This is a genomic window from Culturomica massiliensis, assembly GCF_900091655.1.
GTDB lineage: Bacteria > Bacteroidota > Bacteroidia > Bacteroidales > Marinifilaceae > Culturomica > Culturomica massiliensis.
In genome coordinates this window covers 2,558,203-2,615,873 of the sequence record NZ_LT594621.1, presented here as the reverse complement: position 1 = coordinate 2,615,873, position 57,671 = coordinate 2,558,203, and the positions used below count along the sequence as shown (strand labels likewise).

Sequence of the window (57,671 nt, the reverse complement as noted above, 5' to 3'; positions counted from 1 at the left end):
GAGAACGGCAAATTGGTCACCCGGGAGAAACGTTACAATTCGGATATTTTGTCCTGGCATACGGAAGCAAATCTTTACACGCTATTGAGAGATAGCAGCCAGTTGACGGCTAAGGCTTACTATTTTCAGTCGGAACGGGGACTGCCGGGAGGTGTGATTTATTATAATCCCTATAATAAGGAACGGTTGTGGGATCAGAATTTCTTTGCCCAGGCCGGGTATGAGAAACGTTTTAACCGGGCATGGACATTGAAAGCGGCATTGAAATACAATTATTCCTGGAATAAATACAAGGACGTCAACGTAAAATATGAGAACGGGGAACAGATCGACCGGAATCGCCAGCATGAATATTACGGGACGGTTACCGCTTTATATCAGCCCCGGAAAAATTTATCCGTTTCATGGGCTACCGATTTGTCTGTAAACAAATTGTGGAATAATCTTCCGGAATGTCCTTTCCCGACACGTTATACTTTACTGTCAGCATTGGCCGTCAAATATCAGTATCGTTTTATGTCATTGACGGCTAATTTGCTGAATACGTATACGATAGATGACGTGAAAAGCGGGAAACGACCTAAAAACCGGGAAAAACTGACTCCAGCGGTAAGTTTGTCACTACGACCTTGGGAGAGAGAGAATTTGTATTTCCGTTTTTTGTATAAGAGTACGTTCCGGGTACCTACGTTTAATGATTTGTATTACCTGCGTATGGGAAATACCGGGTTGAAACCGGAATTGGCAAAAGAGTTCAATGCCGGAATAACCTGGAACGGGAGTTTGACGGAAGTTGTTCCTTATGTATCACTGACTGTCGACGGGTATTACAACCGGGTAGAGGATAAAATTGTCGCCCGGCCGACGACCTATGTATGGAAGATGATGAATCTGGGAGAAGTGGATATTACCGGTGTGGATGTCGCTTTAGCCGTAACGTTGGCTTTCAGGGAGGATATCCGGTTGCGTATATCGGGCGGTTATACCTATCAGAAAGCGATCGACGTTACCAATTCGAAAGACAAAAATTATAAGGACCAGATACCTTATACACCGAAGCATTCCGGAAACGGAGCTCTGAATCTGGAGATGCCTTGGGCGAATGTGGCTTATACCGTTATGGGAGCCGGAGAACGCTACAGTTTGCCTCAAAATATCCGGGCCAATCGTATCGATGGGTATGCGGAGCATTCGGCTTCGGTATCCCGGGAGTTTGTGTTGAAGAGTTGCCGGTTGCGCATCCAGGCTGAGTTAATCAATTTTACGGATAAGCAATACGATGTGATTCAGTTTTACCCCATGCCGGGACGATCCTATCGTTTGGGTATGACCTGGGTGTTTTAATTTTAGATTGATGATTTTAGATTTTAGATTGATGATTTTAGATTATACCTATAATCCTCTCCTGCAAAAAGGAGGAATCGTGAATCAAAATCGAGGTAGGTATGGATTTTAAATTGTTTGACAAACTGATTCGTTATCCGATTTGTTTAATCGTCAATCTAAGATTTTAAAGGTATGGTTTGGTTTTAATAGTATGGTTTAATTTAAATAGAAAAAAATGAAATTCAGAAGTTTATTTTTGAGTGCTTTATGCCTTTTATCCGTCAGTTGTTTTATATCCTGCAGCGATGATGACGACGATGACGATGATATTACGTCAGGAATATTGATTCTTAACGAAGGAAGTTATCAGGGAAATAATGCCAGTATTACGGCCTATAATCCGAAGACGGGAGGAATAACTGCCGATTTGTATTATGCGCTGAACGATAAAAAATTGGGGGATGCCGGTCAGGACATGATTACCTATGGAAATCGGGTGTATATAACAGTGTACGGTTCGAGTCGTTTGGTGAAATTGGATAGCCTGGGCAGAGAATTGAAAGCGATTACGTTCTCTCCGGCTGATGGTCAGCCCCGGTATATGGCGGCAGAAGACGGAAAATTATACGTTACGCTTTGGAGCGGCCAGGTGGCCCGCATAGATACGACTGATCTGACGATTGAGAAGTATGTTACTGTCGGTGCTAATCCGGAACAGATTGTAGAAGAAAATGATAAATTGTATGTGGCCAATTCCGGTTATGGAGCCGGTACGACGGTTTCTGTCATCAATTTAGGTATTTTTACGGTTGAAAAGATAATCACGGTTGTACAGAATCCGAATCTTATCGTCGAGGCTGCCGGTGATATTTATGTACTTTCTTATGGGAATTACGGAGATATCCCTTATGCGTTGCAGCGTCTGAACGTTGCAAACGGCACCTGTGATAATATTGCTGTTGCCACAAAAATGACAGCGCATGGCGATATAATATATTTGGTAAACTCCGTTACCGACTGGTCTGTTAAGCCTTATGTGACGACGAATAACTTTTTCACTTACAATGCGAAGACAAGGAAATTGAACGAAAACTCTTTCCTGACCCTGACCGGAGATGCTGAGTCTTTGAAAACCGAAAGTATTATGATGATGGAAATAGATCCGTATACCGGAGATATTTACATCGGTACTTCCGATTATACCAATACCGGTGATGTTTATCGTTTTTCCAGGAATGGAAAGTTGATTAAAAAATTCGGTAGTGGTGGTATTTCACCTAATAATGCCGTATTTTTCGAATGAGACGATCCGCATTTTGTCTGATATCGGTTTTTATCTTTCTGCTTGTATCTTGCGGGCAGAAAGGTAAAACACAACAGGAAGGTAAAGAAAATTGCCGGGTAGAATACGCTACGGGGTATACGGTACGTCGTGGTGCTGATTATACGGAGGTGAGCATTCGTGATCCCTGGGATACGACCAAATTATTGGCACATTATGTTCTTGTAGCCCGGGATCGTGAATTGCCGGCGGATTTACCGCCGGGGATTGTAGTACGGGTGCCTTTGGAAAGAGTCGTTGCAGCGACATCGGTACATTGCGGTTGGTTGGAAATGTTGGGTGTACGCGATGAATTAATCGGGGTTTGTGAATCGCGTTATATCGATTTGGATTTTGTGTGCCGGGGATTGGCGGAGGGTAAAATTACGGATATCGGTGAAGCTTCCGCCCCCGATGTGGAAAAATTGATTGAATTGGAGCCGGATGCTATGATTACTTCTCCTTTAAGCAATGCCCCTTATGGACGGGTGGAGAAAACCGGAATTCCACAGATCAAATGCGTGGATTATATGGAGTCGACTCCCTTGGGACGGGCGGAATGGATTCGTTTCCAGGCTTTGTTTTTTGGAAAAGAGGCTTTAGCCGATTCGCTTTTTAAAGAAATTGTTGAGTCATATAATGCCGTAAAAGCTTTAGTAGATAGCGTTGAGGAGCGTCCTTCTGTGGTGACGGAAATGAAATACGGCTCTATGTGGTATATTTCCGGAGGCCGCAGTTATATGGGCCGTTTCCTTCAGGATGCCGGAGCCGGTTATTGCTGGAAAGACGATGAGCATGCCGGTTCATTTCCCTTGTCTTTTGAAAGTGTTTTTGAACAGGGTGGTGAGGCTGACTTTTGGTTGATTAAGTACAACCGGGCACAGGAAATGAGTTACGAAGATTTGAAACGGGAATATACTCCCTATGCTAATTTTGCAGCCTGGAAAAAACACAATATCTTTACCTGTAATACGGGAGTTGTTCCCTATTATGAAGAGGTTCCGATTCGTCCGGATTATCTGTTGAAGGATTTGGTAAAGATTTTTCATCCCGAACTTTTGCCTGATTATCAATTGAGGTATTACAGCAAGATGAAAGAGTGAGGGAGGGGGATTTTAAATTTTAAATTTTAAATTTTAGATTTTAGATTGTAGATCGGGATATAAGGTTGAAAAGAGTTTTGGGTTTACGATTTACGGTTTTGATTGAGATACGAATCGGAACTGTAGTTTCGTTAATCTGAAATTAAAAACTGGATAAATGAAGTATCGTATCGTCTGGTGTATATTATTACTTTTGGGTATTTTATTCGCTGCCAATCTGTTCCTGGGATCGGCGAAGATTCCTTTTCGTTCGGTCTTGTCCATATTGATGGGTGAAGGGACGGAAAAGGATACCTGGATGTATATTATTTTGCAAACCCGTTTGCCGCAGGCTGTAACGGCCATGTTTGCCGGAGCTGCCTTGGCTGTAGCCGGTTTGATGTTACAGACGGTTTTTGCCAATCCGTTGGCCGGGCCTTCTATCCTGGGTATTGATTCGGGGGCGAGTCTGGGAGTGGCTTTGGTGATGCTGCTGTATGGAGGTACAGTCGGAGGTGTGGTTGTCGGGCTTTCTTTTTCAGGTTATATGGCGGTTATATTCGGTGCATTTACCGGAGCCATTACGATATTGGGTATCATTATCTTTTTTTCGACTTTGATTCGGAGTAATGTGATGCTTCTGATCATCGGAATCATGATCGGCTATATCACTTCTTCGGCAATCTCTTTACTGAACTTTTTTTCTACGGCCGAAGGGGTATTTTCGTATACCATGTGGGGTATGGGCGATTTTTCGGGTGTATCGGCCGAACAATTGCCTTATTTTTGCGGTATACTGGCCTTGGGATTGCTATTGGCTTTGGTGTTGATCAAGCCTTTGAACGCTTTGTTGCTGGGAGAGCGGTATGCGGAGAATCTGGGGGTTAACGTAAAGCGGGTACGTATATTGTTATTGATCAGTACGGGAATATTGACGGCTGTCACGACGGCATTCTGCGGTCCGGTTGCTTTTATCGGTTTGGCTGTGCCCCATATTGCCCGGTTGATGCTGGGTACCTCAAATCACAAATTATTGATGCCGGTGACCTTGTTATGCGGTTCTTTCATAGCTTTGTTGTGTAACTTATTGAGTGTGTTGCCGGGAAGTGCCGGAGTGATTCCTTTGAATGCCATTACACCGGTATTAGGAGCTCCGGTTATTATTTATGTGATTGTCAATCAGAAAAAGATACAATATTTCAATTGAGTTAAATCAACGGTTAGAGGCTTGTAAGCCTTCGGTTAAATATATGCAGCGAGATTCAATGATAGAAGCCAGGAATTTATCCATCGGTTACCGCTTGGGAAGACGAGGGAGAAAAGTATTATATACGGAGCTTTCTTTCGGACTTCGTCGTGGAGAATTGACCTGTTTATTGGGGCCTAACGGAGCCGGGAAATCTACATTGCTGCGGACTATCAGTGGATCGCAGCGTCCGTTGGGGGGAAGTATACTGTTGGAAGGAAGGGAATTGTCTGTCTGTACCGAACAGGAAATTTCCCGGAAAATAGGCCTTGTATTGACAGATAAGACGATGACCGGCGGCTTGACGGTATTCGATCTGGTGTCTTTGGGACGTCATCCGCATACCGGTTTTTTCGGACGTTTGAAAGAAAAAGATTACACAATTATCCGGGATTCTTTAGATGCAGTGGGAATCGGTGCGAAAGCGGATCATTATGTGGCGGAACTGTCTGATGGGGAACGTCAAAAGGTTATGATTGCAAGAGCATTGGCACAAGAATGTCCCGTACTTTTGTTGGATGAACCGACGGCTTTTCTGGATGTTGTCAGCCGGATCGAAATTATGAGTTTGTTACATAAATTGGCGGCAGAGCAGGGGAAGACGATTCTGCTTTCGACGCATGATCTGGAGCAGGCGCTGTTACTGAGTGACCGCCTGTGGCTGCTTTCCCGGACAGAAGGACTCCAATGCGGCATTACGGAAGAGTTGGTATTTCGGGGAACGATGGATCATTTTTTTGCCCGCAATGAGATTGTCTTTGACAAAACGAGCGGTAGCTTCCGGCCTTTGCCATCGCAAGGAATACAAGTGCAGGTGGAGGCATCCGGCGAATTGTTGTTCTGGGTGAATAATATTTTGATGCGTAACGGATTTTGTTGTGCAACGGAAGGGAAAGATGTAGCCTTTCTGCTACAAGCTGCTGCTCCGGATGATTTTATCCTCCGTTTCCCGGATGGAAGAATAGATAAGTTCACTTCTTTTGCTGAATTGGATACTTACCTGAAAAATGTGTATAAATTGTAGATTTTAGATTTACGATTTTAGATTGTGCCCCCATTTCTTCCCTGTAAGAAAACTGGGAACTTTGAAGTTTTAGCGATATATCGGGTCTATACTAAAAGCGTTTTTGTGAATTTTAGATTAAAAAGTCTGATACCGAATCCGGTTTCCGGGCAATTTAAAATTTACAATTATATGAACGAATGGATAGCGGGAGACATTAGTTTTTGGGACTTGTATTCGGTTTTAATATTCTTTTATGGGAAAACAGATAAGTTCTGATCTGTGTTTTATGAAAAATTGAATTTTGATATTCTTTTATTCTAAACAGTTTTTTTAACGTGATAATAAATAAAAATGACGGCTTAAAAAGGCATTTTCAAGTTTTAAGAAGTTGAAAAATGAAATGAATGTTTATATTTGTTATCAAAACTGTTTAAAATCGAATATGTTCCGGATTATTTTTCTGTTGTATATTGTTACAATATGGGGGTGCGGTAATGATCGTTCGGCTCTGGAAAAGAGACGGATAGACTTAGGTGTGCTGAACCGGGTAGAGGGAATGGCTGCTGAACATCCTGACAGTGCTTTGATGTTGTTGCATACTGTCGACGAGTCGAGTCTGATGAAACGGCAGGAACGGGCACGTTATTCTTTATTATTTTCTGAATTGTTGGATAAGAATTATATCGATTTGGAAACCGATTCTGTGATTCGTCCGGCAGTGGAATATTTTTCGCAAAACGGTAAGTATGAAGATCGGGCAAAAATGTATTATTATCTGGGAAGAATTCATGAAAATGCCGGTCGTACAGAAGAAGCCGTGGCTGCTTTTGTGTCAGCGGAAAAATATGTCGGAAAAGAGCAGTATAATTTGCAGGGGTTGATATATAGCCGTATGGGGTATCTATACGATACTCAGGCAAATGCAGAAGCGACTGTAAGAATGTTTGCTAAAGCCAGTGATGCTTTTCGAAAAGGCGGTAAGTTAAGAAATTTGAGTTATACATTGAGAGAGGAAGGTAGTGCTCTTATTCTTCTGGAAAATAAAGAAGCAGCAAACCGGCTGTTTTATGAGGCTTTAGATATTGCCTGCCAGTTGAAAGATACGCTGAATGTATTATCACTTGTTCAACAAATAGGTACTAATTTCGTTTTTTATTATAAAGATATAAAGAAAGCCAAGGACTTGTTGAGTGATATATATAATAGATATTGTGGCGGAGAGATTCCTGAAGGTCATTTTGCTTTGTGGGGGTATATTTGTTTACAGGAAAAAGATTTGCAGAAAGCAGAATATTATCTTATGCATGACACAGGACCGGATTCCAGTCCTTACGCAACGATTGGCACGTATGAGATGTGGAGTATGTTATATGAACAAAAGAAAGAGTATCAGAAAGCATTAGATTATGTCAAGCGGGCAGGGGAGTTGAGGGATAGTATTTATGTTGTAGAAAAAGATAAGTTGGTACAAAATCTGGAACGGCAATACCGGACTGAATTGCTTCGGGCAGAAAATGAAGAGTTGCATACGATAAATGTGTATTTGTTTATTATTTTTCTTTTGATCTTTTTCTTTTTTGTTTGTGTATTGACTCTGTTTGTTTATAGGGCCAAGCGGAAAGAACGGGAAAAAGAGGAGAAAATCAACTCTTTGAAGTGTGTATTGGATGACTGGATCAATTTTCTGAAAACATTGGCCGATATGGCGATTAAGATGAAAAAAAAACCAGAACAATTTTTGGAAACATTTAAAGAAAATCTCAACCTTAAGACCGGTAAGGAACGTTTTTTCTCAAATCTGCATGCATGGGTCAATCAGTCGCACAATGGTATTGTGGATTACCTGAAGCGAGAGTATCCCCATTTAACCGATGAAGATTTGGATTTTTGCTGTCTGCTTTATTTGAAAATGCCGGTTGACGTTATGTTGCAGATGTATGATCTTACCAATAAAAATTCCCTTTACAATAAACGTTCGGATCTCAGAAGAAAGATGGGGCTTTCTCCAGAAATTAATCTGGAACAATATCTGGATGGATTGTTAGTAAATCTGGCCCGTTGATTTTCTGACGTTAAATTTCAATTTTATATTTTGAAGGTATGCGTTCTGAAAATAGCTTTTTTTAGATCGTAATGATATTGATTGTCATTCTGTTAGTAATATATTTCTTTTTGATCAAAGTGTAATATGTTGATTTTCATATGTTTGTGTGGTGTGTTTTATATGGATGAGATCAGGATGATATACTTTTTTTAGTAACGATTTCATTGTCAGTTATTTCACGTTTGTTCTGATGAGATCGAAAGGGATGTATTTTTTTGTTTTTTAGGGGATAAGTGTGTTAGATTTGTAATAAACAGATTAAAAATAATTTTGAAATGTGTTCAACGTGAATAAAATCTTCAGACGGTTTTAACCCTTTAAAAACGAATATTATGAAAAGGTTTGTTGTTGTTTTATTTTTTATAATGCCTTTCAGTCTGGTAACTCAGGCACAAGAGTGTAATTTTACCGGTGGAGTGAGGACCGATATGTCTTTCAGTAGTTCAAGGTTTAAACCTTTTGAAGTAGGTATCGATTTGGGTTATTATGTCGTTCATAATTTATTTGTATCGACACATATTGAAAGTTCTGTCGGGCTTTTTAAGATCGATGGTTTAAAAACTTATTATATGAACGAAACGCTGGGAGTCGGTCTTGGATATAATGTTTTATCTTTTGATAACGGTGTCTTGGATGCTAGGGGGAAATTCGGGACAACTCTCGAAAATAAAGACTGGAAATATACGTATTATGATGCCGGTGTTTTTTATAATTTGGGCAAACAAAAGGTAAAGCCGACATTCGGTATAGGAGTCAGGTATTACGATTCGAGTAATGATCATGTGGATAATTATTTGAGATTGTATGTCTCTTTGGGATTTAAGTTTAATTGATTCTTTAAAGGAGTATCTTTTATCCGGTATTGAAATAAAAGTGCTCCTTTTGTATTTTAAAAATGTTGTTTCCCACCTTGCAATTTATTTTTATGGACTAAAACAGATCTGTAAAATTGAAGTGATAGAGTTTGTCATTATCGGATTGCTTGTCGATTCATTTTGGATTATAGGAAGTAAATCCTTGCGCGAATAATATAAAACGTTTATTTTAGAAAAAAATGCCGATTTTTCAACATATTGTTATTTTAATATGAGTGAAGAAATTGAATCAATTGTAATATCGTTTATTCTCGGCTCTATAGGGGGGGGATCGCGGCAGAATGTCTCGGTTATTATTTAAAAAAACGGAAGGAAAAGAAGGATAAATCTTCTGTCGATAAAGGGAATGGCAAAAAGGATGGGGGATAATCGTACCGGGGAATGTCTTTTCTTTGGTATAATCGACGGTATTGAAACGATAATGTTAATAGAACTAATTTTACGACTTTAGATTAAAAAATCTGATACCGAATCCGGTTTCCGGGCAATTTAAAATTTACAATTATATGAACAATATTTCTCGTTTTTCATAAGGAGTTTCTTTTTTCTTAAAGGTAAAAAAGCTGCCGTTTTCGGCAGCTTTTTTAGGGTCTTCATTTTTATTGTGCTTTTTTCTTAAAGATATCGAAGTTGACACCTATGGAAAATTGCAGGCTGTTTTTTATCGGATTGTTGTCAGAGATTCCGGCAACATAGGAGAAGTCGGCCAACAGGTTGTAGTAGCGTAATCCGACACCGGTGCTGAACCAGGTCGGGTGGCCGTTATTATTGTTCCCGTGGTGGTATCCGGCTCTGAGGGCTACTGTCTTGGCATACCAATATTCGGCTGCCAGGGCCCACATGATATTGTCGGACTGGATATCGCCGAAAGAGGAAAAATATCCCCCTACTCCGGATTTATCCGGTTTTTCATTGTCCTTATACCGGGGTGTCATCAGGGCATCGGCTTCGAGGGCAACCATCAGTGAATGTTGGTTGTTGAAATTGAGTTCGTAAGATGTACCTAACCGAAGATCTCCCGGCAGATAGGATTCGTTGTCTCCTCCGTATTTCAGTTTCGAGCCGATATTTGCCAGTGTCAGGCCGGCCCGCCATACGGCATTTTCTGTCAGGAAATTGACATTTTTATTGAAAAACAATGAGATGTCTGCAGCTACAGCATTCGCCGGATCTGCCTTGACGTTTCCGACCATCTGCCCCATTCCGAGTTCTGAACGGATGTATTTTAAAGTAACGCCGGCAGACAGGTATTGGCCCAATTTGCGGGCATAGGCAATATCGATACTCATTTCGTAAGGGTTTTGTTCCCCCATATTCAGACCGTCTTCGCCGATAAACATGACATCTCCGAAGGAGAAATATCTGAATCCGGCAGAAATGGTTTGCATATCGTCGAGTTTATAAGAAAAACCGATACTTGACAAGTTGATGTCTTTGACCAGGTCCCGCATCCAGGGGCTGTAGGTGTATGACAACTCGGCTTTGGTTTCTGTAAAGGCTGATTTTGCAGCATTCCAGAAAATAGAATAGGGATCGGCTGAAGTTGAAGCTCCGATTGAACCCAAAGCTCCGGCACGAGCGTCAGGAGCGATGGATAGGAAATAGGCCCCGCTATACAAAGAGGATATTTGGGATTCCTGGGCTCTGGCTCCGAGTGTTGAGAGAGCCGTGAGAGCTATAATGGATATTTTTCTGATCATATTACCAATTTAATAGAGGGGAGAGAGGTCGTCTCTCCCCGGATAAAACTTATTGTTTAACTACTTTTGAGGTGATTTTAGCCCCTTTATGTTCTACTTCCAAAACATACATACCAGCAGGTAACGCATTGATATCTATCGCTTTAATAGAACCGGCAGTCATCGCTGTTTTTTCGGTATATACCATGTTACCGCCCATATCGTAAAGCCGTATGATTACTTCTCCTTCCACATCATCGGAACATTGTACGTTCAGGATGTTGCTGGTCGGGTTCGGATAGGCTTTTACCTGGGCTTCGAAGATTCCGCTTCCGTTGCTTCCGCCTTCTACAGTCACTTTAAAAGTGGTTGTCGCCTGCAATAGAGCAGGATCTTGTGCTGTCAATGTAATGATTGCTTCTCCTTCAGCTTTGATTACGAATTCAATGGCATCTCCGTCGGCAACAAGAGCTTTTACGGCGTCAGGATTGGAAGAATGAGCCGTGTAACTCAATTCGTCACCGTCCGGATCAGAAAATACCGATGATAGTATCAGACTCTCAATGATATCACCTACTTTTTGAGTTTTGTCTGTCGGTTGCAGAATAACGATTGGTGCACGGTTCACTTTTTCAACGTAATAGTCAACGGTTAATGTACTTGCATTGTCGAATACATCTTTTGCTTTTAGAGTGAATGTGTGATTTCCGTTGTCCCCGTATTTCGGAGCCAGGGTCACGCTAACATTACCATTGTCTTCATTTAAAGTTGCTATTCCGGACTCGTCTTCTACGGTAACTTCGAAATTATCGTTTTCATTATCTACGACAGTAAATCTGGCGGTGGTTTCCTGTTCTTCTTTAACACTGATCTGTTTATCGATTCGGGTGATTACCGGTGCAGTGTTTTTATTCAAAGTTACAGGAATACTTACTTCCGGATTTTCCGGGTCGTTGCTTGCAATTTTGATAATGGCTTTGTTGTTGTTTTCATTTCTGGCTTTGCTGGCGTCAACGTGGAAGTTGACAGCTTCGGTTTCGTGAGCGGCAACTGTTCCTGTTTCCGTATTCAGTGTTATCCAGGAGGAACCGGCTTCTTGCTGATACAATAAAGTCAGGAATCCCAAAGAGCCGTATTGCTCTGATAATTCGGTTACATCAGCCCATTCTCCTTTGAGTTTTAGCATATAACGCAGGGGAGTAGCTACATCTTTGGTCGGAACAAAAGCAATAAATGCTTTCTCGGGTATATAGATGTAAACCCAGAATTTTTCATTCGGGTAGATGTATACCGGATTTTCAAATTCGATCTCTTTGGCCGATACACTGATTCTGTCGCCTTCTGCTTCAGGTCCTCCTGTGATCACTTTGCTGGCGCGTCCGGCAACGGTATTATTATTGAAAGAACTACCTGTTCTGACTTCGATGATAAATTCTGCATTTTCCTGTTCTCCCAATGAAGCCATAAATTTGATTTTGGACATGTTAAATCCTCCTTCAGGAGCTGTAAATTCGGTACATGCAATATAAGGATCTTCGCCTGTAGCCGTGCCGATGACAATCATTTGTCCCTGGAGATTGAAGTCATAGCCCAGGCTGTCCGTATACTCTCCTGTTGCCCTGGTAACAGGTAGCGACTGGAAACTTGCATTTTTAACTTTTGTATCCAGGCCAAGAGCCGTCAGGGAGATGTCGTTAGCGGCCTGAATCGCAGTAAGTGCATTTACTTCATCATTATAAGAGATACTGACTTTGTAATCCAGTTTATAGTTTCCGTTATTTATAATCCGGATATTTGTATCAGTACTAAAGTGTTTGTCGGGAGCATACAAATCCATTTTTTCCGGATTTACTTCAATGACAGGAGCTTCGACGATATTATACTTTAACGGAATTTTTATCGTTTCGTATCCAGGTAGATCGGTTGTAAATACCAATGTGTCGGTAACTTCCATTAAATCCATGGTATTCAGGAATGAAACGGCGAATTTTTGAGCTTCCTTGCCGACTTCCAGGGGATTGAATTCGTTTATAGGTACGTACAGTCCGCTGGCCCAGTCGCCTTGATTTCTGGGTTGTACATTCAATGGACCGACACCACCTCCGGCTTGGGTACTCCAGTAAAGGACGTCGAATGTCGGAAAGAATGGGGTTTGCCAGTCATTGGGATCATACTGGGACTGTTCATTCCAGGTTAAGCCGGTAATGTGATATGCGGCGGTACCGACATTGCGGAATGTAAAGACATAATTATTGGGGTAGGATTCGATAAAGATATCCGGTAATGCCAGTTCTTCCGGCCATTCTCCGGAAGGTGTTCCGGTTACCGTCAGGTTCAGGGGAACGGTAATTTCCGGTTTTGTCGGAACATTGGTCTTTACAAGGTTTGTAGTCTGATAGGTACCGGCCAACAGACCGTTTGCCGAAGCTTCCATTTTCAGGTTGGCCGTTTCATTCGGTTGTAATTCGGATGTTTTTACCGGATAGAATTCGATAGCACTGCTCATATTCAGGTATCGGCTTCTTAAAGTAAGTCTTTGGGATTCTTCGGCACCTTCATAAGCCAAACCGTTGATTCCGTATGCACTCCATTGAATACCGCCTTCAAGTAATTTGTATTGGAATTTAATATTACCGTTTTTATAAAGAATGGCCTGGAAACACAATCCCAAACTCATTTGGTTTGAGAAATCGATAAAGGATACGATCACCCGGTCGTCTTCAGCTTTATAGTAAATACCGACGGGTTGAGTCGGATCTAATGCATATTCAGCAGGAGACGGGGTGTGGTGTCCCCAATACGGTGCTATATACGGCGTGAAGTCGGCGGAAAAATCTTCCGGCCATGAATCTACTGCCGGGAATTTCTTAAATGTAATGAAGCCCGGACCGTAAACATATATTTTGTTATAGGTCTTTCCATAGAATGTGAATTCAAACGGTAATTCCTGTTCGAAACTGACATGGGTATAGAAATACTCTTCTTTGTAATGAATCGGAGAATCTGTAATGTCCTCCCATTGATACAGGATATTGTCGTCGTCGATGGAAGAACTGTAGATGTAATCCAGCGATTCATTTGCTTTTAACGTATCATTAACCGGATATAAAATCGTAGTCGGAGTGATCGAATACTTTAATATACTTTCTCCGGTATTTTTTATGCTCATATCCAGTTGTTTGGCTTTACCGCTTTCGAGGGTTTCCGCGTATTGTGCCGGAGTAATTTCGATGTCGGGAGCATCAATAATTGTCGAAAATAACCGGGTTGTCAGTATTTGGCTTCCGGCTGTCGTAACGGACATAACGGATTCATAAGAACCTTTTGTCGTAGATACGGCTGTAATATAAATGTCTTCAGACGTACCGGCTTCCAGCGTGAAAGGTAGTGGTTTGCCTACCGTGTAAGTAAAAGTCGGATCTGCGATTTCAAGCCGGGTGATTTCGATGGGGGCATTTCCTTTATTCAGGAGGCTGATTGTCGATACGGCCCGGCCTGTTTGGAAAACTTCACCGAATAAAAGCGTATCCCGATCGAGTTCTACCACGGGTTGATAATAGTTACCGGTAATGTTGGCATCCAAACGGATTATAGAAGTCGAATTATTGGGATCGTTGCTCAATAGTACCAGTAAATTCGTTAAATCACCTTTATACATGGACGAATCGGCGGCCAGACTGATATTGACGGTTTCAATTTCATTGATGGCTACCGTACCGCTTTTTTTGTCTATATCCCGGATCATATTTTTACCCGGAGCAACGATTTTGATTGCCGTACCACTTTGAATGTGTTCCCATATATCGATGTTGTCTTTGTTGACCATATCGACATCCGTAATTACGAATGGGTCCTTCACCTCATAATCGATACAACCGATAAAAATATTTTGGGGTTGGCTGATCATGAACGGATCGTAATCTTTATAGAACATTTCGACATCTCCGTTCGGAGAGAGTGCTATGCGGAAAGACACATCGGTTTCTCCGTCTCCGTCAGCATTGAAAACCCCTACATTTTCAAAACTAACGACGAATTTACCGTTTTGTTTGGCGTAGGCGATTTTACTTCTCGGACTGATAGAAAGCTGATAAGCCATTGGCGTAATCAGGTCCAAGTGATCGCTGCATGAAGTGGAAGCCGGCATGCAGGCATGTAGTGAACCGGTTTCACCGCTGAATGAAAGTATACCTAATTTGCCGATGTAGACTTGTTCGAAGTCTTTACCGAAGAATGGGAATTTAAATCCGATGTTGACAGCTTCCGTCCATATTGTATTTTCGTCAAACAGATTCTGTATCTCTGTGGTATTCAGTAGTTCGTCCCAACGGAATTGACAGGTTTCGTTCTTATTAAACCCGGGAATATTACTGATATATTCATAACCGTATTTGTGGGAGGTTTTGGTAATACCGGCTACCGTGTCTTCTGTAAATTTCGGGAAAGCAAACTCCAATGGATAAGATCCGGTATTGCTGATTGTAATTTGTTTTACAGTAGGAGCGGCATTCAAATCCAGGTCGCCTACAGCTACCTGTGTCGGTGCGATTGTAATATGGGCCGGATTGATAGCTGTACCTGTCAGGGTGATGTTGTGCGTTTCCCCTGTTTCACTGTTCAGGGTAAATTTACAATTGAATATTCCTTGATAAGTCGGCGTGAATTTTAGTTTGATACGGCTGGTGGAACGGGCTTCTAATGCCGGAATCGGGACTCCCTCACCCCATTCTCCTGATGTATTGAAGTGGTTGTCACTGAAACTGTATCCACCGTTATAATCGTATAAATCATATCCGCCTTGTCCTGCGAATTTTCCGTAACCGTTATTGAATATTTCGACGATTACTTCTTTTCCTTTGCCGACAAAAGTTTTTCCGAAATCTATTACTTTTGCACTTTTCAGATCGGGTTTGTGTCCTTTTACGGAGAGTGTACCGGGGATCGTTAATTTTTCTTTATCCTTGCAGTTGGTATTCAGGTATAATTTGAAATTGTAATCTCCGTTAATCAATTTTACTTTTTCAGGAGAGGCGATTACAGCTTGTTTATCGTGTGGTCTTACAATACCGGAAGAGGGATTCAGGGTCAGATATTCGATCCATCCCGGAGTTTGGCTCACCGCTTTTATCGACCAGGCCTGTAGGTCGGCATATTTACTGAGATTTCCTTCACTCAATACCTCTCCCAATGTATGCCAGGTTTTTCCCATATTGGAACTGTAATAACTGTAGAGGTGGGCATTGGAATAGTCATATTCATCACCGGTTCCCAGGCATCCGGCATTGCCTTTAGGCATATGAAAAACAAGCCAGAAATCATTACTGGAAGGGATCATGATATCTTCGCTTAGACGTATCGTATGTGAGAAAGGACTGACAGCATCCAGCGTGTCGCTGAGCAACAATCCTTCCGGCGTGAGTCCGCCTTCACCGGAATAAACTTCCACGATGGGACGTCCTTGGGTATATACGCCTTCTACATAGAATCCCGTTAAATTGAATCCTTCCGGATATAATGTTGGATCGACAAAGAAATATTGAGCCATGGAATTGGTCAATGCGGTATCTCCTTCTCCGATATAGAATCTCAAATCCTTGTAGTATTGGAATTCTTTCGGATATTCGTCCAGGTTGTAGCCCGATTCGATGACCTCTGTCGGCGTTACGGACTGAGTGTTAATGATACCTTTAAAAGAATAGGTTTTCGGTTGTTTTTTTGCGGTAGCGGAAGCTGTTGTTATTCCGGGGGTATTGAATATACTCCAGGGGTCTTTGTAGTAGCTTCTTATGCTTGCATTCCATTTTAACAGTCCTTCTCCCGTATTATTTAAGACGATAGAGTCTTTGGCTGTATACGACTGGGTAACGTCCATTTCGATGGTGTAGTCGGTTTTGCTGAGTTCCAGGTCGGGTCCGGCATTGGTAACGATCGTTTTTACTTCTGACAGTTCTGAGCCGTTTTGCCAGCGGTCGAAGGCTTTTACGGCAACCCAGTATTCAGTCTCGGGTTTGAGCCCCGGAATATTGATTGTGATTTTATCTCCGGTTTTATTAAAACGGGTGGCGATTTCCACGCTTTTTAAAACACTCAGATCACTGGTAGCAGTGAAAGCTTTGTCGCTATAGTAAGCAATTCCTTTGGCGATATTGTCATTATCCGGATCGCTGGGGAGCAGATATTCGACCTGTATATCTTCCTGCGAAGCTACAAGTGTAAAATCAGCAATTTTAGCCGGAGCATTGTTGTTTTTAGCATCCAGGGCCATGTAAGCATCGATTATTCCGGAACCTAATTTCCCTATATATTGCGGATTATAGCCGTATATGTCATGTACGGATTCCGTCAGACGGTTTCTTAAATCCGTATTCGTGAAATCAGGACTTCCGTATTTAGCGATAATTAATGCAGCAATACCAGAGACATGAGGACATGCCATAGATGTGCCGTCATAATAGCCGTAACGGTTACCCGGGAATGTACTGAGTACTCCCCAGGATTCTCCGCCTAATTCCACATCTCCCCCGGGGGCACTGACATCGGCCCAGTCCCCGCGGCTGGAGTAAGAGGCTACTTTGTAGTCAACGCTTAGTGCCGTAACGGATACGGCCGTTGCATAAGCACCCGGATAGAACGTACCTTCCAAACCGGTGTTGCCGGCAGCAAAGATGCAAAGGCCGCCTTTCATCGGGCTTCCTTCGTAATTTCCGGCTTCCTGGGTAAAATAGTCCATAGCATCCAATACGGCTTGCTCTACATAGCCGTCATTGTCCCAGCCCCAGGAGCATTGTGCTATGACAGCTCCTTTGTTGGCAGCGTAAACAAAGGGAGTGGCGAAGTCGCCCTGTCCTGCGTAATCGTCGAATACCTGACAGGACATCAGAAGAACCCCGTCTTTGTTACCGGTACCTCCGGCGACACCGCATACCCCTTTGCCGTTGTTATTTACGGCAGCTACTGTTCCCGCTACGTGAGTACCGTGTTTGTGTGCTGTCAATGCCGGCGATTTGGCTGCAAAATTATAACCGTATATATCATCAATATATCCGTCACCATCATCGTCGACACCTTCTTCACCATTTAATTCCGCTTCATTGACCCATAAATTGTCGATCAGGTCTTCGTGGGTAATATCTATACCACCGTCAATAATGGCAACAATAACGTTACGGGCGCCTGCCGTAATTTCCCAGGCTTTGTAAAGATTGATGTCGCAACCTGCGATACTGCCTTGAATACTGCCATCGTTTGCATAGTGCCATTGATTAACTAGTAAGGGATCGTTAAAAGGAAGAGTAGCCCGTGTTTGAGGGGTAGGGGTTACATCTACCGTTTTAGAGGGCGGTAAGGTTTGTACTCTTACGATTTCAGCTATTTTTATACCGGATATTCCCTTGAATCGGTTTACTGCTTGTTCCGGAGTTAATTTTTCATCGTAACTGATTTCATACCATAAATGAAGCCCGTGTTTCCTCATTCTCTCCTCGAATTTAGGCGCATAAGGGAATACCCGCTTCATGTTTACGGCTTTAATTTCTTTATTTACCGCATCGAAAGATTGAATTCCTGTCGATACGATTCCACCTCTTGTCCGGGGGGTGTTACCCAGTTGTTCTGCCACTGCCGGATCAAGTTTAACCCTGATTACACCGTCTTTGGCATAACTTGCTAACTGTTGTCCATTTATCGGTAAACACCAGAGTACCGATAGTAATATGAAACAACTGAAAATCCATGTTTTTTGCATACTTTTAAATGTTTAAAATGATTTTGCTATTTTTTAATAAAATGTGTGTATGTCTTCAAAATAAATGTTTATATAAATTTTAAATTGCCTGACAACCTGATTCGTTATCAGATTTTTTAGTCTAAAATCATAAATCTGCAATTAAAATGTTCCTTTTTTTCAGTCGAAGATCGACAGGTCTACAAAATTCATTCTTTTCATTGCTACTTTTTTATCTAATTCGCTAACAGACATTAAATTATCTGTTACAAATGACTCATGTTTTTTCCAAAACCACTTTAAATAAAATCATCCATTATTATGGAACGATTTTGGTTGGGATAGAAACTTAAATCCGATATTTTCATTTCTTTTACAAAGAAAAGGATTTATTTTTAAAAATTGGTTAAAATGGACGGTCGTTTTTTTATTTTATTTTTGAAAAAATTGCTTGTGAATCCCAATAGAATATAACCTGGCCGACTGTCGTATATTTACATAATTGAAAATTAGTAACATAAAATTTTTGAAAAAAATGGCAGGTCGAAATAGAAGCGCGAGTTTATGGTCTCCTTAGGTGTTTAATATATGAATTTCCCGGATTGGCGGCGTGGACGATTTTGCAGGTTTATGGAAAGAGGGTGTATGCCAGAAAGTTTACTTGTTTAAATTTGGTATAATTGCTATATTTGTCAATATGAAGACTATGGATGCTTTATGAAATCAATCAGTGAATATTTACAACTATTGGCAGGCTATATGCAAACACATGCCTCCATTTATCATATTAAAAGGATAGGTATATTTGGCAGTGTGGCCAGAGGTGAGCAGACAGAACATAGTGATATTGATATTTGCTATGAAGGGGAAGCTCCGACTCTGTTTACATTGGCTCGTATTAAATATGAATTGGAAGCCTTATTAGGATGTCCTGTGGATTTAGTACGTGTGCGTGAGAGAATGGATGAAGTATTAAAACAAACTATTCAGAAGGAGGCTATCTATGTATGATGTAAAAGTCCTGCATTTACTTGATAAAGTAATCGAATCCATAAGGATTATTCAACAGCGGACGGAAAGCATTCACTGTGTCAATGATTTTTTGGATTCTGAGACAGGTACGTTATTGCTGGACGGTGTTTGTATGAAATTGATAGCATCGGGTGAAAGTATAAAGAATCTGGATAAACTGACTGCTGGAAATTTACTTGTTCATTATCCACAGATTCCGTGGCGTGAAGTTATGGGAATGCGTGATATCATTGTCCATCATTATTTTGAAGTGGATGCTGATGTTATTTTTAATACGGTTCAGGAAAGCATTCCTCCTTTGTTGGAGGTGTTGGAACAGATGCGAAAAGACTTGGTAGAAGGAAAGTAAAAAAGGATGCCTTGGGCATCCTTTCGTTTTATATATAAAGTTTACGAATCAAACCTACCGTTCAGTATATGAATTTCCAGAATTGGCGGAAAGGATGATTTAGTAGTTTAATATACAGATTAAAATTTAATTAGCTGGGTTTCTATATATGGAAACTTATTTTTATATTTGTGCTATGGTTTCTATTGAAAAATTTAAGGTTATATTTTATAAGGATGCTTTAGAGTTTTTACAGAGAGTGGAATCTAAAACAAGGGAAAAGATTGTTTATAATATTGATAAAGCACGGTATACTTTAGACCCTAAATTATTTAAGAAATTAACAGGAACTGATATTTGGGAGTTCAGAACTTTGTACAAGGGGAAGCAATATCGTTTATTAGCTTTCTGGGATAAAGACGTTGATGTATTGGTGATTGCTACTCATGGTTTTGTGAAGAAAACGGATAAGACACCCATAAAAGAAGTGGCAAGAGCAAAAGAGATAATGAAAGAATATTTTGAACAAAAATAAGGGAGCTATGGAAGAAAAGAAGTTTTATACGCAGGAGGAGGTGAAAGATATGCTGATTGGAAAGAAAGGCACACCTGAACGCGATAATTATGAAAGTGAACTGAATTTATTTTTGATAGGTGAAGCTATTAAACGTACACGTTTGGATAAAAATATGACTCAGGAAGATTTAGGGAAACTGATAGGGGTACAAAAAGCTCAAATCTCCCGAATAGAAAATGGTAAGAATTTGACTTTGGCTACTGTTATTAAAATATTTAAAGCTTTGGGGGTAAATGCAAGGTTAGAAATAGAAGATAATGGTTATAAAGTAGCTTTGTGTTAAATAAAAAAAGGATGCCTCAAGAGAGCATCCTTTCGTTTTATATATAAAGTTTACGAATCAAACCTACCGTTCAGTATATGAATTTCCCGAATTCGCTGATTATGGTAAGCTTATTTCCTTCGCCTTCGTCATTGTCATAGCAGCGACCGACGATTTGGGCATCAATATTAAAGCTTTGGGAGATAGCGATGATTTTATCGGCTAATTCTTCATCGACGTATATTTCCATACGGTGTCCCATGTTGAATACTTTATACATTTCTTCCCAGGATGTGCCGGATTGTTCCTGTATCAATCTGAATAGGGGAGGAACCGGGAAAAGGTTGTCTTTTACAACATGCATATTTTCGACAAAATTCATCACTTTGGTTTGGGCTCCACCGGAACAGTGTACCATGCCATGGATTTGGGGGCGGTATTGATCCAGGATTTTTTTGATAACCGGAGCATACGTACGTGTCGGTGAAAGGACCAATTTGCCGGCATTGAGGGGAGAATCCGTTACGGTGTCCGTCAGTTTGCATTTCCCGGCATATACCAATTCTTCCGGTACGGCGTTATCGAAGCTTTCCGGGTATTTTTCCATCAGATATTTAGCAAATACATCGTGGCGGGCTGACGTCAGTCCATTGGAGCCCATACCGCCGTTGTATTCCGTTTCATAGCTGGCTTGTCCATAAGATGCGAGACCGACGATGACGTCTCCTGCTTTGATGTTGGCATTGTCGATGATCTCTTCTCGCTTCATCCGGCAGGTGACTGTCGAATCGACAATAATGGTGCGTACGAGGTCACCGACGTCGGCTGTTTCGCCGCCGGTAGAATAGATACTTACTCCTAATTTCCGGTATTCTTCCAATAATTCTTCGGTGCCGTTAATAATGGCGGCGATCACTTCTCCGGGGATCCGGTTTTTGTTACGTCCGATCGTGGAAGATAAAAGGATATTATCGACAGCCCCTACACAGAGTAAATCGTCGATGTTCATAATCAGTGCATCCTGGGCAATCCCTTTCCATACAGAGAGGTCACCGGTTTCTTTCCAGTACATGTAGGCCAGGGAAGATTTTGTTCCGGCTCCGTCGGCGTGCATGATATTGCAGTAAGAAGGGTCACCTCCTAAATAATCGGGTACAATTTTGCAGAAAGCTTTGGGGAAAATTCCCTTGTCGATGTTTTTGATCGCGTTATGAACGTCTTCTTTTGAAGCGGATACGCCGCGTTTATTGTATCTTTCGTCTTTTCTCATGCTTAAATTCGTATACGAGGTTACGGATGTTTTACACTTTTACGTCGATTCGTACGTTTGTATGTCGTATTGAATATGCAAACTTACGGAAAACAATTAGAAAATCTCAGAAAAATTGAAAATTTTCAATGCCATATCCGGTTGAAGATCGCATATAAACGCCACCAAATCAGGAGTACCAGCCCGATTGTGATGATATAAGTTGCTGTCGTTCCTGTGTGTAGGAAATAACGCACGGTGAAAGCCAAGCCTTCTATGCCATTCCAGGGATTGAGTCCTATCCAGGTATATCTGAATTCTTTAGGCATCGAGCTCATCGATAACAGGCTGAAAGCGACGACAAGAACGATCAGGGAAACAAAAAATGCGATTTTGTTGATACGGTTCATAGGTATAATCTTGAGTATTTAAAATATAAAATGTCTGTAAAAACAGAATAAGAGGTGGAAAGAAAACCTTTTAATATTAAAAAAGGATACCGGTTTCCGGTATCCCCTTCGCTCCTCAAGTAGGACTTGAACCTACGACCTACGGATTAACAGTCCGCCGCTCTAACCAACTGAGCTATTGAGGAATTTGTTTTAAGAACGACTTGTTTTTCTTGGCTCCTCAAGTAGGACTTGAACCTACGACCTACGGATTAACAGTCCGCCGCTCTAACCAACTGAGCTATTGAGGAATTTTCTAAAGCGATGCAAAGATAGAGCTATTTTTGAAAGTCACAAAATTTCGAAAGGAAAAATTATCGGTTCGGATTTTTTTTTCCTATGTTCATTTCTGGTGTAAAAAATTTGAATGAATTATGAAAAATAGTTAAGTTTGTGTGCTATTGGTAAATATGTGCATTATGACTTTTTTAAGCTGTTTATACAGAGCTGCGGTAGTGTGGCTTGTATTCACCCCATTGTGGGGGGAAGCGCAGACCTTGGTGTTGGGAAATGAAAAGAATTTCAGAAATTGTGTAGAAGGGGACGATAGTGAATTCAGGTTGGTAATAGAAAACAGGTCGGATGTTACAGCTTTTCAGGAAGGAACTTATTCTATTGATTGGGGGGATTCAAAACCCGGAGAAAATTTAACGAATGTAAATCATGTGGCTTTAAATACGTCCCATCTTTATACGGAGTGGGGGGTATATGAATTGAAGGTAAGTGCTGTTTCGAAACAATCTGGAAGAAGAGTGGAGCAGGTATATCAAGTGATAAACCTTTCAAATCCTGCCGTCGGTTTTGAGCGGAATTTATCGGGAACTCCTTGTGTGAATTCGGAGGCGGAAATCTATGTGACGAATTATAATTCCAATTCGGCGGCAACGACGTATACATTGGATTTCGGAGACGGGAGTACGCGGGAATATACTCAGGCACAAATTGTGGCTGACGGAGGAAAAGTTTTGCATCAGTATGAAAAGACCCATTGCCAATTGAATAAACCGAAAGGCATAACGATACGTGTGACGGCTAAAAACGAGTGTGGTTTTACGACTTCGATGGATTTCCCGAATTACATGATTATTCTTCCGCCGACCGCTGATTTCGATTACAAGGAGAAACCCGGTTGTACGGAACGGGAGGTGCAGTTTATCAATCAGACGGACGGTGGTTTGGGAAAAGATTGCCAACCGTTAAATCTGACTTATGAATGGGATTTCGGAAAAACCGGAGTGGGAGTGGGGCAGGAGAACGTAAAAAATCCATTGGTTGTTTACAATGAAGACGATACGTATCAGGTGACATTGGAAATTAAAAATTCCAATGGGTTTAAGTGTGCATATGTAAAGAAGACTTTGCCGGTCAGGATTATTAAGAGTGTAAAGGCTGGTTTTATCGTCGATAAAGATTCCGGGTGTGATCCTCTGGGGGTTTCGTTTACGGATAAGTCGGCGGGGGAGGAACGCAAATATCAATGGACGGTTGTCGAACAGGGTGTGAACGGCGGTTATGCACCTACCGGGGGGCTGAATCAGGCCAATGTTCATATTAATTTTCATTACGGAACTTATAAGGTAACGCAAATTGTCAGTAACAATTGTTCGACGGATTCCAAAGATACGACGATAAGTGTGAAGAAGGATCCGGAAATTGTCGAATTCAAGGCATTGCCTGCCTTATGTCCGGGAAGTGTGTTGAGTTTGCCCGATTATATTACGTATGCCTGGTATAACAATACTCCGGATTTGAAGTGGGAGATTACCCCAGCGTCCGGCTGGATACTTAGGGCCGGAACGACACTGACGTCGGAAAAACCTCAGATTGAGTTTACACAACCGGGGAAATATACGCTGAAGGTTACTTTAAAAGGGGCCGGTTGTGGGGGTACGAAGCTGGTCGGAACACAGTTGTTGACGGTTTATGATCCGTCCGTGAAGGCAGAAGGGATGGTAGCCGATAAAACGGAAATGTGTGAAGGAGAGCGGTTGACCGTGAACGGCATTCCCGGGGGTGTGATTAACGGTGTAAATTGGTACGTAAAGACGGCTGCGGGAGTTACGGCATCCTGGAAGCCTCAAACTTCGGGTAACAGCACTTCGATACAGATACCGGAATATGGAAAATATGTATTGGTAGCCGATATCGACGGGGTATGTACGGATTCTGTAAAGAACTTTGAAGTAAGGGTATACAGGGCTCCTGAAATCGACTTATCGGCATTTCCTGCTTATCATTGTCCGGATAACGAGTTTTATCCGGGTGATTTCGTGAGGTATAAGGATAACGGAAATGAAAATGTCGCTGTGAAGTGGGAGGTTTTTGCCGAAGGGAATCCGACGGATAAGGTAACGGTTATCGGAGGGAATACGATGACACCTAAATTAAAATTCAGTGAATGGGGGGATTATGAGATTCGGGTGACCTTGACGAATCCGACGTCTTGCGGTCCGACGGATAAATTGAGTGCTTCCCAGGTGTTGCATGTGGTGAATCCGCGTTTAGACGTGATTATTGAAGCAGACCAGAAGCAGATTTGTATCGGAGAAAAGTTGACGTTTACCAATACTTCTTCGGCTGCGGTAGAACCGACTTATTCATGGTCGGTGACCCCGGGTGTCGAATCTGTCGATTATGAGTTTACGGATGGAACGGATGCCACTCATAAAGCTCCGCATATTTTGTTTCATACTTCCGGAACATATAGTGTCAGTGGGTATGTGCAGGGTGTTTGCGGTGGGGAACCACTACCTTTTACGATTGTCGTTAAACAAGACCCGAAAGTGACGATCGATCCTCTGGAGGCGATGTGTCCTGGAATGCTTCGTTTGTCGGATACTCACGTACATTATGTATGGAATGACAGTTGGAACGGGGGAGCGGAAAGTTTGCGGAAAGTCGAATGGACGTTGGTGAATAAGCCGTTGAATGCGGAACATACGCCTTATACTTCTCCGGAATGGGATAAATTGTATCCGGAGATCGAGTTAAGGACTCCGGGAGAGTATACGTTGCAGGCAAAATTGGTTTCTGCGGCGAATTGCGGTGGGGACTTGGTAGCAACTCAAAAGATTTTGATATATGATCCTGAAATATATACGAATATAAAGCCGCATTTGGATGCTAATGTCCAGGATTTGGGGAGTGGTCGTTATCAGACGTTACAGGGAGAACCGTTGAATTTTGAGAATACGACGACGGGGGTAAATTTGAGTTATCAATGGACTGTCACTCCGGATGTCGGTTACACGATTTCGGATAAGAATGCGGACAAACCGGCGATTACTTTTAATAAGTACGGGGAATATAAGGTACGGGTGGATATTACCGGGGCTTGTAAGTCTGATTTCCGGGAATTTACAGTTGTAGTTAAGGGAGTACCCAGCTTTGTTTTTGACGTGATCCCGAATCGTTGTGATAATTGGGAGGAAGTGGTTGATATACGGGATTATCTGCATTGTGATTCGGCTGGAAGTGCGAGGATTCTTTGCAATTGGACGATCGTACCGGCAGACGGAGTGGTGGCTGTAGGGAGTAATTTGAGTGATATGTTTCCGAAATTGCGCTTCACCCGCAGCGGGGTATATCAGTTGACATTGCAGGCTGAAGCCGAGTATGGTGGTGTGCGGACTGTGTCCGGACAGGTGAATGTGTTGAAACATAAGGTAGTAGCCAAGGCTGAGTTATCACAGGTAGCCGGATGTACGACGGACGGAGTCGTATTGCATTTAACGAATCGGTCAGAAGGAGATTCGTTAAGTTATGTATGGCGGGTAGAACCACAAATCGGATGGACCGGAAATTTGAATGTAGAAAATCCGGATTTAACATTTACCGATCCCGGAAATTATCAAGTGTTTCTAACGGCTGGGAATATTTGCGGGGAACAGCCGGTTGTGTATGATTTCCGGGCTTTTTCAAAGCCGGAAGTCGAGCGGTTGGGAGCAGAGGATTTAGGACGGCAATGTGAGCGGGATTATATATTTATCGGGACAGAACATGTCGGAGAAATCCGGGAGAATAACGACGAGTTGAATTATATCCGGTGGAAAATTACACCGGCGGGTGTAAATTGGGAAAACGGTACGGATGCTTCTACGCGTAAGCCGGATATGACGTTTGCGGGAGGAAAGACGTATCGTATTGTCGGAGAGTTTGCCAATCATTGTAAGGATACAGCCAGAATCGCCTATACTTTGGAGGTCGATAAGTTTGAGAAGGTCGTTTTGACTCAGCCGGATCCTTTATGTGCTATGAGTGAACCGATTTTGTTGCAGGCCACTCCGGAAGGAGGAGAATGGACTACCCGCGAAGCCGGCATGTTGATAGAGAAACCCGGAAAACAGTTTTATTTTGATCCGAACCGGAATGAGGAATCGGTCGTTTGGACGGTGTATGAGTACGGAAACGGAACTTGTATCGATAAGGATAGTATCCGGATAAAAATACGAAAACTACCTGTCGTTGATGCCGGTGGGGATTTGGATTATTGTCTGAATTCCGGGGAACAGAATCTGATCGGTATAGAACCTGCGGGATTACCTAATTGGTTCGGGAACGGTGTGAAAAACGGGAGTTTGTTTGATCCGGAAATTGCAGGAGAAGGCGTATCCCGGTTGGAGTACCGTTATACAGATCCTTTGACCGGATGTGATAATCTGGATACGGTGTTCGTAACGGTACATGAATTGCCGGATGCGGTTTTCAATGTATCAACCCGGCAATGCCGGGCGGTAGACTCCTTGTATGTCCCTGTCGAATTGGGTAAAGGACATCGTTTTAACTGGGATTTCGGAAATGGGGATACACAGGAAACAATAGATGCTCCGGCTTCTTATCGCTATCCGGCAATCGGCGAATATCCGGTTACTTTGATCGTAACTTCTGTATATAATTGTGTCGTGGAGGGAACACCCCAGGTGGTAAAGGTCTTGAATCCTCCGCCAACAGCTCTTTTTGAAACAGATAAAGTGAACGGTTGCGGACCTTTGGAGGTCGCTTTCCGGGTCGACCCGGCACATTTTGCGGGGGATTATTATGATTTGCAATATTTATGGAGTTTTGGAAACGGAAATGTTACGACTGATTTACAGCCCGGAGTCCAGACTTTCGAACCCCGGCTTTTCGATACGACTTATCAGGTGACGTTTAAGGTTTATAATGTATGTGGTACGGAAGCGACGATAAAGGATATTGCTGTTTATTCCCCGGCTGTAGCTGACTTTGTTTCAAATCCCGAAGATGAGGGGTGTACACCTTTGGAGGTGACGTTTATAAATCGGAGTACGGGGTCCGGGAATACTTATGTTTGGGATTTCGGGGATGGAGAGACGTCGCAGGAGGAGGATCCGGTTCATATTTTCCGTACGGGTACAACCATGTCGGTATTCGAGATCGGCTTAACGGCTGTTAATCGTTGTACGCCTGATGGCAGCCGTGCAACTCGTTATATTAAAGTTAAGCCTAATACGATCCTGGCCCGTTTTATAAAAGACAAAAAATATTTATGTGCCGGGGATACGGTATGTTTTGAAAATTATTCGGTGGATAAAGATCCGACGGCTGCGTTGAATTATTTCTGGGATTTCGGGGACGGGGAGATCGCTGCCGTATGGGATACGTGTCACCGTTATCTGAATGCTGGTGTATACAAGATAAAGCTCGAGGTCGACAATGGGTGTGCCAGCAGGCAATACGTGGATTCCGTCGTTGTGCATACCATACCGGTTCTTCAAATCGAGGGAGAAAATGCCTTGTGTGAAGACAGTGAGTTGGATTTGCGTTTGGTATCGAGTGAGGCATTGAAAAATATTACCTGGAATTTTGGGGACGGAAAGACGGACCGGGGAATATGGCAAGTGTTCCATGCTTTTACGGAGCCTGGAATTTATGAGATAAATGTGCGTGGAGAAAGTAATCAGATACCTTCTTGCCCGGGAGTGGCAACGAAGCAGGTAGAGGTGTGGCCGAAGCCGCGGGTACAGATTGAGCCGTTGGATACGGTTGCCTGCCCGCCCTTCCTTTATCGGCCGAGAGTTGTAGCTACTGGTTATGATTATTTCCGCTGGGATTACGGGGACGATACGGGTTTGACCTCAGATATGGAGCATTTGTATGAGAATGACACTAATTTTATATTGGAATATGCAATTACGGCTTATGTGGAAAATAACAGGGGATGTAAGGAAGAGCATTCCGGTCGTATAAAAGTGTTTAACGGTCCCCGTGTCGCATTTGATAAAGATATTGCTTATGGGCGGCCGGAGAAAGTGATGTTTATCAATTTATCGAAAGATTATACGGAATTTATTTGGTACCTGCCGGATGGCCGGGTGGTTTATTCTCCGGAAGATCAGGAAGTCGTATTCAATGAAAAAGGGACTTATCCGTTGTCAATGGTCGGTATAAATGAGTACGGTTGCCGGGATTCGGTCTATACAGACCATATCGCTTATATGGGAGGCTTGTATTTTCCAAATACATTTATTCCGCATAATTCGAATCCGAAGGTCAATAATTTCCGGGGTATCGGAATGGGACTCAAAGAATATCATTTGGAAATATTCGATTTATATGGGAATAAAATATGGGAGACGACGGCATTGGAAGACGGTGAGCCTTCTGAAGGTTGGGATGGCCGTGATAAAAATGGGAAGTTGTTGCCACAGGGCGTATATATGTGGCGGGCAAAGGCTATTTTTTACAGTGAGGATCTTTGGACCGGGGATAATAATCCGTCGGGGGCTAAACAATCAACTCAGGGAACTGTATTGTTGTTAAGAAAATAATGAAAATTAAAGATAGAGAGATATGGGAAAGGTAGTTAACTATGCGACGTTGCTTTTGCTGGGGTGGACGATTGGCTGGCATTCGGCCGGGGCGCAGGATACGAAGTTGCCGCATCCTTTTATGTGGAAGTCTTTCAATAATCCGGGCTATAGCGGTTTCGACGGGTTGGCAAGTGTAAATGTCGGTATAAGGCGTGCTTATTGGAGTAAACCTTTGGATTTCCGGAGTTATTTCGTATCCGCGGATTATCCGTTTCAGGAAAAAAAGACGTTCGGTTTGGGGGGTGTTTCTCTGTTTTACCAACGGGATCAGGAAAATTCGTTGATGTATGTTACCAATACCATCGCAGCAGCTATTTCCGGACGGGTAAAGATTGCCCGTTCTACTGTTCTGCAAGTGGGTATACAACCGGCTCTTTATTTGAAAAGTCTCGATCCTTCACGGATCAAATTAGGAGATCAATTCGATCCTTATTACGGGCAAATTCTGGCGTTATCACCGGAGCTGATGGCTTTTTATGCCGATAATATTACCATGTTTGATGTGGCTGCCGGTATATACGGGCGGACCGATTTTTATATCGGATTCCGGGGACTTGCAAGTTTGGAATATGGTTTATCTGTGTATCACATCATTGAATCGACACAATCATTTTTATCGGAGCACGGTTCGGTTTCTTCGGAAGAGAATTTATTAAACCGTCGTTATTCGGCTTATCTGGCTTATTCTCATCCCTTGCCTTTGGGTAATGGAATCAATACAGTGCTTGCTCCTTATTTGATGGTGGATATGCAATCGGTTATGAAGAACATACAATTCGGAGTTTATTGGGAGGAGGAGCGGTTCGGAATGATAGGCCTCGGGTTGCGTAGCGATCAGTATGAGGGGATGAATATCGGGACGTTTTTGTTGAATTTGGGATTGAACCTTCGGAAGAATGAGGATCAGGGCTGGAAAATCGGATATACATTTGAGGTACCTACTCACCAGGGAACGATGTATAAAAATACCAGTCATTCATTGTCATTGCATTGGTATTTTAAATACACACCTTCCCGTTGTATCGGTCGTTTCGACAATTCGCCGGATAATTTCCGGCGTCCCAAGGCGAGACGGAATGCCGGAAAGTCTTATCGGTTTTAATAGTTAGCAGGTTAAAAACGAAGGAGTATGATCGGACGTAAATTATTATATGGCGTTTTTTGTGTTTGCTGGCTTGTGCTGTGGTTGGTCGGGGATGTGACCCAAGGATATGCACAGGGTGCCGGCTTGGAAGATAAGTTGGTTTTGCACGAAGAAAATGATTTTTTGATTTGTAACGATGAGGGAAAGCAATTTCGTACGACGGTTACCAATGAGACGCCCGCCGGAATTTTTCAGGACGGTACTTATGAGGTGGATTTCGGAAACGGGACAGTAAAGTCGAATTTGTCGATGTCCAGCTTTCCTTTGTTATTGACTTATACTGAAAGTAAAGAATATATTTTAAAATTTTCAGCGATTGCGATATCTACCGGAACGAAAGTGACAAAAGAGTATAAGGTAAGGGCTTTGGGACGTCCTGTTATCGATTTGCGTAAAGTGGATGAAAATGCACAATGTATCGGAAGTGATGTCATTTATTTAGTGGAGGTGGCTGATAAAAATACGCCCGGAACGACCTACACCATGAATTACGACGACGGGACGGAGCCGGAAGTGTTGACAAACGATCAGTTGAAGAATCAGAATCAGCGGTTTGTACATCGGTATGACCATTCGTATTGCGACCGGGAACATATGGGTTCGTCTCATGAACAGTTTGAAGTGAAGTTGACGGTTAGAAATGAATGTAATTATTCTGATTTCAAGATTATCAGTGAGCATGTCGTAACTCCTTTGGATGCAAAATTTACATTCGATAAGAAAAAAAATTGTACTTATGAAAAGGTAAGGTTGCGGAACCTGACGACCGGCGGGGGAAATTCCGATTGTAGCGGGGGAAATATATTTTGGGAGTGGTATTATGGTGACGGGAAGGAATCGAATGCTTTTGAGCCGGAGATTACTTTTGAGGAAGCCGGAAATTATCCGATAAAATTAATAGCAACGAACAATTATTCCTGTGCCAACGATACGGCGACGGAAGAAGTGGTTTTGATCGACCGGGTAAAAGCTTTGTTTAAAATTGCGGACGATACGTTGTGCAGCGGTGAGACATTGGAATTTAAGAATTTGAGTACGGGTGACGAACTTCGTCCTTTTCGTTGGCAGATATTTCCCGAGGATGGAGGAACGCCTCCGACGATTGTAAATGGAAATTTTACGGTTACGGATCCGCAGATCAGATTCGATCATTATGGCCGTTACCGGGTATCACTTACCGTAACCAATGATTGCTCCGAGTCTGTCATGGATACGACTATTATTGTCAGGGAAGATCCCGGTATTTTAAAATTTGATTTACCTGCAACGATTTGTCCTCCCCGTTTGAATCTATCGGATTACGTTCGTTTTTCCTGGAATGGGAACGAGGTGAAGCCTGTATGGACGATTACCCGTGATGGCAGCGGTGAGACAGGATATACTTATGCCGGGGGAACCGGAAAAAATTCGGAATTTCCGCAAATAGATTTTACGCTGCCGGGAGATTATACCCTGAAAGTGCAATTGACGTCAGTTGGTTGCGGAGGGACTGTATTGGAAAAGTCGGGGCGGGTGAAAGTATATGATCCGGATTTGTTGATGAAGGTTACAACCGGTAATCTGGATATTTGTGAAGCCGGAACAGTTTTATTTACGAGTAATTCCGAAGGGGAGAATATCGACCATAAATGGACAGTGGCACCTTCGGCCAATACGAGTTTTGCCGGAGGAACAGTTGCTTCGGACCGGACCCCTTTGATTCAGTTTGATAAATACGGGGATTACGTGGTCCGCCTGAATTTGAAGACACATTGCACGGAAAAGGATTCTTCTTTTACGGTGCATGTACATAAAGAGCCGAATATTGCTCATTTTGAGCCTCAGGCTGCCGTATGTCCGGAAGATGTGATTGATTTTCACGATTGCATTATTTATCAGTTCTGGAATAATCCAGAGGAGGCAGAATGGACGATTACTCCTACAGCCGGACTTGAATTTTTGAACGGAACAGATGAACATTCCACCTATCCGGTAATTCGTTTTAAAACCCCCGGGACGTATGAATTTACGGTAAAACTGAACCCGGTTTCCTGTTCGACGGAGGGAGTTACGCAACAATTGACCCGGAAGGTGAAGGTCAGGAATTCGGCAATGACGCTGAAGGTAAGTGCCGATGATACGGCCGTATGTGAAGCCGGACGGTTGTCTTTTTCGATGACGGCGGCAGCAGCCGAAGACGATCCGATTGTTTATAATTGGACCGTTTGGTCCGATGCCCCGCAGGCCGATTATGCTTTTGAGGATTACGGAAATCAAAAATCGGTCGCCAAAGTTTTGTTCAATACCTGGGGAACTTATTGGGTACGGGGAGAGGCCAGCGGATATTGCGGCACGTTGGATTCTACGATGACGGTGACGGTGAAGAAAGATCCGGAGGTGCATTTGAGGGATACCGGTGGAATATGTCCGGGAACAGTGCGATTGGAGGATTATGTGAGTTATGAGTGGTATAATAATACACCGAAAGTGACCTGGGAAATTGTACCTGCCAGCAGCGGAACTCCGACTGATGGTTTTGGTTATTCAGAAGGGACGGGTGCCAATTCTTTGTATCCGGTTGTCGATTTCCGGAAAAAAGGAGATTATCAGGTAAGAGCGACTTTAGAAACTGCCGGTTGCCGGGAAGAATATCTTACGGCGTTAAAACTATATACAGTTTTCGATACAACGATACTTGTGGATGTCCGGCCTTTGGGGGCGACGGATATTTGTGAGGGGGAGACGGTGCGTTTCCGGAACAGAAGTGAGGGGGTAGGATTGGTTTGTCATTGGCAGGTTGAAGGTCCGGAGGGCGGGTGGTTGTTTGCAGAGGGAACGGATGCGATGACAATGGCTCCGGTATTTCAGTTTTCCCGGTACGGGGATTATGTGCTGACGTTGGTTATGGAGGGTACCTGTAACCGGAAAGAACGGAAATTTCCGGTCAAGGTAAGAGGTATTCCGGATGTTGTGTTGACGGAACAAATGGCTCCGATATGTGCGTCTTCTGCGGCAATCGATATGGGGCGGTACGTGGAATACCGGGATTTGAAAAATTGTGATGTCACCTATTATTGGTCTGTAAATCCCGGGGATGGGTATGAATTTGTCGACGGTTACGGAAGAGATTCCCAATACCCGCAGATCAGTTTTACGAAGAACGATCGTTATACGATTACATTGGAAGTTTATTCCCAATGTGGAACGGGAGGGGTACAAACTTTCGATGCCAGGGTCAATGTGTTGAATAATAGCCTGAAAGCAGCTTTTGTATTGGATTCGACGGTTTGTATTCCTGCAAACCTGGTGTTGGATAACCGGTCGGAAGGTGATTCGTTGGTTTATAAATGGCATGTTTTACCTGAGACGGTTTCAGGAGGAGGGTGGGAGATTTCCGGAGAAGGGCAGGATACGGCGCGTTCTCCGCATTTGACGTTTTCGGAACAAGGGTATTATAATGTAACGTTGGCAGTGCAGAATCTTTGTGGTACGGACGATACGACGTTCCGTGTCCGGGCTTTTGCCGTACCGGAGGTGACTGTTGCCGATATAGCCGGGGTATGTGAGCCTTTTGCTTTTTCAGCCCGGGATCGGATTCTCGTAGAAGGAAATAATGATCGGATTCATAAGGCTGAATGGACAATAACATCGGCAGCCGTTTACGATTATTTTGATAAAACGGCTTTGTATCCGGATGTTGTATTTCATGCCGGAGAGTTTCAGGTGAATGTAAAATACTGGAACCGTTGTGCTCAACCCGGTGAAGGAAATTTTTCTGTTGTCGTGGATGAGTTTGTCCCGATACAGGCATTGAGGGATACGGCAGTATGTGTATTGACCGATCCTTTTCTTTTAAAAGCACAGCCGGATTGGGGAAGCTGGGTGTCAGAAGAGGGGGAGGTGTTGCAAAAAGACGGGAAATATTATTTCAATCCTCATTTCGACGCTTACTATGAAGGGGATATACAGGTCGTTTATAATTTACCGAACGGAACCTGTTTGGCTAAAGATACCTTAACGGTTCATATTCATCCTCTGCCGCGTGTAGATGCGGGGACGGATCCGGAAATGTGTTTGAATCACGCTCCTTTGCCGTTGACGGGAACTCCGGTTGCCGGGCATTGGGAGAGTGCCGGAGAGGTATTGCCCGGAGATAAATATACGCCATCGACGGCTGGTGATTTTGCCGTATATTATTATTATACCGATGGAAATGGGTGTACGAATTTTGACTCGGTAACACTTACGGTGCATCCTTTGCCGGTAACGACCTTCCGGACCGAAGCGCAGCATTGTCGTTATGCCGAAGCATTGTTTATGCCGGACCAGCCGGAAGGAAATCGTTTTGAGTGGGATTTCGGGGATGCTGCACCGGTTGTTGTTTCCGGAGGAGATACCGTACATGTGTATGACGGATACGGTTATTACGATGTCCGTAATGTGACGACATCCTCGCATGGGTGTATCGATCGGTCGGCACCAGTCCGGATAGAAGTCGTCAATTTACCGCCAGACGCTTATTTCGATGTGGATCGTATCAATGGGTGTGCTCCTTTTGAAGCGATGTTTTCTGTCGATCCGTCCCGTTATCCGGACGACCATAATCATCTTTCTTTTGCTTGGGATTATGGAGACGGAACGATAACGGACAGTTTAATGCCTATCCGGCCGAAATTTTATCAGGAGGGACTTTGGGACACCAGTTATATAGCTACTTTTACGGTGAAGAATAAGTGTGGCGTGAGAACTTACGATACGTTGCTTACGGTGAATTCCTATCCCATTGCCGGTTTTGAATTGATGCACAAATGGGAATGTTCTCCGGTAACGCTGGAGTTACAGAATACGACAACAGGTAACCAGTGTAAGTTTACGTGGGATTTCGGGGACGGAGCGCCGGTAGATCATACCCCTAATGCCGTTCATGTATTTACAACAGGAGGAACTTCTACAAAATACCATATCACTCTTGTTGCTGAAAATAAATGCGGGAGGTCGGAGCATACCGATTCCCTGATTGTAAAGCCACGTTCCTTATCTGCCCATTTTACACCTGCTAAGCCGTATGCCTGTGTGGATGAGGTGTTGTGTTTTAAAAATAATTCGACGGATACTTTAGGGTTGGTAGAGAATACCTATTGGAATTTCGGAGACGGAGACCGGGATTCTTTGTGGGATGTTTGTCACAGCTATGCTGCTGCCGGTAAATATCAGGTACAGTTGTATATCGAAAACGGCTGCGGGTTCGATACAATCAGCGACTGGATTCAGGTGCATCCTTTGCCTCAATTGGCCATACTTACTTCCGAACATTTGTGTGAGGCGGATACATTTACTTTTGTTGTCCGTTCGGATCAGGAATTGAAACGGGTACAATGGGATTTCGGAGACGGTAGTACAGGAACAAAAGACAGTATGCGGTATGTATATGCGGGATATGGACATTATCATGTTGCCGTGACGGGAATTGCAGCCAGCTTACCGGCTTGCCGGGCTACTGTGACAAAGGAAGTTGATGTTTATAACAAACCGATTGTTACCATATTACCGTTAGATACGGCTCATTGTAGTCCTCTGTATTATAAGCCGTCGGTAGAGGCTGTGGGAGTGAATTTTTTTATGTGGGATTTCGGGGACGGTTCAGAACCGGTTTCTGTCGGAGAGCATCGTTATGAAAATGAGACGGATGAGGTGCAGCAATATACCGTAACGGCGAATGTGGAAACCGATAAGGGGTGCCGTTCGGAATATAAACGGCATGTAACGGTATATAACCTGCCCCGGGCTAAAATGAAGAAAGAAGTGATAACGGGTAAGCCGGAAAAGGTTAAATATATCAATTTGTCGGAAGAATATACCGATTGCATTTGGCTTTTGCCTTCCGGTGAAGAAGTGCACGGTATGGGTGATTGGGAATTGGAATTCGACCGTAACGGGGTTTATGATGTCACTTTGATAGCTTTTAATTATCATGGTTGCAGTGATTCGATTACTCTTGAGCATGAAGTTCTGATGAAGGGGCTTTTCTTCCCGAATACTTTTATCCCGCACAGCAAGAATGAAAAAGTAAATCGTTTTAACGGAATCGGTATGGGGTTACGGGTTTATTGCCTGGAGATTTACGATCAGTATGGAAATAAGCTTTGGGAAACCCGGGCTTTGGAAAACGGAATGCCTTCCGAAGGTTGGGACGGTACGAACAATAAAGGAGAGACGATGCCGCAGGGAATGTATATCTGGAGAGCCCGGGCCATTTTTGGGGACGATGATGTATGGACCGGGAAAAACAATGATTCCGGAGTTGAGCAGACCGTTCAGGGGAGTGTGTTGCTGTTGAGAGAATAGGTTCATATTTATTTTAGATTTTAGATTTTAAATTTTAGATTGCTTGGCAATCTGATTTGTTATCAGATGCTTTAATCTAAAATTGTAAATTGAGTGCGCATTCCGGTTTTTGAGAGGAGTATAAATTGGGGCTTGAAATAGGCAAGCGTTATGATGTACCGGAAGTGTAAGGAATACAGAACATAACCGAATAATTAAATAGAAAAAAGATGGATTATTTTAAAGAAGCAGATGTCGCAGTAACCGTATGTGATAAAGAGGGGCGTATCATAGATATGAACGATAAATCGCGTAAGACATTTCTGAAACCCGGAAGGGAAGAGCTGATCGGTAAAAATGTGTTGGATTGTCATCCGGAACCGGCGAAGTCTTTGTTGGCTGATATGTTACAACATCCGCGGACGAATGCCTATACGATAGAAAAAGAAGGTGTAAAAAAGTTGATTTATCAAACGCCATGGTATGAAAATGGTGAGTATATGGGATTTATGGAACTTTCGATGGTTATACCGTTTGAAATGAAGCATATGATTCGCAAATAGATTCGGAAACGGAAAAATCTGAAAATCTGGAACCCAAGGGACGGATTTTTAATTATTTTTGAGTTTCAATAAAAAGAATGTATGAAAGCAATATTTGATTTTTTGCGTAAGTTGCGGGACAATAACGATAGGGAGTGGTTTAATGCTCATAAGCCGGAATACCTGGAATTGAAGGATCGTTTCGAGAAATGGATCAGTGAATTGATAGAGCGGACGGCAGATTTCGATGAAGAAGTCCGGGGGCTGGCTGCAAAGGATTGTGTTTACCGGATTTATCGGGATACTCGTTTTTCTCCGGATAAAACGCCTTATAAAACTCATTTCGGTGCTTATATTGCAAGTCCGGGCGGACGTAACAGCAATCGGGCAGGATATTATGTACATCTGGAACCGGACGGAAGTTTATTGGGAGGTGGTTTATATTGTCCCGATCCGGCTTTGCTGAAAAGATTGCGGCAGGATATTTATGATAATATCGAGGAGTTTACTTCGATATTGCAGGAGAAGGCTTTTGTAAAGGAATTTACAGGCATAGATGATACGGATAAACTGAAACGGGTGCCTGCTCCTTTTCCCGCAGATTTCCCACAGGGAGATTTGCTGAAATACAAGCATTACGATGTCGTTACTTATAAGCCGGAAACTTTTTTTGAGGGAACGGAAGCAATAGCCCGGGTTGCTGAAGTGTTTAAGAAGATGTACACTTTCAATCGTTTTTTGAATTATACGGTAGATGAGGGCTGATTAATAAACCGTGAAAAAATTTGCATTGCAGAATACGATACCGGTAAGGAAGAGTAGAAAAAGAAAGATATCTCCTAAAAGGCCGATACGTTGATTGATAAGTTGCTGCGAATAAATGTAAGTGAGAGGCATAAACAGCATATATAGCATATCCGGATAGATATCGGGAATTACTAAAAAAGATAAGCTGCAAAAGCAAAGCATGGATAGCAGTGACAGGATGCCGCGCCGCTGATTGACTACCGATATCGGATAAAAGACAATGATACCGTATAAAGATACCAGTAGGAGTAAAATTAATAGTCCGTAAAAGATCACGCTTGCTCCTTCCGGATGTGTCAGAAATTCTCCGGCCAAAAGACTGTTTTGGAATCGTTGGATACACTCCTGGAGGTTATCTGTCCAAAAATAATAGAAGCAGGTAAGAAATACCGGTGTAATTAAACCGAGTAGGATAGCACTGATGTCTTTCAGGGTGGATCTGCCGGAGAACATCAGTACGCATATTGCCCATGGAAAAAGAAGGACGGATTTCGGGTATACCAATATGGCCAAGGCCGTTAAAAAACCGAAACTATAAATGGAGCTATTGGATTTTATATCGTTAATGGCCTCTTGCAGGCCGGCGAAGGCGAATGCCACCAGTAGGGTGGCTATTTGAATATAGCTGAACCCCTGGTACAGGACCAGTCCCGTCGTCAGTAGGATATAGATCGTTGCCGGAAGTGTTGAGATTTGCGGTAAAAATTTGTATCTGGCATTGACGTAAAACATAAAGTAGGCTATGGCCAATGTGATTCCCAGTCCGGTGTATCTGCTGTGTTCGGCAGATAAATTCCGTAAAAAATCGGCGTATATGACTCCTTCATTTAAAGACAGATGGGGGCGGACCGGTTGCCAGTAAAAACCTATGGCAGCTATTGCCAATGCCAGAAAAGGCAGAAGGAAAAGCATGTACAATTTTTTCGATTTCAGAAATCTGTCGAAAACCATAGGTAAATTATTTTAAAAGTTTTGCATTCCACCTTTCATCCTGTTTTTACGGATGTCCTGTATTTTATTTCTGATCTACGTTTTTCTTTGACAGGGGACGGCTGTAAGCGAAGTTATGCCGTAAGTTCAGAATCGTATTGAAATATACCGGTTTTTATTGCATCAAATCCTTGCCGATGTCCTTTCTGAAAGTTTTGCCGTTGAAATCGATTTTTTCCAGATTTTCATAAGACAAAGTCAGTGCTTCCTGCATTGTATTTCCATAAGAACTGACGGCAATGACACGTCCTCCGTTTGTTACTACCCGGTTTTCTGTTTTCTGGGTACCTGCATGAAATACGATAGAATCCTGTATATTTCCGATTTGAATTTCTTTTCCTTTTTCGTAGTCTTCCGGATAGCCTTTGGAAACAAGCATGACTGTTGTACAGAATCGTTTATCCATGGTAAAGTCAGCTTTGGCCAGTTTACCTTGGGCAGTTGCTTTAAATAGCTCGAGAATATCGGATTGTATGCGGGGAATAACGACTTCTGTCTCGGGGTCTCCCATGCGCACATTGTATTCGATAACCCAAGGTTCGCCGTTGCAATTCATCAATCCGAAAAACAGAAAACCTTTGTAGCTAATACCGTCTTTTTGCAAACCTTCAATGGTCGGACGTATGATTTTGTCTTCTACTTTTTTATTGAAAGCCGTGTCGGCGAACGGTACCGGCGAAACGGCTCCCATACCACCCGTATTCAGGCCTGTATCACCTTCTCCGATTCTTTTGTAGTCTTTAGCAGATCCCAGTATTTTATAATCTTGGCCATCCGTCAGCGCAAATACGGAAATTTCGATGCCTTGCAGAAATTCCTCGATAACGACTTGATTGCTGGCCTTTCCGAATTTTCCGTTTAGCATGGATTGTAATTCCTGTTCGGCTTCCGACAAATCATTTAAAATCAAGACCCCTTTCCCGGCAGCCAGGCCATCGGCTTTCAATACATAGGGAGGACGTAAGGTTCGTAAAAAAGAGATCCCTTTTTCTATGGAATCCGGTGTTACTGTTAAGTAAGCGGCTGTAGGTATATGATGGCGAAACATGAATTCTTTTGCAAAGTCTTTGCTTCCCTCCAGAATGGCTCCTGCCTTTCCGGGGCCGATAATCATCAGGCCGGTCAGACGTTCGTCGTTTTCGAGATAATCCCGAACACCGGCAACCAGAGGATCTTCCGGTCCGACAACAACCATATCGATATTTTTTTCGGCAATGAAGCCGGCGATGGTTTTAAAATCTGTCGGTTTTATGGCAATATTTTCTGCGATTTCACTTGTTCCTGCATTTCCCGGGGCTACATATAGCTTTTCCAGTTCCGGACTTTGAATCATTTTCCAGGCCAGGGCGTGTTCACGGCCTCCGCTTCCTAATAATAAAACCTTCATATCGTTAAAACCTTCATATCGTTGTTGTGCGTGTTTTCAGATGTTTTACCGCTTAATGCGGTCGTACAAAAATAGAAAAAATTATTGGCTTTCAACAGAACTCCAGCATTTCTCCCCGATAGTTGTCGTCGAATTTCCCGTTTTCATAAACTTTGTGACCGTTGACAAAAGTGGTCTGTATTTTATAGTCAAATGTCATTCCCTCCAGCGGTGACCACCCGCAGCGATAGAGGATATTTTCTTTTGTGACCTGCCAGGGATGTTTACCGAATAAGCAAATGTCAGCTTTGTATCCCTCCCGCAGATAACCTCTGCCTTTGATACGGAATAGCTCGGCCGGTGCATGGCACATTTTGTCTACGATATTTTCCAGACGGATTTCCCCCTGTTCCATTAGCTGAAGCATGATGGTTAAGGAATGTTGTACCATTGGGCCGCCGCTGGCCGCTTTTGTGTAAGGTCCGGATTTTTCGGCCAGGGTATGGGGGGCATGATCGGTGGCGATGACATCTATTCTGTTCTCATTCAGGGCTTGTATCAAAGCCTGCCGGTCTTTTTCCGTTTTTATGGCCGGATTCCATTTGACAAGATTTCCTTTTTTCAGATAAGCTGAATCGTTGAACCAAAGATGGTGTACGCAGACTTCCCCGGTAATCTTTTTGTTTTTCCGGCTGCCTGTATCCAATAAAGCAATTTCTTCCGCAGTACTGAGGTGCAGAATATGAAGGCGGCTATTGTGTTTGCGAGCCAAGGCAGCAGCTAATGACGAACTTTTGTAACAGGCTTCCCGGCTACGGATAAGCGGATGATATCCGGCCGGAATATCGTCCCCGTATTGTTCTTTATACAGAGCCAGATTACGGTTAATGATCGGCGTATCTTCGCAATGAGTGGCAATAAGTACCGGTGATTCGCTGAAAATTTTTTCAAGGGATTCCAATTTGTCAACCAACATATTACCGGTAGAAGAACCCATGAATACTTTGAGTCCGCAGGTCGTATGCGGATCGATATTCCGTATTTCGTCCATATTGTCCGAGGTGGCGCCTAGATAGAAGGAATAGTTTACAGCCGAATTACGTCGGGCAATTTCTTGTTTTTCTTCCAGTCGTTTTAAGGTGGTGGTCGGGGGAACGACGTTGGGCATGTCCATAAAAGAAGTTACTCCTCCGGCTGCGGCTGCCCGGCTGCCTTCAGCAATGTCTCCCTTATGCGTTAAACCGGGTTCCCGGAAATGTACCTGATCGTCGATAACACCGGGTATAACAAATAATCCTGTTGCATCTGTTATTTCCGCATTTTCCCAGGCTTCTTCAGAAAGACGGTCTGATATGCAGGAAATCCGGTCATTTTCAATGAGAATATCGGCTTGAAAAATCCGGTTTTCATTGACCAGTGTCCCGCCTTTGATGATTTTTTTCATAATAGAATCATTTGATTTTAGATTTTAGACTACACATACAATTCCCTCCTGTGATATCTGCGATTTCAGATTAGCGAAACTACAGCTCTGATTCGTATTTCAATCTGAAATCGTAAATCTAAAATTAAAATTATTGTTGTTTTTTGTTCCGTTTCGAAAATAGACTCCGTATTTTCATTGTAATGACTCCGAGGAAAGCTTCCGTAAAAATACCTCCGCTCATTTTCGATGTTCCCAAAGTACGGTCCGTGAAAATAATGGGTACTTCTTTCAGGCGGAATCCCAGCGTCCAGGCTGTAAATTTCATTTCAATCTGAAAAGCGTATCCTTTAAAGCGGATTTTATCCAGATTTATGCTTTCCAATACTTTCCGGGTATAGCAAACAAAACCGGCTGTGGCATCGTGTACTTTCATACCTGTGATAAAACGTACGTATTTTGAAGCAAAATAGGACATTAAAACACGTCCCATAGGCCAGTTGACAACATTGACTCCGGTGACATAGCGGGAACCGATGGACATGTCTGCTCCCGTGCTACAGGCTTCGTATAGTTTGACCAAATCGTCCGGATTGTGGGAGAAATCGGCATCCATTTCGAAGATGTATTCATATCCGTGTGCCAGACTCCATTTGAAACCGGTGATGTAAGCGGTTCCCAAGCCTAATTTACCTGCCCGCCGGATCATGTGAAGCTGGGGGAGCTCTTGTTGTAGTTTTTCGACAATGTCGCCTGTCCCGTCGGGTGAATTGTCTTCTATGATCAGAATATCGAATTTCGGAGTCAATCCGACGACATACCGGATGATATTTTCGATGTTTTCTTTTTCGTTATAGGTCGGAATGATAACAACTCTGTTGTTCACTTGTTCAGAATTATAAGTATTCTACAATACGCTCCAATTGGTTGCCTCTTGAACCTTTCACCAGTATACAAGAACCTTGAAGCGGGTGATTTTTCAGAAACACGATTAAGGCATCGGTATCTTTGAAATAACGGATAAAGTTAAGGTTATTGGAACAATGTTCAAAATTATTCCCGACGAGAAAAGCCGTATTGAAATGATTTTCCTGTAATATATCGATAATTTTTCGGTGAGCTTCTTCGCTGACCTGTCCCAGTTCACGCATTTCGCCCAATACGACGGTTTTGTGGGGAGCCGACATTTCGGCAAAATTGGCTAAAGCTACCGCCATACTGCTGGGATTGGCGTTGTAAGCATCTAAAATGATGGTATTATGAGCTGTTTTTATCAGTTGCGACCTGAGGTTTGACGGACGGTAATCTTCGATTGCATGTTGGATGGAAACGGCCGGTACATCGAAGTAAGTCCCGATACAGGAAGCTGCCATAGCATTGTCGAAATTATAACCGCCTGTCAGCTTGGTCCGGATACAAAGGTTTCCTTTTAAGGTTTTCAGTTCATATACCATATAAGGGATTGACTGAAGTAGCTCGCCTTTCAGGTAGGCTTCTGCTTTACCGTATAAAATCCGGTTGTGATCCCGGGATAATTCCATAAGAAGAGGGTCTTTCGCATTGACGAATACTTTTCCTTTTTTCCGGAAGATATGATCGTAGAGTTGCTTCTTAGTAGATATGATATTTTCGTAACTGCCGAATCCTTCTAAATGAGCCTGGCCTATATTGGTGATCACGCCGAAGTCCGGGTCTGCAATATCACATAATATTTTTATTTCACCGGGGTGGTTCGCGCCCATTTCTACGATTCCGAATTCTGTGGTTTCATCCATACTCAACAAGGTGAGAGGCACTCCGATATGATTGTTTAAATTGCCTTGGGTTGCGACGGTTTTAAAACGGCGTGAAAGTACGGCATAACACAGTTCTTTCGTTGTTGTTTTACCGTTCGTCCCGGTTATTCCCAGTATCGGAATTCCCAACCGGTGGCGGTGATAGGCAGCGGTTTCCTGCAGGAAGGTTAGCGTATTTTCCACTAGAATGTATCCTTCTCCGTTGTCGAATTCCGGATCGTCGATAATTGCCGTAGCAGCCCCCTGGGACAGTGCCTGTTGTGCAAATTTATTACCGTTGAAATTGTCTCCGCGCAGGGCGATAAAAACATCCCCCGGTTGGATATTCCGGGAGTCGGTTGTTACCCGGTGTCCCCGGATGTAAGTTTCGTATAGAGAGGCGATGTTTGTAGTCATTTTTTCTGAAATGAATTGTTTATCAGGTTCGTAATAAAAAAGGTTGTGAATTTCACAACCTTTTATTTTTATCTCTTTTTGACTTTCCCGCCGCCAATTTGACTCATTGCACACCGGAAGCCGATATCGTTGGTCGATTTTTTCTGATTCAGATAACGTCTTGTTCCCGGATTTTGCCAATAAGCCCTGTCTTTGAATGAGCCCCCTTTATATATCCGGGCTTCATCATCGATCATGGTTGTCGTTTCTTCGTTGGAAACATAGTACATATCTTTTGTGCCTTTGTTGTCCTGTGCTTTCCAGTCGATGTCCGAAGAAATCCGGGATTGGATATCACCGTCTTTGTAGTTCCGGTTATCGGCAGTACGATAGTTTTCTCTATTTGCCAGTTCTGCGTCGGTTTGAACACGGTAACGCATGTGTCCCAGGCTGTCTTTCTGGGCGATGTTGCCTTCTTCGTCGGTTACGAGCGTCTTGAAGACATTCCCGCGATAAGGATTGAATTCTGCCATATCCTGGAAGGATAAAGGACGATAAACGTCCGAAACCCATTCGTTTACATTGCCGGCCATGTCGTACAGTCCGAAATCGTTCGGCCAGAAACTTTTGACGGGAGCTGTCATGGCAAAACCGTCATTCGCGTCTCCGGCAACCCCCATATAGTCCCCTTTACCTCTGACAAAGTTTGCCATCATCCGGCCTCTGTGCTTTTTCTCAGCATATCTGACCCAGGAGCCGTCCCACGGATAAATGCGGGAGTTGCTGATGCGCTCGTCGTGTGTATTTCCGACTAAAGCGTAGGCTGCATATTCCCATTCAGCCTCTGTCGGCAAACGGTATTCCGGCAGTAAAATCCCGTCTTCCCATTTGACAGGTCTTCTTTCTTTGCCTAATCCTTTGATATTCTTTTTTACCGTCCCTACATATTGTCCGTTCAGGTAAGCTTCTGTATTGAAGTTGTTTTCGTCTCTCTGATTGTCCGGATCGTGTGCCAGCACCTTTTTGTCAATCAATAACTGTTCGTTTACACGGTCGGTTCTCCACACGCAATATTCCGTAGCTTGCTCCCAGTTTACACCGACTACCGGGTATTCGGCATAAGCGGGGAATCGAAGGTAGTTGCTGACCATCGGTTCATTATAAGCTAATTGCTCGCGCCATACCAGTGTGTCGGGTAACGCTTTTTTATACACTTCGGGATAACTGACGTATACACGTCGCAACCAAGTGAGGTATTCCAGCCAGTCGATATTCCGCACCTCATGTTCATCCATATAGAAAGATTCGATTGTGACCCGCCGCTGTGGGTTATTCCAGTCTCCCATAACATCTTCCTGTGTCCGTCCCATCACAAAGGTACCTCCGGGGATATATACAAGTCCCGGGCCTGTCTTTTGATTCTTCACTTTTTTATATTCCATACCCCCATTTTTCTTATCATTGTAAGTCCAACCGGTAGTAGAAGATTTTTGGCCTCCTCCGAAAAGTTTTTTTACTTTTTGGCAAGAACTTGCCGAGAAAAGCATCACACAACACATTCCCAAAACTAAAAAACCATGTTTTTTCATGAGCAGTTTTTTTTAGCTATTTAATTTAGTATTTTTATTCGAATCAAACGAAACGCAATTAATTCACAAATATACTTAAAAATGTATTTACAAAAATAAAAATCTTGTTTTTTTTGAACATATAGCTCTGTTTGCGGCGGATTTAACGCTTTTTTTGTTAATCTTGCGACCGGATTAAAAAATGATGAAAATGAAAATCAGAACAGGAATCGGTTTTGACGTACATCGCTTGGAAGCGGGCTTACCCTTATGGCTCGGAGGCGTGTTGGTGCCACATGAGAAAGGCTGTATCGCTCATTCGGACGGAGATGTGTTGATACATGCAATTTGCGATGCCTTGCTGGGGGCTGCCGGCATGGGAGATATCGGTTATCATTTCCCGGATACAGCCCTTGAATTTAAAGGTATCGACAGCAAGTTGCTTTTGAAGCGAACGGTGGAACTGATAAGGAAACAAGGGTATGAGATCGGTAATGTAGATAGTGTGATTTGTATGCAGCGTCCGAAATTACGTCCTTTTATTGAAGATATGCAACACACTTTGGCTGCTGTTATGCAAGTAGCTCCCGAAGATGTGTCTGTAAAAGCAACGACAACGGAAAAGCTCGGCTTTGAAGGGAGGGAGGAAGGTGTATCGGCTTATGCAACGGTTTTGTTGACGAAGGAAGGTTGAAAACAGATGGGGTGAGTTAGAACAGAATGGCCAAAAGCCTGGGAATTTCCCGGCTTTTGGCCATTTCTGTTTCTATTTCTGTTTTTAAAACATATAATCCCACACGGGCAATTGCACCGGTTTTTGTTTGAGAGCTTCTATGGCTTTGGCATCTAAGAATTTCCGGTGGATAACGATACGGAACATATAATCATCGAACCAGTCGTCTGTGAAGGTCAGATAACCGTGGTTACCGCTTGCACTTCCCCAACTGTTTTCAAATTCCCATTTTACGGGCTGATCATTTGCATCTGTATCACATCCGATCAATGTCATGGCATGTGAAGAGCCGCTTTGACGGGTAAGTATACGTGCTTTCTTATCCATTTTGAGTTTTACGCCCAGTAAGGATTCGTAATCGTACATTTCAGGATCGAGTATACCTGTTTCCCGTTGGTGTTGTTTCCCGACATCGCAAGAAGCATACATTGCTTCATTGTTTTTTATGGAAGCCAGGGCTGCTTTTTTGATATCTTCGTTCGGAAGGTTCAGGTAAGTCCAGTTAATGCCTTCCTGGGCATTCCGGTAATTTTGTATTTCATATATCTTGTAATATTCCCGGGTCGGATCATTCATAATCATGATGTAATTATCCGGGTTATAATCAGCGGGAGTGATTTCTTTGTAGAATTGCATGGGAGTGTAATTCGCCAATTCTTTGATATTCCCGTCTTTGTCTTTGAATCTCCAGGTAAAGGAATGAGGCGGTTCTCCCAGGCAAAGAGCCAGTATCCGATAGACATCTTTCAGTACTTCCTTTTTTGTGTTCCGCAGTTCTTTTACCGATTTGCCGGCAGCAGCCATTTCCCGTAACTCATACCCTCCCAATCGTAATTTTTCATTGATGATGTTCACCATTTGCGAAGTATTGTCTGAATGTGCGGTTTCCGGCATGACTTCCTGGGGTACGACACCGTATTTTTGGGCTACATTGTAATACAAGTTCCATACGCCTCCGTCACCGACCGGAGATTTGAAATATTCGCATACTTCCCGGTCTTCCATGTCTTTTCCGGCTGTGGAGATGATGTTTTCAAGGAATAGGTTTGATTTCTCAAAAATATCCCAGAAGTAGGTATAGTTGTGGGAAAAATCGAATTTGTCCAGGTTGTATTTCTGCATAACTTCCGGGCGGAGTACGTTCATGGAAGTGAACATCCAGCAGCGTCCGGAGCTGTGCTGATCCGTAATTCCTTTGACATTTACACGGTATTTGAAAAAATGGTCGATTTTACCTTGCAGTTCACGGTTAAGTGCATTCCCTTTCAGATTTTTATCTGCTGTAAGGATGTTTTGTAAAGCGCGCGTAGGAGTATCTTTTTTAAACGAGGCTTGAATTTCCTGCAAATCCTTGCCTTCGATTGCTTGGGCGAAAATTCCGGAACAACTAAGGCTTAAGGCTGCAATTAATAAAGTCTTTTTCATGTAAAAATATTTAATGGTTTTATAGATGTATTACTTCGTCATAAGCGGCAGCGGCAGCTTCCATAACGGCTTCGCTCATTGTCGGGTGAGGATGTACCGTTTTAATCAATTGATGTGCGGAGACTTTTGCTTTACGGGCCAATACCAGTTCTGCTATCATTTCCGTTACATTGGCACCGACCATATGGGCACCCAATAAGGTATTGTCTTTTGCATTAAAGATCAGTTTGACGAATCCGTCATTGGCTCCTGCTGAACTTGCTTTACCTGAAGCTGTGAAAGGAAATTTTCCGATGCGTAACTCATAGCCGGCTTCCAGGGCTTTGGCTTCGGTCAGACCGACGGAAGCGACTTCCGGGGTTGTATAAGTACATCCGGGGATGTTGCCGTAATCGATAGATTCGGTTTCCAGGCCGGCAATTTTCTCAACGCAGCAAATGGCTTCTGCTGAAGCTACGTGGGCCAAAGCAGGTCCGTGGACAATGTCTCCGATGGCATAGACTCCGGCGATGTTGGTGCGATAGTAATCGTCGACTTTGATTTTGCCTTTTTCCGTTTCGACACCCAATTCTTCCAGACCGATATTTTCAATATTAGGCGCAATACCTACGGCAGACAATACGATTTCGGCCTCCCGGACTTCTATATCTCCTTTTTTGTTGCGAATGTTTACTTTTAATAATTCGCCACTGTTATCGACGCTTTCGACAGATGATTTCACCATGACTTCGATACCGGCTTTTTTGAAGGAACGTCCGATCTGTTTCGATACTTCTTCGTCTTCTATCGGTAATACGTTGGGCATAAATTCGACTAAAGTAACTTTTGTACCCATTGCATTGTAAAACCAGGCCAATTCAGAACCGATGGCTCCGGAACCGACAACCAGCATGGAAGCCGGCAAATGATCCAGGGTAAGAGCCTGCCGATAGCCGATGATGCGCTTGCCGTCTTGCGGAATAGCCGGAAGCTGGCGGGAGCGTGCTCCTGTAGCGAGGATAATATGTTTGGCTTCGTAGATTTGTTTTGCACCGTCGTTTGCCGTTACTTCTACTTTTTTATCTGCCGTTAATTTTCCTTGTCCTTCAATAACGGTGATGTTGTTTTTTTTGAAAAGATATTGAATGCCTTTACTCATTTTTTCCGCAACACCCCGGCTACGGGCTATAATGGCACCGAAATCCGGTTGCGTATTTTCTATTTTCACGCCGTAGTCTTCTGCATGACGGGCATAATCGAGTACTTGTGCCGATTTTAGAAGGGATTTGGTCGGAATACATCCCCAATTCAGGCATATACCTCCGATCTCGGCTTTTTCGATTACAGCAACATTCATCCCTAACTGGGCTCCCCGGATTGCTGCTACATATCCGCCAGGACCACTTCCGATGACGATCAGGTCATAATTCATATCTCAAACGTTTTAAATTTTTAAATATAAAGTTCCGTCTGCAAAGCTAACAAATCTTCAGGCAAAAAAGAACGTTTTAATTGCAGATTTTAGATTTACGATTTCCAGATTTTCTTTCCCAGCCAGGCCAGGAGAAAAAATAGTAAAAAGCATACGACAATTGTAGCTCCTGAAGGGGTATTCAATGCCGCCGACACGAAGAGCCCGATTACCGACCCGATAGCACTGATTATAGAGGAAGCGATCAATTGTTGCTTGAAATTTTTGTAATAAGTGCCGGCAATAGCCTGAGGCAGTGTCAGGTAGGAGATAACTAAAATGATGCCGGCTAATTTCATACACAATATGATGCATAGGGCAATAATCAACATAATGGCAACATCAATGCGGTTGACATGTACGTTGTGCGTACGGCTGTATTCTTTGTCAAAAGCAATATAGAACAGCGGACGGTAGAACAATACGAAGAAAACAATAATCACCAGACAGAGTAAGACGGAAAGGAGAATTTGTCCCCAGGTAACCGTCAGTATGTTGCCGAAGAGGTAGGACATCAGGTTGGGAGCATATCCGGGAGTAAGGTAGATAAAGAGTACTCCGATGGCCATTCCGGCCGACCAGAAAATGCCGATTAAAGAATCTTCCCGTATTTTTTTGTTTTCGGCAAGAAAAAGTATGCCGATGGCCGTTCCGATTGAAAATACGGCAGCTCCCAATAAGGGTGAAATACCGATGAAGTAGGCAAAGCCCAGGCCTCCGAAAGAAGCGTGGGTAATTCCGCCGCTGATGAACACCATCCGTTTGGCAACAATGTAGGTGCCGACCAGTCCGCAGCTGATACCGATCAGGACGGTACTGAGCAAGGCATTTTGAAAAAAATCGTATTTTAGGAATTCGAGCATGGCAATGGAAGCGATTAATGGCTGAAGTTTAGGATTTGTTACAGTTACAGTTCTTATCGGAGTGGTCTGTCAGTACCCGGTGGGGGACAGGACCGTGGGAGATCAGCTCGATGGGGCAATTATAAGATTGCAATTGCTCCGTGCTGATGAGGTTCGACTGGTGGTAATGTAAACCGTGATTGACACAGGCAATTGTTTTTACGTACGAGCAAATGGTTCCCAGATCGTGCGAGACCATGACAATGCTGAGGGTTTTGTTTAGTTCTTTCAGTATGGTATAGAATTCTTTTTCGAAATTACTGTCCACATAGGTCGTCGGTTCGTCCAGAATCAGGATACGGGGAGATGAAATAATTGCCCGGCATAGAAATACCCGTTGCATTTGTCCTCCCGAAAGTTCTCCGATGGGAGCTTTGCTGTAGTCTCCCATGCCGTATTTTATCAGTAATTCGTCAGCTTTTATCTTGTTCTGACGGGAATAATAGCGGTACAATCTTTTTTCAGACATCAGTCCCGACATTACGACTTCTCTGACACTGATCGGGAAGCGGCGGTCGAACTGGCTGTTTTGGGGAAGGTAACCGAAGAGATTCGTTTTGGAAACGTAGTAATGAATGTCTCCGCTGAAAGGTTTCAGAAGGCCTAAAATGACTTTTAAAAGAGTCGTTTTGCCTCCACCGTTCGGGCCGATTATTCCGATGAAATCCTGTTCTTTTATGGCTAGATTTATTTCTTTCAGAACTGGGATACCTTCATATCCGGCAGTGATATTTTTTAATTCGAGTATTGTCGACATGCTGTTTTAATTGTAAATTCGGATTTACGGTTTTGGATTATACGCGCAAATCAACTTCTATTTTTTGGGAAAAAATGGAATGAATGTATACAGAATCTAGTTTAGTTTTTCCTGAAAAATTTGCAGTAATTTTCGCATTTCAGCAAGCCAGTCTTCGTTTAGCGGATCGATCGGGATGATATCGGTTCCGATGGCTTTGGCTATCGATTGGGCGTTGCTGATATCGAATTGATTTTGAATAAAAATGACATGAATGTCTTTTTCTTTTGCCGTATCCATGATTTCTTTCAGGTGCCTGGGATCCGGTTCTTTCCCTTCATGCTCGATCGAGATCTGTTCCATGTTGTAGTCATGGGCAAAATAGGTCAGTGCCGGGTGGTAAATCAGAAAAGTTTTGTGTTTTTTTTCTGACAGTATGCTATCGGCTGAATGCGCAATTTTGTCGATGTCCTGTTCAAGTAATTTGTAGTTGGCTAAAAATTCTTGCTGTTTTTCGGGGTATTTTTCGGATAATGTACGGTAAATATCTCTCCCGATAGATTTTGCATAGTGCGGAGAGAGCCATACATGAGGATCTACGCCGCCTTCGTGTGTGTGATCGTGGTGATCGTGATTGCAGCTTCCTGCGATCAGTTGCAATGAGTCTGAATGCCGGATAAGCGGGATATCGGGACGATTTGAGAGTGCCGGATAAAGGTGGGTGGTTTCGAAGGGAAGATAGCCGATGGCAAAACATAAGTCGCTATCGTATAACTTTTTCAGTTGTCCGGTATTCAAATCGCAGGTTGCCGGATTCATTCCGGGGGGAACCATGACATTTACTTTCAAGTAGTCGCCGGCAATTCTTTCTACAAAGTATTTTTGAGGAAGGATACTTACCGTAACGATATGTCTGTCTTGTTTTTTCTCTTTGCAGGAAAACAGAAGCAGTGAGAGAAGTGTGAATAATGTGATAACGTGTATGTGTTTGGATATCATTTTTTTAGCGTTTTAGATGTATCGTTCATATAAATTGTAATTTTAGATTGTAAATCACTAGTGGGCACTTTAAATTAAACATCGTTCTTTGAAATCTTTGATAATCGCATAGTTAAATATCTTTTTGGAGCGTGACGATTTGAATTGAAAAGTTGTTTTAGCTTTGTCCAAAAGCTAAAAACAATGAACCAAGGCAAATATATCTTCGCTCAACTTACAGATTTTCTTCCCCGTCGTGTCTTTGACCGTTTGGTAGAGAAGTATTCCGGGAATAAGAAAATCAGAACATTCACCTGTTGGAATCAGATGCTGTGCATGATTTTCGGACAACTGACCGCCCGAGATAGTATGCGTGAGCTTATGCTCAGCCTTGAGGCACACAAGAGCAAGTACTATCACTTGGGATTCGGTGCAACAGTTAGCCGTACCAATCTGGGGAAAGCAAACCGGAATAGAGATTATCGTATCTACGAAGAATTTGCTTATACCCTGATTGCGGAAGCCCGTAATAGCTACAACAAAAATGACTTCGAGGTGAAAGTTGACGGTAATGTTTATGCCTTTGATTCCTCCACCATAGACCTTTGTCTGAATGTTTTTTGGTGGGCGGAATTTAGGAAACACAAAGGAGGCATCAAACTTCATACCTTGTATGATGTAAAGACTTCCATACCGACAATCGTACTGGTAACCAATGCTAAAGTACATGACGTAAACATGCTGGATGAGTTGAGTTATGAAAAGGGAAGTTTCTATATCATGGATAAAGGATATGTTGACTTCACCCGTTTGCATAAGCTTCACACCTGTGGTGCTTACTTCGTTACACGTGCAAAGGATAATATGAGATTCCGTAGAATGTATTCCCGTGAAGTCGATAAAACAACCGGAATAAAATGTGACCAGATTGGAATACTTGAAACGTATAAATCGCTCAAAGCATATCCGGACAAACTTCGGCGGGTTAAATACTACGATGAAGAACTGGGCAGAGAATTTGTGTTCATCACCAACAACATGGAACTCTCAGCAGAGGAAGTAGCCTTGCTATACAAGAACCGTTGGCAGGTGGAACTATTTTTCAAATGGATAAAGCAACACCTGAAAGTAAAATCTTTTTGGGGAACCACGATGAATGCAGTCAAGACACAAGTCTACTGTGCCATCATAACATACTGTCTGGTTGCCATTGTCGCTTACAAATTGAAAGTTAACCGTCCAATCTACGAAATCCTACAAATTTTGAGTTTTTCTCTACTGGATAAAACGCCTGTAAGAGAGATACTTACCAATTGCGATTACAAAAATGTCAAAGAACTAAATTATAAACAATTGAAAATCAGCTGGGACTAAGTGCCCAGCAGTGATTGTAAATTTTAAATTGCCCGGAACCTGATTCGTTATCAGATTTTTTTATCTAAAATCGTAAATCTGAAATCTACAATTAAATCGTTGGCTTTAGCATGTTAAAGATAGTCCTTTTCGCCCGAATCCCGAAGGCTAAAAATATTTTTTTGGAATCTTCTTTTTTTATTTGCGATTATCTTCTATTTTTGTTCCGAAACAGTGGAACGACCATGAGAAATCTGAATAATAATCTTCTTTTTAATAATTGCAATTATAATTATAATCGATTGCAAGGGGGAGGTTATTATCGATAGCAGTGTATTTTGATATATAATTTATATAGCCTTCCTTTTTCGGGAAGGCTTTTTTTTGTAATGAAAGTCAGATTCGGAAGTTAAAAGAACAGCAAGACGGATTTATGATTTCAGATTTACGATTTTAGATTGGACTTACAATCCTTTCCTGCAAAAAAGAGGAGTCGTAAATCATAAATCTGCAATAAAAAGATTCGTCTGAATTGTAAATTTTAGATTGTAAATTTTAAATTACCCGGTAACCTGATTCGTTATCAGCTTTTTTAATCTAAAATCGTAAATCTACAATTTGTATTTTATTTTTCCGGTTTCTGGCTTTAAACCGATAAAACACATGAAACAATTATTTTTACCACAGGATTATTGCTCTCAGCTCGACGTTTGGCAAACGGAACATGCTATTAAATTTGTAAAGGACACTTTTCAACTGGCTTTGGCTGCGGAATTGAAATTGCGGCGTATTACAGCGCCTTTGGCGGTCCCTTCAGGAAAAGGTCTGAATGACAATTTAAATGGTTCGGAGGCTCCTGTCAGCTTTCAGGCCCGCATGTTGGGAGGTAAAAAAGCAGAGATTGTACAGTCTTTGGCCAAATGGAAACGGTATGCTTTGTGGCGGCACCACATTTCCCCCGGTTTGGGTATTTATACGGATATGAATGCGTTACGGCCGGATGAAGCTGTCAGTAATATCCATTCCGTTTATGTCGATCAATGGGACTGGGAAAAGGTCATTACTCCGGAGGAGCGTACGGTGGAACGTTTATATACTTGTGTACGCCGGATATATGCTGCTTTGAAACGGACGGAATTTTTGTTGAGCGAACAATTTCCTGTGCTGACTCCTTTTTTACCGGAGCAGATCACATTTATACATGCGGAAGAACTGCGGAAGCGTTATCCGGAAGCAACGCCGAAACAGCGGGAGCAAGCTATTACAAAGGAATACGGGGCTGTCTTTATCTGTGGAATCGGGGGTGCTTTAAGCGATGGAACAATACATGACGACCGCTCTCCGGATTACGACGATTGGTCGACGCTGGAGAACGGTTTACCCGGTTTGAACGGAGATATATTGGTTTGGAACCCGGTGTTGCAGTCGGCTTTTGAAATATCATCGATGGGGATACGGGTCAATCCGGAAGCTTTGGAAAGGCAATTGGAAATCCGGGGATGTGAAGAACGGAAAAAATTGTTTTTTCATTCTTTATTGTTGGAGGGAAGTTTGCCCCAGACAATGGGAGGAGGGATCGGGCAATCCCGCTTGTGCATGTTGTTGTTGCAGAAATGCCATATCGGAGAAGTGCAGGCAGGCTTGTGGCCGGATGAAGTGCGGCAGGCTTGCGAGAAAGCAGGTGTATTTCTTTTTTAAAAAAAATCGGATTACGCGGCTTTAGCCGCATAATCCGATTTATAATTTTTACAATTAGTCTGATCTTTTATTTGATCTCTTCTAACAGTGATTTGACTGTTGCTTCCAATTGCAGGTCACGTCCCTGAATGGCAGAAGCCGGGTCATTGTTAACACGGATATCCGGTTCCAATTGCAGATTTTCCAAGAAACGTCCCTGGTTGTCTTTCATTCCGACTTCCGGAATACCGAATACAAGTGTCGGGTCTTGCTGGGTTTCCCACCAAACGGCGGTCATCGTGCCCGGAACCGGCATTCCGACCAGCTTACCGAGTTTCAATTCTTTGTATACCCAGGGGAAACCGTGTGCATTACTGTAGTTGCTTTCGCTCATGATAACGGCTGACGGTTTCGTCCATTGTGCGAACGGATCCTGACCGATATATTGACCGCGGGGAACAAATTCAGCAAATTTCTTTCCGCTGAGCATGTTTACCAGGTCTTCGTGTAACCAGCCGCCACCGTTAAAGCGGGTATCTAAAATGATGGCCTCCTTATTCCGGTAACGTCCGAAAACTTCGGAATAAACTTCCCGGAAACTTGCACTGTTCATGCCTTTGATATGTACATATCCGATTTTACCTCCGGATAATTTCTCAACAAGTTCTTTCCGTTGTTTTACCCATCTGTCATAAAGCAATCCTTTTTCTGCACCGGCAGAGATCGGTTTTACATATTCGTGCCAGTGTTTTTTGGTATCAGGATCGTAAAGTTTCAGATATACTCTTTTGTTTGTTAAGTTTTCAAATAATTTGAAATAGTCTTCACCGGCTTTGATCGGTTGATTGTTGATTTCCTCGATCACGACTCCGGCTTTGATTTTGGTTTCGGCTTTAGTCAGCGGACCTTTTTCGATCACTTCCTTGATCTTCAAACCGTCGCCTTTGTATGTCGGATCGTAGAATGCTCCCAAAACGGCTGTCTGAGGTGCATTACCATAGGCATAATAGCGGGCGCCGGTATGTGAGGCATTCAATTCTCCCAATAATTCGCCTAAAGCTTCTGCAAAATCATAGTTGTTGTTGATATGCGGTAAAAAGCGGGCATATTCTTTTTTGTAGAAATTCCAGTCTACATTGTGAAGTGCCGGATCATAGAATTTATCAACAACTTGTTGCCATGCGTGATTGAAAATGTATTCTCTTTCCTGGGGTTTTTTCAGTTCGAATTCGGCATTGTAGGTGACCGGTTTGCTTTGTCCGTTGCTGATGTTTATTTTGCTGATCTGTCCGCCGGATAACATATAAAGGTTTTTACCTTCCTTGTCCATTTCCAGAGAACCGCCCCATTTGTTCAGCTTGGCCAATATTTTGGTGCTGCCTTCTTTAAAGTCGCGAACCCACAAATCGTATCCGCCTTCGAAGCTGGTCAGGTAGTATAATTTGGTTGCGTCTTTTGTCAGTACGGCATCTCCCAGATTGGAAGAATTGATCGTCAGGCGTACAATGCGATCTTCCAGGTTATCCAGGTTCATTTTAAGCTCGGGTAATTTGACCTCCTCTTTTTTGCTGTCTTTCTTGTCTTCCTTTTTATCGTCTTTTTTCCCTTTTTTGTCGTCTTTTTTATTCTTTTCTTCTTCTTTCTTTTGGAGGGCTTTTTCTTCTTTGGCCAGGGCTGCTTCTTCCTTACTCATTTTGAAGTCATCGTAAGCTTCCGGATCGAGGAACAGGGCATACACGTCATAGTAGGCACCCCAACTACCGTGGCTGCGGTAACCGGCTCTGTCCGAGAACCAGATGATTGCTTTGCCGTCCATCATCCATTTGGGACTGGCATCCGAATATCCGCTATTGGTCAGGTTGTGGATTTCCCCGCTACCGTCGGCTTTTACCAAGGCAACATCTCTGTTTTGCCAGCCTCCTTTTTCGAAATAATTGGCCAGTATCCATTTGCCGTCCGGAGACCATTGGTACCATTGATCGCCGTCGGAATAAGAGTAGTTGTATTTCCCGTCGAGTACTGTCCGGGATTTTTTACTTTTCAGGTTGATTACTTTTAGGGTCGTCCGGTTTTCCAGATAAGCGATTTCTTTTCCGTCCGGAGAGAATGCCGGTTCGAAACAAGCGTCTTTGCCTTTCGTAATCTGTTCTTCCTTGATATCTTTAGCATACGTAAATGATTTGTCCGTGCTGTCGGTCAGGGAAGCCGTGTATATATTCCAGTTGCCATCCCGTTCGGCTGCATATACCAATGTACGGCCATCCGGAGAGAAGCTTACAGAGCGTTCCTGGCTGGCTGTGTTTGTGATACGTTTGGTTGTCGGATATTCAACAGAGGTAACGAAAACATCTCCTCTCACGATAAAAGCAACTTCTTTACCATTGGGCGATAATGCCATTTCACGGGCTCCGTAAGGCAGATTATTCAATCTGGATTCTGCTTCCAACTGGTCGGTAACAACTTGTATATTCAGTTTTTTAGGTTGCTGGCCATCTTTTAAGGTATAGATTTCTCCATTGAAAAAGTAACAGAGAGTACCGTCGTTTGCTTTGGATAAAAAGCGTACCGGGTGTTTCGAATGCTTCGTGATTTGTTTGACTTCGGTCGGATTGTTCAATGCCAGTTTGCATACATTGAAGTCTCCGAAGCGCTCGCTTAGGAAATAAATGCTTTGCTCGTCATCGCTGAATACCGGGCTACGATCTTCTACTTCTTTGTCGGTTATGTTTGTAAATTTGCCGGTTTTTAAGTCGTGTAACCAGATGTCGCGTGTAACGGAAGAGGTATGGTGCTTACGCCAGTTGTCCTCATATCCTTTATAATCATGATAGATGATTTTATCTCCGGCCTTATTGAATTGTATATCGTATACATCGAAAGTCAGAAATTGTTCCGGTCTTCCGCCCTTTACAGATACGGCATAGATTTGGCTGCCGCTCGGGAATTGGGTATATTGTGCATCCGGCAGGAAGTTGGCACGATACAGTATTTTCTTGCCGTCCGGGGTAAATGCA

The 57,671-nt window shown here is 42.9% G+C and carries 35 protein-coding genes and 2 tRNA genes (2 of these 37 only partly in view); 19 read left to right on the top strand and 18 right to left on the bottom strand.

Annotated elements, in window-relative coordinates:
* The 7 genes from BN8908_RS12145 to BN8908_RS12115 form a co-directional block, all read left to right on the top strand.
* Positions 1-1,344 carry the 3' portion of a TonB-dependent receptor plug domain-containing protein gene (locus tag BN8908_RS12145; RefSeq protein WP_021987102.1) on the top strand. The gene continues 672 nt to the left of window position 1, outside the view, so 1,344 of the gene's 2,016 nt are visible here — the last part of the coding sequence; its start codon lies off the left edge, out of view; the stop codon is at positions 1,342-1,344.
* Between the two features lie 217 nt (positions 1,345-1,561).
* Entirely contained in the window at positions 1,562-2,629 is a 1,068-nt protein-coding gene (locus BN8908_RS12140; RefSeq protein ID WP_068690825.1) for a YncE family protein, read from the top strand.
* Complete coding sequence (locus BN8908_RS12135; protein ID WP_021987104.1) at positions 2,626-3,750, top strand: ABC transporter substrate-binding protein; 1,125 nt, start codon at positions 2,626-2,628, stop codon at positions 3,748-3,750. The genes BN8908_RS12140 and BN8908_RS12135 overlap by 4 nt, the downstream gene beginning before the upstream one ends.
* Positions 3,751-3,907: 157 nt before the next feature.
* Positions 3,908-4,936: an iron ABC transporter permease gene (locus BN8908_RS12130; protein ID WP_021987105.1), complete on the top strand. Its 1,029-nt coding sequence runs from the start codon at positions 3,908-3,910 to the stop codon at positions 4,934-4,936.
* A 43-nt stretch (positions 4,937-4,979) separates the two neighbouring features.
* On the top strand, positions 4,980-5,999 hold the full coding sequence (locus BN8908_RS12125) for an ABC transporter ATP-binding protein (RefSeq protein WP_068690823.1): 1,020 nt from the start codon (positions 4,980-4,982) through the stop codon (positions 5,997-5,999).
* Between the two features lie 424 nt (positions 6,000-6,423).
* Entirely contained in the window at positions 6,424-8,043 is a 1,620-nt protein-coding gene (locus BN8908_RS12120; RefSeq protein ID WP_148453306.1) for a tetratricopeptide repeat protein, read from the top strand.
* A 374-nt stretch (positions 8,044-8,417) separates the two neighbouring features.
* Positions 8,418-8,918 (top strand): hypothetical protein, encoded by a 501-nt coding sequence (locus BN8908_RS12115; RefSeq protein WP_082989254.1) that lies wholly within the window; start codon positions 8,418-8,420, stop codon positions 8,916-8,918.
* Between the two features lie 641 nt (positions 8,919-9,559).
* Here BN8908_RS12115 and porV read toward each other — a convergent pair.
* Together porV and BN8908_RS12100 are read right to left on the bottom strand one after the other, a co-directional pair.
* Positions 9,560-10,660, bottom strand: coding sequence for a type IX secretion system outer membrane channel protein PorV (gene porV, locus BN8908_RS12105; protein ID WP_068690816.1), 1,101 nt, complete (start codon positions 10,658-10,660; stop codon positions 9,560-9,562).
* Between the two features lie 49 nt (positions 10,661-10,709).
* The gene (locus tag BN8908_RS12100) at positions 10,710-18,383 is read right to left on the bottom strand and encodes a S8 family serine peptidase (protein ID WP_068690813.1); all 7,674 of its coding nucleotides are present in this window, start codon (positions 18,381-18,383) and stop codon (positions 10,710-10,712) included.
* Between the two features lie 696 nt (positions 18,384-19,079).
* Between BN8908_RS12100 and BN8908_RS12095 the strand changes: the two genes are divergently transcribed.
* The 4 genes from BN8908_RS12095 (at position 19,080) to BN8908_RS12080 (ending at position 20,582) form a co-directional block, all read left to right on the top strand.
* A complete protein-coding gene (locus BN8908_RS12095; protein ID WP_068690811.1) occupies positions 19,080-19,373 on the top strand; it encodes a nucleotidyltransferase family protein in 294 nt (97 codons plus the stop codon).
* Positions 19,366-19,743: a HepT-like ribonuclease domain-containing protein gene (locus BN8908_RS12090; protein WP_068690809.1), complete on the top strand. Its 378-nt coding sequence runs from the start codon at positions 19,366-19,368 to the stop codon at positions 19,741-19,743. Before BN8908_RS12095 ends, BN8908_RS12090 begins: the two co-directional genes overlap by 8 nt.
* Positions 19,744-19,891: 148 nt before the next feature.
* Positions 19,892-20,257, top strand: a complete 366-nt coding sequence (locus BN8908_RS12085; protein ID WP_118773750.1) for a type II toxin-antitoxin system RelE/ParE family toxin — start codon at positions 19,892-19,894, stop codon at positions 20,255-20,257.
* Between the two features lie 7 nt (positions 20,258-20,264).
* The gene (locus BN8908_RS12080; protein WP_068692258.1) at positions 20,265-20,582 is read left to right on the top strand and encodes a helix-turn-helix domain-containing protein; all 318 of its coding nucleotides are present in this window, start codon (positions 20,265-20,267) and stop codon (positions 20,580-20,582) included.
* 70 nt (positions 20,583-20,652) lie between these two features.
* Here BN8908_RS12080 and BN8908_RS12075 read toward each other — a convergent pair whose 3' ends face one another.
* The 4 genes from BN8908_RS12075 to BN8908_RS12060 all read right to left on the bottom strand — a co-directional run bounded on the left by BN8908_RS12075 (position 20,653) and on the right by BN8908_RS12060 (position 22,510).
* Positions 20,653-21,831 (bottom strand): AIR synthase related protein, encoded by a 1,179-nt coding sequence (locus BN8908_RS12075; RefSeq protein ID WP_068690807.1) that lies wholly within the window; start codon positions 21,829-21,831, stop codon positions 20,653-20,655.
* Between the two features lie 125 nt (positions 21,832-21,956).
* Positions 21,957-22,220 (bottom strand): hypothetical protein, encoded by a 264-nt coding sequence (locus BN8908_RS12070; protein ID WP_021987115.1) that lies wholly within the window; start codon positions 22,218-22,220, stop codon positions 21,957-21,959.
* 111 nt (positions 22,221-22,331) lie between these two features.
* A tRNA-Asn gene (locus tag BN8908_RS12065) sits at positions 22,332-22,405 on the bottom strand.
* 28 nt (positions 22,406-22,433) lie between these two features.
* Positions 22,434-22,510: transfer RNA gene (locus BN8908_RS12060), tRNA-Asn, on the bottom strand.
* Between the two features lie 168 nt (positions 22,511-22,678).
* Here BN8908_RS12060 and BN8908_RS12055 point away from each other — a divergent pair.
* The 5 genes from BN8908_RS12055 (at position 22,679) to BN8908_RS12035 (ending at position 37,843) form a co-directional block, all read left to right on the top strand.
* Positions 22,679-29,047: a PKD domain-containing protein gene (locus BN8908_RS12055; RefSeq protein ID WP_068690805.1), complete on the top strand. Its 6,369-nt coding sequence runs from the start codon at positions 22,679-22,681 to the stop codon at positions 29,045-29,047.
* A gap of 22 nt (positions 29,048-29,069) precedes the next feature.
* Positions 29,070-30,191 (top strand): PorP/SprF family type IX secretion system membrane protein, encoded by a 1,122-nt coding sequence (locus tag BN8908_RS12050; RefSeq protein ID WP_021987117.1) that lies wholly within the window; start codon positions 29,070-29,072, stop codon positions 30,189-30,191.
* A 27-nt stretch (positions 30,192-30,218) separates the two neighbouring features.
* Positions 30,219-36,557: a PKD domain-containing protein gene (locus tag BN8908_RS12045; RefSeq protein WP_068690803.1), complete on the top strand. Its 6,339-nt coding sequence runs from the start codon at positions 30,219-30,221 to the stop codon at positions 36,555-36,557.
* Between the two features lie 209 nt (positions 36,558-36,766).
* Entirely contained in the window at positions 36,767-37,099 is a 333-nt protein-coding gene (locus BN8908_RS12040; RefSeq protein WP_021987119.1) for a PAS domain-containing protein, read from the top strand.
* A gap of 81 nt (positions 37,100-37,180) precedes the next feature.
* Positions 37,181-37,843 carry a DUF2461 domain-containing protein gene (locus BN8908_RS12035; protein ID WP_068690801.1) on the top strand — a complete coding sequence of 221 codons (663 nt, stop codon included), beginning with the start codon at positions 37,181-37,183 and terminating at the stop codon, positions 37,841-37,843.
* On the opposite strand, the gene BN8908_RS12030 is transcribed toward BN8908_RS12035, so the two are convergent.
* The 6 genes from BN8908_RS12030 to BN8908_RS12005 form a co-directional block, all read right to left on the bottom strand.
* Positions 37,844-38,836, bottom strand: a complete 993-nt coding sequence (locus tag BN8908_RS12030) for a hypothetical protein (protein ID WP_068690799.1) — start codon at positions 38,834-38,836, stop codon at positions 37,844-37,846. It abuts the gene before it with no gap.
* Between the two features lie 154 nt (positions 38,837-38,990).
* On the bottom strand, positions 38,991-40,262 hold the full coding sequence (gene purD, locus BN8908_RS12025; protein WP_021987122.1) for a phosphoribosylamine--glycine ligase: 1,272 nt from the start codon (positions 40,260-40,262) through the stop codon (positions 38,991-38,993).
* 91 nt (positions 40,263-40,353) lie between these two features.
* Entirely contained in the window at positions 40,354-41,685 is a 1,332-nt protein-coding gene (locus BN8908_RS12020; RefSeq protein ID WP_068690797.1) for a dihydroorotase, read from the bottom strand.
* Positions 41,686-41,815: 130 nt separating this feature from the next.
* Positions 41,816-42,550 (bottom strand): polyprenol monophosphomannose synthase, encoded by a 735-nt coding sequence (locus BN8908_RS12015; RefSeq protein WP_021987124.1) that lies wholly within the window; start codon positions 42,548-42,550, stop codon positions 41,816-41,818.
* Between the two features lie 10 nt (positions 42,551-42,560).
* Positions 42,561-43,856, bottom strand: a complete 1,296-nt coding sequence (locus BN8908_RS12010; protein ID WP_068690795.1) for a UDP-N-acetylmuramoyl-tripeptide--D-alanyl-D-alanine ligase — start codon at positions 43,854-43,856, stop codon at positions 42,561-42,563.
* A 68-nt stretch (positions 43,857-43,924) separates the two neighbouring features.
* The gene (locus tag BN8908_RS12005) at positions 43,925-45,424 is read right to left on the bottom strand and encodes an SUMF1/EgtB/PvdO family nonheme iron enzyme (RefSeq protein ID WP_021987126.1); all 1,500 of its coding nucleotides are present in this window, start codon (positions 45,422-45,424) and stop codon (positions 43,925-43,927) included.
* A gap of 190 nt (positions 45,425-45,614) precedes the next feature.
* On the opposite strand from BN8908_RS12005, the gene ispF reads away from it, so the two are divergent.
* Positions 45,615-46,097, top strand: coding sequence for a 2-C-methyl-D-erythritol 2,4-cyclodiphosphate synthase (gene ispF, locus BN8908_RS12000; protein ID WP_021987127.1), 483 nt, complete (start codon positions 45,615-45,617; stop codon positions 46,095-46,097).
* An 84-nt stretch (positions 46,098-46,181) separates the two neighbouring features.
* Here ispF and BN8908_RS11995 read toward each other — a convergent pair whose 3' ends face one another.
* The 5 genes from BN8908_RS11995 to BN8908_RS11975 form a co-directional block, all read right to left on the bottom strand.
* Positions 46,182-47,561 (bottom strand): C1 family peptidase, encoded by a 1,380-nt coding sequence (locus BN8908_RS11995; protein ID WP_068690793.1) that lies wholly within the window; start codon positions 47,559-47,561, stop codon positions 46,182-46,184.
* Positions 47,562-47,580: 19 nt separating this feature from the next.
* Entirely contained in the window at positions 47,581-48,972 is a 1,392-nt protein-coding gene (gene lpdA, locus BN8908_RS11990) for a dihydrolipoyl dehydrogenase (RefSeq protein WP_068690791.1), read from the bottom strand.
* A 95-nt stretch (positions 48,973-49,067) separates the two neighbouring features.
* Positions 49,068-49,874 (bottom strand): metal ABC transporter permease, encoded by an 807-nt coding sequence (locus BN8908_RS11985; protein WP_068690789.1) that lies wholly within the window; start codon positions 49,872-49,874, stop codon positions 49,068-49,070.
* Between the two features lie 28 nt (positions 49,875-49,902).
* Entirely contained in the window at positions 49,903-50,670 is a 768-nt protein-coding gene (locus BN8908_RS11980; protein ID WP_068690787.1) for a metal ABC transporter ATP-binding protein, read from the bottom strand.
* Between the two features lie 96 nt (positions 50,671-50,766).
* Positions 50,767-51,648: a metal ABC transporter solute-binding protein, Zn/Mn family gene (locus BN8908_RS11975; RefSeq protein ID WP_068690785.1), complete on the bottom strand. Its 882-nt coding sequence runs from the start codon at positions 51,646-51,648 to the stop codon at positions 50,767-50,769.
* Between the two features lie 183 nt (positions 51,649-51,831).
* Between BN8908_RS11975 and BN8908_RS11970 the strand changes: the two genes are divergently transcribed.
* Both BN8908_RS11970 and asnA read left to right on the top strand, forming a co-directional pair.
* Positions 51,832-53,001 (top strand): IS4 family transposase, encoded by a 1,170-nt coding sequence (locus BN8908_RS11970; RefSeq protein ID WP_068688305.1) that lies wholly within the window; start codon positions 51,832-51,834, stop codon positions 52,999-53,001.
* Between the two features lie 642 nt (positions 53,002-53,643).
* Positions 53,644-54,678, top strand: coding sequence for an aspartate--ammonia ligase (gene asnA, locus BN8908_RS11965; RefSeq protein ID WP_021987133.1), 1,035 nt, complete (start codon positions 53,644-53,646; stop codon positions 54,676-54,678).
* 67 nt (positions 54,679-54,745) lie between these two features.
* On the opposite strand, the gene BN8908_RS11960 is transcribed toward asnA, so the two are convergent.
* Positions 54,746-57,671: the 3' portion of a S41 family peptidase gene (locus BN8908_RS11960; RefSeq protein ID WP_068690783.1), read on the bottom strand. It continues 347 nt past the right edge of the window; 2,926 of the gene's 3,273 nt are visible here — the last part of the coding sequence; the start codon falls outside the window, past its right edge — the gene reads right to left on this strand; its stop codon occupies positions 54,746-54,748.

Coding starts and splice junctions, on each gene's coding strand:
- BN8908_RS12140 (WP_068690825.1), top strand. CDS start 1,562: ATGAAATTCAGAAGTTTATTTTTGAGTGCTTTATGCCTTTTATCCGTC.
- BN8908_RS12135 (WP_021987104.1), top strand. CDS start 2,626: ATGAGACGATCCGCATTTTGTCTGATATCGGTTTTTATCTTTCTGCTT.
- BN8908_RS12130 (WP_021987105.1), top strand. CDS start 3,908: ATGAAGTATCGTATCGTCTGGTGTATATTATTACTTTTGGGTATTTTA.
- BN8908_RS12125 (WP_068690823.1), top strand. CDS start 4,980: ATGCAGCGAGATTCAATGATAGAAGCCAGGAATTTATCCATCGGTTAC.
- BN8908_RS12120 (WP_148453306.1), top strand. CDS start 6,424: ATGTTCCGGATTATTTTTCTGTTGTATATTGTTACAATATGGGGGTGC.
- BN8908_RS12115 (WP_082989254.1), top strand. CDS start 8,418: ATGAAAAGGTTTGTTGTTGTTTTATTTTTTATAATGCCTTTCAGTCTG.
- porV (WP_068690816.1), bottom strand. CDS start 10,660: ATGATCAGAAAAATATCCATTATAGCTCTCACGGCTCTCTCAACACTC.
- BN8908_RS12100 (WP_068690813.1), bottom strand. CDS start 18,383: ATGCAAAAAACATGGATTTTCAGTTGTTTCATATTACTATCGGTACTC.
- BN8908_RS12095 (WP_068690811.1), top strand. CDS start 19,080: ATGAAATCAATCAGTGAATATTTACAACTATTGGCAGGCTATATGCAA.
- BN8908_RS12090 (WP_068690809.1), top strand. CDS start 19,366: ATGTATGATGTAAAAGTCCTGCATTTACTTGATAAAGTAATCGAATCC.
- BN8908_RS12085 (WP_118773750.1), top strand. CDS start 19,892: ATGGAAACTTATTTTTATATTTGTGCTATGGTTTCTATTGAAAAATTT.
- BN8908_RS12080 (WP_068692258.1), top strand. CDS start 20,265: ATGGAAGAAAAGAAGTTTTATACGCAGGAGGAGGTGAAAGATATGCTG.
- BN8908_RS12075 (WP_068690807.1), bottom strand. CDS start 21,831: ATGAGAAAAGACGAAAGATACAATAAACGCGGCGTATCCGCTTCAAAA.
- BN8908_RS12070 (WP_021987115.1), bottom strand. CDS start 22,220: ATGAACCGTATCAACAAAATCGCATTTTTTGTTTCCCTGATCGTTCTT.
- BN8908_RS12055 (WP_068690805.1), top strand. CDS start 22,679: ATGACTTTTTTAAGCTGTTTATACAGAGCTGCGGTAGTGTGGCTTGTA.
- BN8908_RS12050 (WP_021987117.1), top strand. CDS start 29,070: ATGGGAAAGGTAGTTAACTATGCGACGTTGCTTTTGCTGGGGTGGACG.
- BN8908_RS12045 (WP_068690803.1), top strand. CDS start 30,219: ATGATCGGACGTAAATTATTATATGGCGTTTTTTGTGTTTGCTGGCTT.
- BN8908_RS12040 (WP_021987119.1), top strand. CDS start 36,767: ATGGATTATTTTAAAGAAGCAGATGTCGCAGTAACCGTATGTGATAAA.
- BN8908_RS12035 (WP_068690801.1), top strand. CDS start 37,181: ATGAAAGCAATATTTGATTTTTTGCGTAAGTTGCGGGACAATAACGAT.
- BN8908_RS12030 (WP_068690799.1), bottom strand. CDS start 38,836: ATGGTTTTCGACAGATTTCTGAAATCGAAAAAATTGTACATGCTTTTC.
- purD (WP_021987122.1), bottom strand. CDS start 40,262: ATGAAGGTTTTATTATTAGGAAGCGGAGGCCGTGAACACGCCCTGGCC.
- BN8908_RS12020 (WP_068690797.1), bottom strand. CDS start 41,685: ATGAAAAAAATCATCAAAGGCGGGACACTGGTCAATGAAAACCGGATT.
- BN8908_RS12010 (WP_068690795.1), bottom strand. CDS start 43,856: ATGACTACAAACATCGCCTCTCTATACGAAACTTACATCCGGGGACAC.
- BN8908_RS12005 (WP_021987126.1), bottom strand. CDS start 45,424: ATGAAAAAACATGGTTTTTTAGTTTTGGGAATGTGTTGTGTGATGCTT.
- ispF (WP_021987127.1), top strand. CDS start 45,615: ATGAAAATCAGAACAGGAATCGGTTTTGACGTACATCGCTTGGAAGCG.
- BN8908_RS11995 (WP_068690793.1), bottom strand. CDS start 47,561: ATGAAAAAGACTTTATTAATTGCAGCCTTAAGCCTTAGTTGTTCCGGA.
- lpdA (WP_068690791.1), bottom strand. CDS start 48,972: ATGAATTATGACCTGATCGTCATCGGAAGTGGTCCTGGCGGATATGTA.
- BN8908_RS11985 (WP_068690789.1), bottom strand. CDS start 49,874: ATGCTCGAATTCCTAAAATACGATTTTTTTCAAAATGCCTTGCTCAGT.
- BN8908_RS11980 (WP_068690787.1), bottom strand. CDS start 50,670: ATGTCGACAATACTCGAATTAAAAAATATCACTGCCGGATATGAAGGT.
- BN8908_RS11975 (WP_068690785.1), bottom strand. CDS start 51,648: ATGATATCCAAACACATACACGTTATCACATTATTCACACTTCTCTCA.
- BN8908_RS11970 (WP_068688305.1), top strand. CDS start 51,832: ATGAACCAAGGCAAATATATCTTCGCTCAACTTACAGATTTTCTTCCC.
- asnA (WP_021987133.1), top strand. CDS start 53,644: ATGAAACAATTATTTTTACCACAGGATTATTGCTCTCAGCTCGACGTT.